This window comes from Aestuariimicrobium sp. G57, from assembly GCF_050110855.1.
GTDB lineage: Bacteria > Actinomycetota > Actinomycetes > Propionibacteriales > Propionibacteriaceae > Aestuariimicrobium.
Map to the genome: position 1 here is coordinate 242882 of NZ_JBNINW010000003.1, position 55831 is coordinate 298712.

The window sequence follows — 55831 nt, forward strand, 5'->3', positions numbered from 1 at the left end:
TTCGGCCCGCGACCGGGTCCTGGGATCGAGGACATCCATGATTTTCCGGATGCCGGCCGCAGCCAGGTCGGAATAGGGGGCGTCAGGTGCAGCAGACACGGCTGCCAACAATGCGACGGCCTGCGCCGGGGACAGGGTGACGGGCGGCAGCGACGCGCCCTTGGCAAGCCCGTACCCACCGCCCGGGCCGGGGCGGGACCAGATCGGGGCGCCGGAGTTCTCGAGCGCTGCGAGGTCCCGCTTGACGGTTCGCACGGACACCTCGAATTCGCGCGCCAACCGTTCTGCCGAGATGCCTCGGGTGCCGCTGCGTCGCAACACCTCGGACAGGGCGTGCAGGCGTTCGGCGCGCTTCACTGGTCAACCCTCGACGCATTCATGCCATAAATGGTGACATGCCGCTGTCCATCCGGACTGGGAACCTCGTCACATGACAACTTCTATGAGCAGCCCGACCGTCGTCCTTGTCGCCGGCCACTGGCTGGGGGCTTGGGCGTGGGACGAAACCCTGGACCACCTCACCACCGACCACACCCGGGCAGTCGCCCTGACCCTGCCCGGTCTCGACGGGGACGATGCACACCGCACGGCGAAGACCCTCGACGACCAGGCGGCAGCGATCCTGGATGCCATCGACGAGCAGGGCGACCAACCCGTGGTTCTCGTCGCGCACAGCGGCGCCAATGCCCCCGCCAGCCTCGTCCTCGACCGGCACCCCGAGCTGGTCTCACGAGTCGTCTGGGTTGATTCCGGCCCCGTGGCGGCTGGCAGCGTGTTCGCCGCCGACCTGGCGGATGAGGTCGACGAACTGCCCCTGCCGCCGTTCGACGACCTGGGTCAGCAGGCGAGCCTCGAGGGCCTGGACGACGAGGCGCTCGACCGATTCCGGCAGCAGGCCGTGCCGCAGCCGGCTGCAGTGCTCCGGCAGCCCGTTGAGCTGGTGAACGACGCCCGCCACGGTGTGCCGACGACGCTCGTGTGCTGCTCGATCCCGGGTGAGCAGGTGCTGGGGCTGGCGCAGGCTGGTCACCCTATGTTTGCCGAGGTCGCGAAGCTCGAAGACGTCGAGGTCATCGACCTGCCCACGGGGCACTGGCCCATGTGGAGCCGGCCGCGTGACCTCGCGGAGGTCGTCCGGGCGGCGGCGACTGCCTGAGCGCTGCGGCTCTACACCCTGCGGCCGCCCGGGGCGGTGTAGGCGTCACCGGGGCGATGGGCGACCTGCCACACCCCGCCCTCGCGTCCTTTCCCAGCAGCGTGCATCGACCGGAGCATCAGGGCCCTTTTCCGGCCGTTTTGGCCCGGTCGATGCACGCTGCTGTGGCATGGGCGGCTTCAGGGGCCAGCCCATGTCACATCTGCCCCCGCCTATCCGTCGTATGGGCATGGATGACGTGATCGTGATCGGAGCCGGCTATGCCGGGCTCATGGCTGCCAACCGCCTCGCCCCGCACGCGCGGGTGCGGCTGGTTGACCCGCGGACGACAACCGTCGACCGCATCCGCCTGCACCAGCTGACCGCCGGCACCCGCGCTGTGACGCGCACCGCCAGACCACTCGGACGCGCGCTCGACCGGCGCGTCGTCCACACCCGGGCCAGAGCCACCCGCATCGAACCGGGGGTCGTGCACCTGGCTGACGGCGGTCAGGTGCGCGCCGGGCACATCCTGCTCGCCCATGGACGAGCAGCCGCGCGGCCGGGGTCGATGGACACCCTCGAAGGGGCGCTCGACCTGCGCGGCCGTCTCGAATCCGCCGCCCCCGGAACGACCGTCGCGGTCGTCGGCGCGGGGCTGACCGGGCTCGAGTTGGCGACTGAACTGGCCGAGTCCCGGCCGCAGTTGCGGGTGCGGCTGGTCGCGCGCGAGCCGGTGGGCGGTGGCCTGCTGCCTGCGGCTGCCGCGCACGTGCGCCGGGTGCTCGACGGGCTGGGTGTCCAGGTGGTTGATGGGCCGATGGGTTCTGACATCGTGGTCGACCAGACCGGCCTGCGTCCCGAACCCCTCGGCGAGGCGAGTGGTCTCGCGCTGGATGCGACCGGGCGCATTCGCACCGACCGCTACCTGCGGGTGCTCGGCGCCGACGGCGACCCGGTGCCCGGCGTGTTTGGTGCCGGCGATGCCATCGCAGTGGATGGCCTGCCGTGGCTGCGCGAGGGCTGCGCCTCGGCGACGCCGCTGGGCGCGAGTGCGGCCGACCGCATCCGGGCGGAGCTGTCGGGGCGGGCGTTGAGGCTGGTGAATGTGGGCTTCCTGTTCCGCTGCATCAGCCTTGGACGACGTGAGGCGGTGGTGCAGTTCGTCGGGCGCGACGACCGGCTCGCGAACTGGTGGCTGGGCGGCCGGGCAGCCGTGCTGATGAAAGAGGCGATCAGCACCTATGCGGGGCTGGCGCCGTTCACGATGGGGCGCATGTACTTCTGGCCGGGTGCTCCGCGGGGTACGGTGACCGCATGAGCCTCGCCGAGCACCGCGGCCTGGCCGTGCGGCTCGCCTATGACATCACCGGCTCATGGTCCGACGCCGAAGAGATCGCCCAGGAGGCGATGCTGCGGGTGCTGCAGACCGAGGCGGTGCGGGACGAGCGCGCCCTGCTGGCCCGTGCCACGACAAACCTCGCCATCGACAGGCAACGCCGTGCACGTGTCGACTACATCGGGGCGTGGTTGCCGGAACCGATCTCGACCGGCCCCGGCGCCGATGACGCGGTCGCCGATGCCGAAGAGGTCGAGATCGCGCTGATGGTGGCCCTCGATTCGCTCTCTGCCCTTGAGCGGGCGGCGCTGCTGCTGCACGATGTCTTCGACTTCTCGTTCGACGAGGTCGCGGACATGCTGGGCCGCTCGAACTCGGCGGTGCGCCAGGCGGCGAGCCGGGCCAGGTCTGCTGCGGCGGCGCGGCGTCCACGGTTCGACCACACCGACGCGGACGCACGCGTGCTGGTCGAGAGGTTCGCGGCGGCCGCGGTGCAGGGTGACGTGGACGGGTTGGTGGCGCTGCTGGCCGCGGACGTCACCCTGGTCACCGATGGCGGCGGCAAGGTCAGCTCGGCCCGGCGGCCGGTGGTCGGCGCTGACAAGGTGGCACGGTTCCTGGCCGGGCTGTCGAAGCAGTTCGAGGGACGCGTGGGGGTGGTTCCGCTGGAACTCAACCGGGCCACGGCGTTGGCGGTGTTGCTGGACGGCGAACTCGACCAGGTGCACTGGGCGGGCGTGGAGTCGGGACGGATCGTGGCGCTGCGGATCGTCAGGAACCCGGACAAGTTGGCGGCGGCGCGGGTGGCGCTGGCGGCGGTGGGGTGATCAGGTCTGCAGGACGCAGAACAGGTTCCCCTCGGTGTCGCTGAGCACCACGAAGTCGGCGCCTTCTGGATAGGTCCACTCGACGCGGCTGGCGCCGAGGGCAATGAGCCGTTCGACCTCGTCGTCCATTGTCGAGGTGGTCAGCGGCAGCAGGTCGAGGTGGGTGCGGTCGTCGGCGTCGAGGTGCAGTTCGGGGCCGTCCCCGTGGGACGGGACGAGGAAGTCGGGGTTGTGCGGGTTGGGTGCGTAGTCCAGCGCGGCTGCCCAGAAGGACGCGGCGCGGGTGGGGTTGCGGGCGTTCAGGACCACGGAGCCGATGCGGAGTGCCATGGTCCATTGTGGGGCGGGTTGACCCCTACTCCACGCCTCGGCTCTCCCAAGCTCCGAAGGTTTCACCCTCAGCAGAGATCCACGCCGCACGACCATTGCATGATCTTCCGAGCGCGATCGCCCCAGCCGTGGAAGGCGAGCTGAAAACGGTGTCCCGAGTCAGTCGACCTACACCCTCCTCAACACGGATGGTGCCGTTGGCAACGAGCTTCTCGTGCAGGGCCTGGTACGACGCGTAGGCCCTCGCCGTGCTAGGGGAATACCGCATGCTCTGCCGCACACTCGCGACGACCTTCGAATCCGTCAGCATGATGAACTCTCCGTCAACCTGTTGCGCACGGGCGTCGACCCCGAGCTTCGTCTGGGTCAGCAGGAACACCGGCGACATCTGATCCGCCGCCACTCGCAGGGGGCCAGGGACCTGGTCCCGGACACGGATGGCATTGACGCCCAACACGGGCAAAATGACGTGCAGCTGGTCAACGAAGTAGTCCATATCAGAGCGGTCCGCTTCGGGGAGCGGCGCTCGTGGGGGCTGCGTACCATTCTCGAGTTCGACACGCGAAGCCTTGGCGGCCAGCTCTATGAGGCGCGATTCCAAGTACCGGATATGCCCCTTCGTCAGGTTCTCGTCGGTCGAAGTGATCACGACCATCCGATCCCAAAACGTCTTGTTGCGCTGATGACTGCGCAAGCGGTCGGCCACGTCCTCAGCCTCACCGATGTAGCAGCGGACGCCCCCGACCGCACCCTCATCATCGCCGAGCAGCAAGTACACGCCTGGGCGCTGGGCCTCGGGGCGTCCAAGTAGGTCCCCCAGGTCCGAACGACGACCTGACAGGACGTGCCCCGTCCAGTTCATGATCTGTGCCGTCGTCAGCCCTCCAGGAGATCCGTCCACCAGGAATAGGCGAAGCTGCTTGCCGCTCATCATGGTCACCTACCGACGCGAGGGCGGTCCGGGCTGCTGAGGGTAATGCTTCGTTTCTGGTCGCCAGCCCACCCCGTCCCACCAACACAGTGCTCGAGAATCTGTGGGATCGACGTACCACCCCGCCGGGCGCGCAGGGGGCTCAACACGAAGTGGCTGTCCAGGCGGCGGGGACGCAACGTGCACAGCTTCTGCGGTCTGTCCACGATGCTGAGCCATCGGATGACCGCAACCCTTGCACGTCTTTCGCACCAAGGCGGTGACGCCCAACGTCATGACGTCCGCCGTCCTTCGCATGGTTGCGCCACCGATTCCGGTGAGAGCGCTGCCGGTGCAGAGCGTGCAGTCACGACACGCGAATCCTTTGCCCATGACAGGTGATGGTATCCGCCGTACCTCCGCGCCAATCACGCACCCGCTTGTTCGACCGTCCCGCAACGAGAGAACAGATCATTCGGGCGAAACCGCGCATCCGCGAATCCGACTTCGCTCGAATCACCCTTCAGCAACTCCTCGCGATGGCTCCGGCTCGTGGATCACCCAAGCGGCCGAAGCTCCCACCCCCCCACGGACCCAATGCAGCCCCTCGACGGCCGCACGCTAGGTTTGCCCTACCCGCCGCACCAAAGGAGAACCGTGGCCCCTCAAGGTTTCGCTGACAAGGTCGCCTTCGTCTGGCGCGTCGCCGACAAGCTCCGGGGCACCTTCAAGCAGCACGAGTACGGCTCGGTCATGCTCCCCCTGCTCGTCCTGCGGCGCATGGACGCCGTGCTCGCCGCTACCAAACAGGCTGTCGTGCGCGAGGCGGCCAAGGTCAAGGACATCAACGAGGGCTACGACATGCTCTTGAAGTCCATCAGCGGGCAGCGGTTCTACAACACCTCGCCGCTCACCCTCGAGACGATGCTGCACGACGACAAGCACCTCCAGGAGCAGCTCGCCAGCTACATCCGCCACCTCTCCCCCGACGCCTACCGCGTCATGGAGGCCTACAAGCTCGACGACAAGCTCGTCCGCATGGAGCGCGCCGGCATTCTCTACGGCGTCCTGTCCGACTTCGCCGACCTCGACCTGCGCCCCGATGCCGTCAGCAATGAAGCCATGGGCTACATCTTCGAAGAACTGCTCCGCAAGTTCTCTGAAATGAGCAACGAAACCGCTGGTGAGCACTACACGCCCCGCGAAGTGATCTCGCTCATGGTCGACCTGTTGCTCACCGGACGCGCCAATGCCGAACTCGCCGAGAACCCCATCCCGGTCCGCACCGTCTACGACCCCGCCGCCGGCACCGGAGGCATGCTCATGGGCGCCATGACCCAGATCAAGCACCGCAACCCTGAGGCCAAGGTCGGCGTCTACGGCCAGGAACTCAACGACGAAACCTGGGCCATGGCGCAGTCCGACCTGATGATGCAGGACATCGCCCCTGAGCAGATGGCTAACGGCAACTCCCTGACCAACGACAAGTTCGCCGGTGAGAAGTTCGACTTCATCCTCGCGAACCCGCCCTATGGGGTCGACTGGAAGGCCTACGCCGCCCCCATCAAGGATGAGCACGCCAAGCTCGGCTTCGACGGCCGGTTCGGCGCCGGCCTGCCGCGCGTCTCGGACGGCTCACTGCTGTTCCTGCAGCACATGCTCTCGAAGATGAAGCCCAACGGGTCTCGTGTTGGCATCGTCCTGTCCGGCTCACCCCTGTTCTCCGGCCAGGCCGGGTCGGGCGAGTCCGAAATCCGCCGCTGGATCCTCGAGAACGACTGGCTCGAAGGCATCGTCGCCCTGCCCGACCAGATGTTCTACAACACCGGCATCTCGACCTACGTGTGGGTACTGACGAACAAGAAGAGCCCGGACGCCCGCGGCCTCGTGCGCCTGATCGACGGCAGGGAGTCCGGCACCAAGATGCGCAAATCGCTCGGTGACAAGCGCAAAGAACTGACGGACGACGCCATAGCCGAGCTCGTGCGACTCTACGGCGACGCCCTCGGCGAGGACAGGGATGAGGCGCGGGTGAAGGTACTCACGCGCGAAGAGTTCGGGTTCCAGCGAATCACGGTTGAGCGACCAACCATCGGCGAGGACGGGCAGGTGGCGCTGAAGGCGGGCAAGCCCGTCGCGGATTCAAGCCTGCGCGACCAGGAGAACGTGCCCCTGCCGGAGGGGTTCTTCGACCTCACCGAGACCCGGCGCACGAAGGTGCTCGTCGAGGCGGCGGAGAAGCACCTGGCCGAGGAGATCCACCCCTACGTGCCGGATGCCTGGATCGACCACAAGAAGACCAAGCTTGGGGTGGAGATCCCGTTCACCCGGCAGTTCTACGTGTATGAGCCGCCGCGTCCGGTGAAGGAGATCGCCGCGGAGATCAAGGAACTGGAAGGGCAGATCCAGGAGTGGATGGCGGGGTTGGGGCTGTGAAGACAGTTCCTCTGCACCAAGTCGCAGAGATCCGACTCGGTCGGCAGCGCTCGCCGGAACACTATGCGGGCAACCATGTAGTTCCCTACCTGCGCTCAGCCAACGTGGTGGACGGGGCGCTTGACCTCTCTGACGTCAATGAAATGAACTTCTCCCCGGAGGAGCAGTCGATCTTCGCGCTTCGACCCGGCGACGTTCTCATCACAGAAGGGAGCGGCAGTGCTGACAGCGTGGGGGCGTCGGCCGTCTGGCAAGGACAACTTGCAGGCGTTGTGTGCTTCCAGAACACCCTGCTCCGCCTACGCCCTCGAACCGATCGAACAGATGGCCGGTACCTCGCCTGGTGGGCGCGGCACAGCCACGGCTCTGGGCAGTTTTCGCACATCGCCAGCGGGGCCAATATTCGACACCTCGGCGCTGACAACCTGCGCCGTATGCGTGTCAGCTGGCCAGATGTCGAGGCGCAGCGGCGGATCGCTGACTTCCTCGACGACCGGGTAGCTCGGATCGACCGGATCATCGCCGCCCGCCGCCAGCAGGTCGAACTGGTCGACGACCCGGCTTCTCTTGCGGACCTGATCCTCACCCAGTCGGATTGGGAGCACACGAGTTCGCTCGGTAGGTTCATCGATTCGATCGAGCAGGGATGGAGCCCTCAGTGTGAATCTGTACCAGCAGGCACGGAAGAATGGGGCGTCCTGAAGGTGAGCGCCGTCAAAGCCGGCATGTTCCTGCCAGAGGAGAACAAACTTCTACCTCCTAATGAAGAACCTCGGCTTGAGTACGAGGTAAAGGCAGGAGACCTTCTTGTCACGCGCGCCAACACTCCAAGGCTAGTGGGCGCCTTCGCCGTCGCGCCCGAGGACGTCCGCCCGCGTCTCATCCTCTGCGACAAGATCATGCGCCTCGCCCTGGCGGGCGATGTGGAGCCAGGCTTCGTGGCACTGGTCGGGCAGTCCAAGCGCACACGCGATGCGCTCTCCATGGCAGGGACGGGCACGTCGCAATCCATGGTGAACATTCGTGGAGACGACATCCGTGGTCTGGCGGTCCCTCTACTGAGCCTCGCTACGCAGCAGGAACGCATGGAGGGATGGAAGCAACTGCGAGCCAGCACAGAGGAGGGAAAGGCGCTGCTCCAGCGCTCCATCGACCTCCTCACCGAGTACAAAACCTCGCTCATCACCGCCGCCGTCACCGGTGAACTCGACATCACCACCGCCAGCCGCCGAATACCGGGAGAATGAGGCATGAGCGTCCACCTGGAGTCTTCCTTCGAGGCCAACATTGAGGCCCACCTCGTCGCGCACGGGTGGCACGCCCTCTCCCCCTCCGGCTATGAGCGCTCCGTCGGCCTGTTCCCCGATGAGGTGCTGGCGTTCGTCCGCGACTCACAGCCCAAGGAATGGGCCAGGCTCGTCTCGCGCCACGGCTCCGAACCGCAGGCCCGCGAGAAGTTCCTGAAGCGGGTGACTGACGAGATCGACCGCCGCGGCACCATCAATGTGCTGCGCGACATCGTCAAGGACTCCGGGGTCACGTTCCGGCTGTGCGCGTTCCGGCCCGCGAACTCCCTCACCCCTGAACTCGAGCAACTTTACGCCGCGAACCGGCTCGGAGTCGTCCGCCAGCTGCACCACTCTGAATCGAACCCGGCCGACTCCCTCGACATGGTGCTGGTCGTCAACGGTATCCCGGTCGCGACTGCCGAGCTGAAGAACCCGCTCACCCACCAGAACGTCGAGCACGCGATGGCGCAATACCGCGCCGACCGCAACCCCAACGACCTGATCTTCGCCAAGCGCACGCTGGTGCACTTCGCCGTCGACCCGCACCAGGTCATGATGACCACCCGCCTCGACCGGCAGCACACCCGTTTCCTGCCGTTCAACCAGGGGACCGCCGGCCCCGGTCGCCCCGGAGCCGCGGGCAACCCGGCGCCCACGTCGTCCGATGGGCAGGGCGACTATCAGACCGCCTACCTGTGGCGCGACGTGTGGCAGCGCGATGCCTGGCTCGACCTGCTGCACACGTTCATCCACGCCGAGGGTGACAAGGTGCTGTTCCCGAGGTTCCACCAGTGGCATGCGGTGCGGTCGATCGTCGAAGCCACAAGGCAGGACGGTGCTGGCACCGACCGGCTGGTGCAGCACTCGGCGGGGTCGGGCAAGTCGAACACCATCGCCTGGACGGCGCATTCATTGTCGCGGCTTCACGGGGCTGACGATCGTCCGATCTTTGACAAGGTCGTGGTGATCACCGACCGCAAGGTGCTCGACCGGCAGCTGCAAGAGACGGTGGCGGGGCTCGACCACACGCCGGGAACGATCGTGCGGGTCGACCAGCACTCGAACCAGCTGAAGCAGGCATTGGAGGGCAACGCGGCCCGGATCATCATCACGACGCTGCAGAAGTTCCCGGTGGTGGCGGCCTTCGCGGCGGAAGAGGCCGCCAAGGGTGAGGGCAAGCAGGTCGCCGGGCGCAGCTTCGCGGTGATAGTGGACGAGGCGCATTCATCGAGCAGCGGCGACGCGATGAAGAAGCTGAAGACGGTGCTGGGCAGCGGCGACGCTGAGTCCCAGTTGGAGGCTGCCGAGAAGGCGGAGGCAGGGGTCGACGACGCCCCGGACGCCGAGGACGCCCTGGTCGCGAGCGCGATTGCCCGGGGCAGGCAGCGCAACCTGTCGTTCTTCGCGTTCACGGCGACTCCGAAGCCGAAGACCTTGGACACGTTCGGCGTGCTCGGAGCTGATGGCAACAAGCACCCGTTCCACACCTATTCGATGCGGCAGGCGATCGAGGAGGGGTTCATCCTCGACGTGCTGGCCAACTACACGACGTACGCGACCTATTACCGGTTGGCGAACGCGCAGCTGCGCAACGACCCCGAGTTGGAGCAATCGAAGGCGCGGGCGGCGTTGGCGCGGTTCGTCTCGTTGCACCCCTACCAGCTGGAGCAGAAGGCCGAGGTGATCGTCGAGCACTTCCGGCAGAAGACGGCGCACAAGATCGACGGCCAGGCCAAGGCGATGGTGGTGACCAGGTCGCGGCTGCATGCGGTGCGGACGAAGCAGGCGCTGGACGCCTACATCAAGCGCAAGGGGTACGACACGGGTTCTGGGGCCTTGAAGACGGTGGTGGCGTTCTCGGGTGCCGTGACCGACCCGGACATTCCCGAGGTGGCGTTCACTGAATCGGCGATCAACGGGTTCCCCGAATCGCAGCTGCCGAAACGATTCCGGAACGACGGCTACCAGGTGCTGGTGGTGGCAGAGAAGTACCAGACGGGCTTCGACGAGCCGCTGCTGCACACGATGTATGTGGACAAGAAGCTGTCGGGGGTGAAGGCCGTGCAGACGTTGTCGCGGCTGAACCGGACGCACCCGGGCAAGACGGACACGTTCGTGCTGGACTTCGCGAACTCGGCTGACGAGATCAGGGAGTCGTTCGCACCGTTCTATGAGGAGTCCTTTGCTATGCCGACCGAGCCGAATGTGCTGTACACGATGGAGCACGACCTGCGCTCGGCGGGGGTGCTGGCGCCGGACGAGGTGCGGGCAGGGGCGTTGGCGCTGCTGTCGGAGGACCCGGCACAGCAGCCGGTGATCTATGCGAACCTGACGCCGGCGGTGGGGCGGTTCGTGCTGCTGGAGGACGATGCGCAGGACGAGTTCAGGGGGCGCTTGCAGCATTTCTGCCGGGCGTATGCGTTCGTGGCGCAGGTGATGCCGTGGACTGACCCGGACCTGGAGGAATTGTTCTTGTACGGCCGGGCGCTGTTGACGGAGCTGCCCGCTGGTGAGTCGGACCCGCTGCCGCAGCTGAGCAAAGAGGTACAGCTGACGCACCTGCGGATCGCACTGACGTCGGAGGGGTCGATCGGGCTTGAGGCGTCAGACGAGCCCGGGCAGGCGCTGCCGGGTGGCGGTGTGGGCAAGGCCGCGGAGCCGGTGGTGGACAAGCTGTCGGCGATGATCGCGGCGATGAACGACAAGTTCGGGGCGGATCTGGGCGAGACGGACAAGGTGTGGGTTGAGCAGCAATGGACGGCGGTGAAGGTCGACGATGACCTCAAAACCGTGGCGCTACACAACGACCGGTCACAGTACGAGCTGGTGCTGCAGGAAAAGCTGAAGGAGTTGGTGGTGATGCAGCATGGGAAGAACCAGGTGCTGTTCGACCTGTTCTTCGGGCAGCCGGAGTTCCAGCGGTGGATGGTGGACTACATGGCTGGGACGTATGAGGAGTTCAGGTTCGATGCAAGAGCCTAAGACTCTCAGTCGATCTACCGCGAGGCTAGCGCGAACCCGGATCACTCACCGCCGCCGGGATCGATACCTGCCACGCGATCGCCCACCTCGGACTAGATTCTGCCTCAAAAGCGCTCCACGCGGGTGGCGCAGCCCCACCCTCCGCTTCTTGGCGCTCTCCAACCCTGCGCGACGCGCAAGCACGGGATTGAAGCCGAAATCCGACGACTCAATGTGAGACTGAATCATCCTTTTCATTATCTGCGCATCCGCAGACAAGTCGTCAGTAGTTTCATTGATGAGTTTCTGCAGTCGTTGGATCTCACTGGTTTGCGATGGCGGAAGAGCCGCGACGGCCGCCCGCAATTCCTGCTCCCAATGCACAAACTGAACCAGTCGACTCCTAGCCTCGGTCAATTCCCTATCTAGTTTCTGCCACACCTCAGTATTTGGTTCGACAGCTTCCAGATCGCGAACAAGCCTACGGATTGTGTCGCGAAGTTCGATCGACTCAGATTCACAGATCTCGAGACCTTGTCGACTACTCTCGATGATCCTACTTCGTTCGGCATCCAAACGAATGCTCCGCTCCAACATGCGTCGATTTCTCCTTTCAACTATAAGCCATCTGATCCGACGGCCAAGGTGGTTCACCACCAATGCCGAGATGACGGGGGTGGCGACTCGGAAAGCAATCTCAATCGCTGGAGCAATGAGCAGAAGTGACATCCCGAACGATATGACAAACAGACTCGAACTCACCAACCACCCTTGCGGTTGATAGAGCCCAGCCAGGACCCGCATTACGCATACCTCGACAATCCAGCAGGAAATCATGAACCCGACCCAGAGCAAGCCTTGAATCACGCGAGCCCACCGCGGCTGCTCGTACCAGCGTTGCCCGACAAATCGAAGTTCCACGATAACTGCGAGCGCCAGCACTGGCACGACGGCAGCCACGGTGGCCCAGTAGGTCTCCATGTTGAAAGTGTGCCATACCCTGACGGATAGGCAATCACAAGCGCGGAGACCAAGCAGGCGAGTCTGAATGAACGTCGGCCTTCAGCTACTCCAGACCCCTAGGCCGCAGAAAGGCGAACAACTCCTCCGCGGTAACCCCCGCTACAACTTCGGGATTTGGTCCCGGAAGGTTCGCGAGGATGTCCTTCAGAGACCGTGATGCGCTGCCTCCGAGCACGATGCCGTCTGCGAGAGGCTTGCCGACACGACGACCGTGTCCGGCTCATCTGCTTCAGGTTCCCCGTCGGGTGCAAACACATCGCTCACACCCTTTCCGCCATCACCAGCTCCGCCAGCGGGATCAAGTCGTCCCCACGCTCCAGCGCCCAGAACGCGAACCCGGTCATGTTCGTCACGTCCAGGTGGTGCGCTGCCTCGTCCAGCGAGTCGAACACTTTGGTGCCGTCAATGACCAGTGCCCCGTCGTCGTTGATCACGGCGTCGACGACCCACTCGGGGTCCACGGGGTCGAGCAGGTCGCCTGGCCTGAGCAGTTCCTTCTCGACAAGCTCGACCAGCGTCGGTTCCTGAACGGTTTCACGGGCCTCTGCGGATGGCTCTACCGGCTGCGCGATGCCCCCTGAAAGCTGGATGAATGCGTCCCGGGTCACCTCCGCCATGAGCGACCGTCGCGCAGAGAGGAACTCGTCATACTCCATGTGCTCCCATCCCTGCGGCAGGGCATGGAAGTACATCTGGTTCGCGAGCCACTCATCATTCTTGGCACGTGCGGCGACGAGGTTTGGCCAGTACTCCGCGGGGGCTTTGTTCGAGATCGTGATGTTCGTGCTCCAGTCCGTGGGCGCGAAGTTGCCGACCTGGTTGATGCGCTTGATGTCAGTGATGCCCAGCACCTTCTCCTGGTAGTCGCGCGGGAACAGATGATGCAATTCTGTGCCCTTGACCGCCGGCTGCGACGGGTCCATCCAGTCGCGCACGCGGGAGTCGAGCATGAACATCGGGGCGTCCAGCACGTTGAGCGATGCGAGGTAGCACTGGTAGTGGGGCGACAGTCCCGGACCTGAGGTGATGAAGTGCTGCGGCAGGCTGTACCGCCAGAAGTCCGGCGTCAGCTGCCCGCCGATGATCTCGTTGAGCACCCGGACGAAGCCCTCCGCATCGCCCCGCTCAACGGCTTCGAGTCGGTCCAGATCCTTTTGGATCTGCGATTCCGACGACCCGGTATAACGCGCGGTCAGCTGCGACATGAACAACCAGCGGGCGATGAGGGTGCGCAGTTCGGCGAGTGGGACCGCGTAGCGAGTGCGTCCCAGCAGGAAGATCACGTAGCTGTAGATGATGTTCATGTTCGACGTGACGTTCTGGGCCGATCGGAACCCAGCAGTCTGGATCGCGTGGATGTACTCAGTCCAGCTGACCTTGTCAGTCACGATCGGCAGCGCTGCCTTGAGCTTGCCCAACTCCGACTCCTGACGCTCCGAGTTCACGAAGCCTGTCGTCGGGTCCTTGGCCTGCAGCGCAGCGTACGCGTCCTGCAGCCGGCCGCGACGCTGGCCAACGGCCACCATCGCCCGCACCAGGTGCCCTGTTTCCACGGCGATGTAGGGGTTGTACGCCGTCCAGTTCACGCGCTTGCGACTGATCTCCGATGCACGCTGGGGCGAGATGCGCGAGTTGCGGGCGAACTCCTCGATCGCCTCGCGACCCTCGGGCCAGAAAACACTGAGCCACGTCAGGATGTAGTCGTACGCCTTCAACCGCACACCCTCAGAGTTGATCCGCACGAAGACGTCCGCCACCAGCGCCTTGTCCGCCTCCTTCTGGATGTGGACGACATCGAACTGGTAGTTCTTTAGTTCGCTGAGCTTGGCAAAGACTTCTTCGATACGTTCTTCAGCATCCTCGACCAGCTCGTTGTCGCTCGCTTCGAGGCGCTTGATGAAGTCCTTCCGGGCACGGATCGGCGAGTCGAAGCACTGGGAGATGTCCTCCACCCACTGCACCGACTTGGCAATGAGCGGGGTCCTGACTTCGAACTTTTCACTGAATGGGTTGAACGAGATCGTGATCTTGCGCTCGCGGTAGGCCTCATCCCTCACTGCATGCCCCTGCATCGCAGCGAACAGGCTTGTGAGCCGCTGTTGGCCGTCGATGATCTGGTGGCTGGCGGCCAGCTCGGCACGGCCGGCGATGCTGCGGGTCTCCCCCTCGGCTGCGACGTCCCAGAACATCAGCTCACCAACCGGGTAGCCGCGGTACATCGAGTCGAACAAGTCTCTTACCTTGGTTCCCGGCCACACGAAGGGCCGCTGCAGGTCAGGGAGTTGAATGGTGCCCGTCTTCACCCCATTGACAAGCTGATCAACCTGCCACGACACAGTCTTGAAGATTGCCGCCACGATTCAAACCTCTCTGCAGATGGGTTGGCCTCACTGCAGCCAGTACACCGCATTGCGCCACAGCCCACGCCGAGAACACCAGATCAACCGGCCTTTTCACCCCGCCACACCCGCCTGCCATCATCAACCCATGGCCGACTTCACCATCACTATCTCCACCGGCACCCTCGCCAGCCCCTCCGACTCTGCCGTCCGCTTCCCCCACCGCTGGACCACCAAAGGCGTCACCGTCGACGCCCCCTTCACCGGCGGACACCTGCTGCTCCTGGCCCCGGCTGCCTGCGTCCTCAACGACACCTACCGCGAGGCCGACCGTCTCGGCATCACCGTCGACGGCGTACGGGTCATCGCCTCCGGGGGTCTGGACGAGAGCACGTGGCACTCGACAGGCATCACCTACTCGGTGCTGGTCGACAGCCCAGCCCCGATCGCCACCGTCAACGACCTCGTCGCCCTGGTCGATGCGGTCGCCGAGATCCCGAAGGCCCTGCGCGCCGGCACCACCGTCGAACGGGTCGCCCCGCCACCGCCCTGATCACCCAGCAACGTGCATCGACTGCGCCACATCTCCCTGAATCGCGCCGTTTCTCACCGGTCGATGCACATTGCTGGGCCACCTGCACGGCATGTCGCCCACGTCAGTCCGGACGCCAGGGGCTATTGACGGGCTCGGTCGTCCCGCCCGACAGCTTTGCCAAGCCGTTACCTGCCGTGGACACTCGTGTCGGTGGCCAGCCAGGTTATACCGGACGCGTGAATCGCCATCAGGGACCCGTCCAGCTGCTCGGGCACCGGCCCCCCAGAGAACCGAACCAGCGCTCCAACATCCAAGTCCTGACAAGGGGATTTGTGGTCACCTCCCAACCAAGAGCTGACAACCCCCGCCCGCGCGGACGAGGTAGCCCAGCAAGCCCTCGGTCACCGGCAACCCGTCGAGCTGCTCACGGGTGAACCAGCGCGCGTCACACCCACACCACCCACACCACGGCCGCCGCCAGCAGCACGTCGAGCACCATACAGAATTCCGCCAGCGATCGACCCACCACCCGCCCCGAGCGGTGGTGGCACAAGTCCCAGGCCGCGTGGCCCAGCAGACCCGCCGCCACCAGCAGCCCACCGACGACGGGCTCCGAACGCAGCGCGATCCACGCCACCGACCCGCAGACAACCATCGCCGCCGTCTGCAACGGGAACGCCCACCACGGCCCGTCGTGCCGTGCCACCAGCCCGACGACCGCCAGCACGGCTGCCATCCCCAGCAGCCAGGGCAACCCCTCGACGCCGAAGAACTTGTCGACGCCGACCACCACGAAGGTGACCGCGAACATCCACCAAGCAGCCATCGCACGACCGATCACCGCTGCAGCCAGGTAGACCAGCCCCGAGGCGGCCACCACCGGGGCAACGTCACGCCCGTCGCCGAGTCCGTAGACCGTGCCCGCCGCGACGAGCACCCCCAGCGCCGCTGGCCAGCTGCGCCGCCACGGCGAGCCCCCACGCCCGGCGCCCTGTGCCGCCGCACGCTCGTCCTTGGTTGCCGTGGAGCTCATCTCGCACCTCATTCACTCAAATTTCTTGAACATCACCGTCCAAGTTACGTAAACTGTACACGTCAGTTTGGTTTCGCACCACCCCCAGATTCGAGAACGAAGGAGCCCGCCATGACACCCACCACCAACGACGTCATCAACCACTTCAACCAGGCGTTCGCCGACCATGACCCCGCGCTGCTTCACGACCTGGTCGCCGAAGACTGCGTCATGGAGGCCATCCAGCCCGCCCCCGACGGCGCCCGCACCGAAGGACGCGCCGACTGCCTCGCCTTCTGGGAAGCCCTCAGCAGCGACGCGACCACCCTGTTCCGCCCCGAACAGGTCTGGATCAACGGGGACCGCGCCACGATCCTGTGGCGGTTCCACTTCGGGCAGTCGCTCGCCGAGTCCGTGCGCGGCGTCACCCTGATGCGCGTGCGCCACGGCCAGATCGTCGAGGCACTGGCCTATTCCAAGACCGGGGACGTCCCACTCGCGGCCGACACCAGCCGCTGAACCGCACCACCGCACCGCCGCACCGAAGTTTGCCGACATCAAACGTTACGACGCCGTGGACGGCGGGCCGTTGTTCTGAGCCGGCCCTGGCCCGGCCGCCCTCAGCGGCCCCAACCTGCCCGGGCGAGGAACTCGACGAGACCCTCGGTGAGCGGTTGGCCGTCGAGTTCATCGGGGGTGAACCAGCGGGCGTCGTCCGCATCATCACCGGCCAGCAGCACCCCGCCCACGACCGTCGCCGCAAAGTCGTGCACCTCATAGACCCGGCCCGGCCCGCCCGCCAGGTCGATCGCCCACAGTTCGCGTCCGACCTCGATGACCAGCCCGGTCTCTTCGAGCACCTCACGAGCCGCCGCCTGCGCCAGCGTCTCGCCGGGTTCGACCGAGCCGCCCGGCACCGACCACCGATCCTGCTGCGGCGGATGGCCGCGCCGGACGAGCAGCACGCGTCCAAGATCATCGATGACGACTGCGCCGGCGGCCAGCACACGCTTCATCGCGACTCCCTCCATGGGCATGCACCTGACGAATAAATCGCGTGACAATGACCCGTCAGCACGCCTACCGTCGATGACATGACACAACCAACTTTTGCCTGGCACCAGCCATTGGCGCACGGCACCACTGTACGCGCCGGCCCCCCTCTTGCATGGATTCGCCGAGCCACGCATTCCATCGTCCGCGCCACCCTGAACGACCACTTCGAACCCCAGGCCGACAAGGCATCCAACACCCACCGAGCCCAGATCGAGCACCAGCTGTGGGCCAGCATCAGAAACTCGATTCGCTGATGTCGGCGTCGACTCATTGCGGCGGCCGACAGATTGAAAACCCCATTTCGCCGCACGCCCCCGACAATCGACCCGCCGAGAGGTCGTTATCTGCAGATCCCACGCGGTTGAATTTGCAGATAACGACCTCGCGCTGTGCCTGCGGCCACTGACACCTGGGCGGGGACACGACGTGACGCGCAGCCCATCCCTGCACAGCCGCTGGGCGCGCCAGCCGAACCTCCACCGAGAGGTCGACATCTGCAGATCCGGACGACAGGTTCTGCAGATCGTGACCTCTCGACGAAACTGAGTGCAACCACAGGGTTGCACTCATAGCCAACGCGTGCCAGACTGGTCTGCAACCACTGAGTTGCATCCCCATCAGGAGGACACCACCATGACCACCACCCGCAACCCCGAATCGGTGATCGACGCCGACACCTTCAGCGTGCGCCGCACGATCCACATCAACGCGCCGCTCGAGAAGGTCTGGCGCACCGTGACCGAACCCGAACTCATCTCGCAATGGTTCGGCCAGGTCGAGCTCACCGGCCGCGGCACCGGAGCTGTCGGCACCATTGGCTGGCCCGGCCAGGCCCACGGCCCGATCCGGGTCGAGGCCTTCGACCCCCCGACGCACGTGTCGTACCGCTGGTGCAGCGACCTCGACACCGGCCCGGCGACCGTCGACGATGCACACTCGACGGTCTTCACCTTCACCCTCGAGGAAACCCCGGAAGGCACGCAGCTCACCGTCGTCGAGACCGGCTTCGAGACCGCCGCCGACCCTGCCGCACTGATGGCCGACCACCGCGGCGGTTGGGACGGGGAGCTCGACAAGCTCGTCGCCCTGCTCGAGCGGACCGCATGAGCAGCGAGGCGCTGCTCGACCGGACCGTGGTCGCCATGTGCAGTGCGCTCGGCGATGAGACCCGGTGGAGCATCCTCACCGCCCTGGGCGAGGGCGACGCCTCGGCGTCCGCCCTGGCCCGGCGCCTGCCCGTGAGCCGGCAGGCCATCGCCAAACACCTCGCGGTGCTGCATGAAGTCGGGCTGGTCGAGACGATCCAGTCCGGACGCGAGGTGCAGTACCGGGTGGTCGGCGCCGAACTCAGCACCACGGCCCGCCGCCTCGAGGCCATCGGCATCGAATGGGATCGCCGCCTGGCCGCCATCAAGCAGATCGCCGAAGGCCTCTGAAACGCGACCCCACCCACGCCGCGCCTACCCCTGGGGAACATACAGATCTATCCCCAGGGGCAGATGCGCCGAGGCAGTCCGCAGTGGTTGCCTCGAACCATGTCGAATGCATCCCTGCAACACACGACCCTTGCCGGGCACAGGGCCCTCATCATTGGCGCGAACGGCGGCATCGGGTCTGCCATCGCGCACGCCCTCGGTACCGCCGGAGCCGACCTGGTGCTGGCCGCACGCGACGGCGACCGCCTTGAGCAGCTGCACGCCGCACTCGCGGCCGCGGGCATGAACAGCCACGTCGTCCCCACCGATGTCACCGACGATGACGCGGTGCAGGCACTCGTCGAGCAGGCCGCCGGGTTCGACATTGCCGTCAACAACGCCGGAACCGCCCACCGGCCCACCCCCCTCGGTGAGCTGCCGATCGACGAGGCCGACCGGGTGCTGCAGACCACGCTGCGCGGCGTACTGGTGGCGATGCACCACGAGCTGGCCGCGCTGCCCGACGGCGGCTGCATCGTGAACATTGCCTCGACCGCGGGCCTGTCCGGCGCACCCGGCATGGGCGCCTACGTCGCCGCCAAACACGCCGTCATCGGGCTCACCCGCACGGCCGCGCTCGACTACGCCCACCGTGGCATCCGCGTCAACGCCGTCGCCCCCGGCTCGATCGATTCGGGACGGATCAGCGCCCAGCCCGACGAGACCCGGCGGCTGATCGCGGGCACGGCACCACTGGGCCGGCTCGGCCACCCGGACGAGGTCGCCGCCGCAGTCGCCTGGCTTGTCAGCCCTGCGTCGTCCTATACCACCGGCACCGTGCTGACTGTCGACGGCGGCAAGGGCGCACGCGGCGCCTGACCAGATCACCCCAGGAGGAACCATGACCACCCCCGACAGCCCACCGGCTGCGGCGCAGCTGCAGTACGTGCACCTCGAGAAGCTTTACGGGTACCTGCCCGGCCTGGCCATGAGTCTGCCGGCGATCCTCGGCATGACACCCGACGAGTACGCCCGCATCCGTGACGGGTTCGATGCACAGGCACGCACTGCCGCGTACGCGCTGCTGCGTGGCGCGGACTTCGCCGACGCCGTCACGCGCCTGCCGTTCACGCGCGGCGCACGCATCCTCGCCGTCGGCGACAGCGTCACCGACGATCTGCAGTCGTGGGCCGAGATCCTGCGGCACGCACTGACCCTGGCCCGACCGGACGACGACCTGACCCTGGTCAACGCCGGCCTGTCCGCCCACACCACGGCGATGGTGCTGCGCCGCTGGCCCTCGATGCTCCACCCGGCGCCGGACTGGATCATCTGTGGGCTCGGCGGCAACGACGTCACCCGCATCGCCGGTGGCAAGCCCCAGGTCTCGTTGGCCGAGAGCATCGCGAACCTGGTCGAGCTGCGCCGCATTGCCGCCGAACGCACGAGCACGCGCTGGGTGTGGCTCACCCCGGTCCCGGTCGATGAGCAACGCATGGCAGCACACCCGGCGTTCCAGTTCGGGTCCAGCAGCTGGCACAACGCCGACATCACCGCGTTGGCCGATGCGGTGAAGGCGTTTGACGACCCGGTCGTCGACCTGGTGCAGGTGTTCGGCGTGCCAGCGCGGGCCGACCTGCAGGGACCCGACGGCGTGCACCCATCACTCGCCGGTCAGCAGGCGATCGTCGCGGCCCTGGTCGGGGTGCTGACGTCGTGACCCGTCGCCGGGTGTGACGAGTCCGTTGTCGAAGGCGAAGACCACCGCCGCGGCCCGGTCTCGCAGGTCGAGCTTGGTGAAGACATGGCTGACGTGGGTCTTGACAGTGCCCGCGCCCACGTACAGCCGGGCGGCGATCTCGGAGTTCGACAGCCCCGCCCCGATGAGGGTGAGGACGTCCCTCTCTCGTGGCGTGAGCGATCGACAGGGGTCCCCTGCCACGAGCGGTGATTGGAGCGGCATCGGCCTCATCCTCCCAAGAACTTGGACTTCGCTGCCCACCTTAGGTACTCGTACGGGGCTGTTCAAGAAGATTCCAGCCGTGGTGCGCGAAGCGCTCATCGAGAGGCCACTTTCTGCAGATCCGGACGACGGGTTCTGCAGATATCGACCTCTCGAAGGCCGCCGTAGGCCTGGGCAACGGTCGTCCGGGCCGCGCAGGAGTCATAACCCCTCGCGACGCTTGCGGCGGAGAAGACAGCGGCGCTCGGGCGGCACAGCAAGAACACCCACAGTCAGTGCCAGCGGAGCTCCACGTGCGTGTGCTCCACGATCGAAGACACCGATACCGACGTGAAATAGGCGCCGACGGGCCCACCCCCGACCCCGGCCAGGGCACCCAGACCGTCAGCTGTCAAGGTTGCCAGCACATGTGCCGTGCTGGCACGGGCGTCCGAGTCCGGGGCGGGCATCGCGGCATCGCTCGCCAGAACCGCCAGCACGGCGAGGCAGGCCGGCCCGGACGTCGCATCCTGGCTGGCCTCTTCGAGGAGGGCCCGCAGGCGCCCTTCCAGCGGAGCCAGCCCGGTCGCCGAACCCAGCGCCGCCCGCACCGCCTCGAACCCGCTGAGCAGTCGTGTGGCATCCACGGCGGTGATGTAACCCAGCCGTTCATAGATCGGCAGCAGACCCTTGACCAGGCCCAGCACGCCGCCGCCATTCTCGTCGGCGAGCTGCTCCAGACCACGCAGCACCTCGTCGTGGATGGCTCCCGCAGACAGCGCTTGCGCCCGCGCCTGGTCACCCGCGCCCATCAGCGACTCGCCGGGCGAGAAACCGGGGGGAAGTGTCAGCCATCCGGGCAGTGCGATTGATGCAGCCATGTCGTTCACATCCTTCTGCAGGATCACGAATAGGTGACGTGGACATCGAGATGCGCGGCCACGTACGACGCGGCGACGCAGCTGGCCACGCCGCCGAGGAAGAACATGCCCACCGCATCCGCGGCCCCGATCTCGGCGGCTGAGGGATCATCGACCATGCGCGTCCCGCCGCTTGCGGCCACGCTGAGCACCTGTAGGGCGAAGGGCGTCGAGTAGGGGTCCGCGACCGCCTGTGCGTACAGGTCATGCAGCACCGACGATGCCGACTCGCGTGCCGCCTGCGTGCCGCCACCTGCCTTCTCGAACGCCTCGAAGCAGGCCATGATGCGCCCGGCGTCGGCGGCGGTCACATGGCCGAGGGACTGGTATTCGGCCAGCGCCCCTGTGATGACCCCCATGAGCCCACCGCCGTTGGCCTCGCCGAGTCGGCGCAAGGCTGCCACTGACTCCGCGTGCGCCGCACCCAGTCCCAGTGCGAATTGCCTTGTCGCGGCATCATTCCTCCACGCCGGGGATTCCGTGGGCGGCACGGGCGCGAACGGTGGCGGGAACAACGCCGACCACCAGTCCGGAAGGGGGATTGCCAGCGGTTCAGCCATGCCGCACCTCGCCTCACGCGAATGCCATCAACGGTTCGTAAATGGTACTAAAATGCTACGACTTCCCTGGCCTGTTGGGAAGAGGTGGCAGACCGTCACTCCCCGCGACATGCAACAACCCCCGCCCTCTGCAGGACGGGGGTTGTGTGGTGGAGCTAAGGGGATTCGAACCCCTGACCTTCTCATTGCGAACGAGACGCGCTACCAACTGCGCCATAGCCCCTTCACCGCCGAACATCTCGACAGCGTCCTACAGACTACACCTGCCCCTGCCCGACCCACAAAACCACCCTCACCCCAGATCGCAGGACGCCGTGCCGCCCGGCAGCCGGTGCCGGTGGCGCGCCACCCACGTGTACACGGGCCGGGCGACCACCTGCACAGCCCGGGTGCGCAACACCCGCCCGACCAATCGCCACCCGACCCACCGGCACGACACCAGCGCCTCGGCGATCGCCGCCGCGCCCCACACCACGCTGCCGTCCGACCTCACATACGGCACCTCGACCATCGCGCGCTCGACATCGACGCCAGCGGCATCCACCCCGGGCGCCGTGACTGCCTCGTCCAGCACCGAGAACGGACGCACCGCACCCCGCGACCGCCGCGCCAACCAGGTGGCGCAGCGGACGCAGAACCCGCAATCGGGGTCGTAGAGCAAGACCCCGCCCTCGCGCTGATCAGGCGTGCTGGTCCTCCGCATGCTGGGCCGGCTGGTGCGACCAGGCCGGGGGCTCGTCGTTGCCCGCCTCGTCATCCGACTCGGCGATCTCTTTGGTGGCGTGCACCTTGCCCGCGGCGTGGTGCACCGGCGCATAGACCGTGTACAGCTGCAGCGGCTCGTCGCCGATGTTGGTGACGTTGTGCCAGGTGCCGGCGGGCACCAGGATGCAGTCGCCGTCACCGACCTCGCGCTCGAAGTCGAGGTTGTCCTGCGAGGGCCCGATCTGCACGCGGCCCCGACCGGCGTCGACACGCAGGAACTGGTCGGTCTCGGGGTGCTCCTCGAGACCGATGTCATCGCCCACCGGGATCGACATCAGCGTCAGCTGCAGGTAACGACCGCTCCAGGCCACCGTGCGGTAGGTGTGGTTGTTGACGGTCGCGTGCTCGAGGTTGAAGGAATCGGGATGTGGTCCGTTGTCACTGATGGCTGCATTCATGGCGGGTCTCCTTCCAACGGGGCACTTCACCGGTGAGTGCCGTTGTCACGATGCTAGTCGGCGTCCCGACAGCGCACCGGGACGGGGTGGACAGCACAGATGCCGACCTCCCGGTGACCTCCACCGTTCCCCGGACCAGCCGTTCGGCAGCTGACCCTGCTCACATATCCTCGAGGTCATGCGCCTAGGAATCGACCTTGGAACCACCCGAACCCTTGTTGCCCGCGTTGACCGCGGCAACTACCCGGTGGTGACCTTCTTCGACGCCGAGGGCGACGCCCACGACCACTTTCCCAGCGTCGCCGCCCACCACCCCGAACGAGGACTGCTGTTCGGGTTCTTGGCCCTCGAGGCGGCCCGCACCGATGACCTGAGGGTCATCCGCTCGATCAAGCGCCGCCTGGCCTACCCCGACGTGAACACCCAGACCACGATGAGCATCGGTGGCCAGCCCGTGCCCATCGTCGATGTGCTGGCCGGGTTCCTCACTGCCCTGCGCACAGCAATCATTGAGCAGTCGTCGATCACGGACGAATTCGGTGCCGACGAGGACATCGAGACCATGATCGCCGTGCCTGCACATGCCCCCGGCGTGCAGCGCTACCTGACGCTCGAGGCGTTCCGCCGGGCCGGGTTCGACGTGCTGGGTGTGGTCAACGAGCCCTCGGCCGCAGGGTTCGAATACACCCACCGCCAACCGCGCACGCTCAACTCGAAGCGCACCCAGGTGATCATCTACGACCTCGGCGGCGGCACGTTCGACTCGTCGCTGATCAGGGTCGACGGCACCGCGCATGAAGTGCTCGACACCGCCGGCAACAACCGGCTGGGCGGCGATGACTTCGACGTGACGCTGGCCCAGGTGGCACTCGCGACGATCAAGCGCGACCCCAATACCCTTGACGTGCGGTCATTCGAGCGGCTGGTTGACGACAGCCGTTCCGCCAAGGAGTCCATCAACCCGCAGACCCGCCGCCTGGCCATCGATGTCGACGGCACGTATGCCACGGTGCCGGTCGCCGATTTCTATGCCGAAGCGGTCTCGCTGGTCGACCGCACCGTCGAGACGATGACCCCACTGATCGGCGGGCTGGACGACCAGGGCCAGGCCAGCCTCGGCGACACCGAGGTCGCGGGCATCTACCTGGTGGGCGGCGCCTCAGGACTGCCGCTGGTGGCCCGTCGCCTGCGCGAACAGTTCGGCCGACGGGTGCACCGCTCGCCGTACCCTGCCGCGTCCACGGCCATCGGCCTGGCAATCGCCGCCGACGAGACGGCCGGGTTCAGCCTGCGTGACCGGCTCAGTCGCGGCTTCGGGGTGTTCCGTGAGGCGGACGATGGACAGGGCATCAGCTTCGACCAGATCTTCGACCGCACCACGGTGACAGGCGAGGACACCTTCGAGGTGATCCGTCGCTACCGCCCGCAGCACAACATCGGTTGGTTCAGGTTCGTCGAATACGCCCACGTCGACAGCCACGACCTGCCCACTGGTGACATCGTGCCGTTCGCCGAACTGCTGTTCCCCTATGCGCGTGAGCTGCGCGGCACCGACCTGACCGAGGTGCCGGTGAAGCGGGTCGGCGAGGGCCCGATGATCGAGGAGCGCTACCTGATCGACCCGCACGGAATCGTCGAGGTGCATGTGACCGACCTGAACAACAACTACACGATCAGCCGGGTGCTGGGCGAGAACGCCTGAGCCGTCAGGGGTTGCGCTCACTCCCCCACGGCGCGGGGGCGTTCGACGGCTTCGGTCAACGAGACCGAATGCTCGTCCACCTGTTCATCGCGCGCCTGCGCGGTGACCGGGGTCGGGTCGGGCGCCGTCAGCGTGGGCATCGACAGGTCGATCGTGCGCACCGTGCGCGGCACCATCGGCTTCGACACATAGGTCGGGGCGGTCACGGGGATCGGGTCCCACAACGAGCCGGTCGCCTCAATGGGACCGCTCAGTTCGACCGACTGTTCCTGGGCGGTCTCGACGGGCTGTCGCAGGTCGTTGACGTCCAGGGCGATGGTCTCGTTCTCCCAGCCTTTTCCCAGCTGTTCGAGGCGGGCGTCGAGCTGGCGGTTCAGTGCGACGGTGCTGAACCGGGCGAGCACCAGGAACACCGCGAGCAGCCCCGCGGGAATGACCGGAACCCACCAAGGCACCGGCACCCACGGCAGCGGGTCGAGCGCGACGAGCCCGATGGTGACGAGGGTGCCGGTCAACAGCAGCAGCGTGACCCGCAGGCGCCGGCGGGCAGCGACACGGTAGATCTCGCGCACCTCGGTGATGGCGGCAGCGCGGGTCAGCGGCGTCGACAGCTCGAGCTCAGGGTCGCTCGACTCGGTCGAGAACGGGTCTGACGAACGCTTCAGGATCGTCATCGAGTCACTGAACCGGTCGGGTTCAGCCTCGTCAGTCAGCGTTTCGCGCCGCGAGGCGAGCCACGGGATCAGATACGCGAGCCACCCCACGACGAGGATGGCAAATATCAGTCCCGAACCCATGCCGACAACCGTAGGCGCAGCGGCCCCCTTGGTGGTCGAGCCGGGGCGGCGTGTTGGCAACCGGGGGGTGGTGCGGTTCTTTGGTCAGTTCAGTCGAGCGGCCACACCTGCACCTGCTGCCCCGCCGAGACCACCTCGGTGAACTCGTCGAGCAGCACCAGTGCATTCACGCTGGCCAGGTCGGACAGGTGCGCCCGGTCACGCCCGGGGCTGAGCTCGACGAACGACGTGCCGTGGTCGGTGGTCAGGGTGCCGCGGGCGAACTCGAAGACACCGGGCTGCGAACGCAGCACGCTGCGGGTGATGGCGCGCACCGGTGGCAGCACATGCGGTTCGATGCCCATCAGCTTGCGAATCAGGGGCCGCACGAAGTTCTGGTAGCCGACATAGGCACCCACCGGGTCGCCCGGCAACATCACCATCGGCACCAAGTCATCGCCGATGAGTGCGAAGCCCTGGTGTCGTCCGGGAACCATGTTGACCTCGGCGAAGTCGGCGGCGCCCAGTTGTGGGATGACCTCGCTGAGCACGTCGCCGTCCTCTTCACGAAAGCCGCCGGTCGAGATGACCAGGTCGGCGCGGATGAGCTGGTCAGAGATGGCCTCGCGCACCTCGTCCGGATCTTCGCTGACCACCCCGAGGCGCCACACCTGGCAGCCCTCGTTGCGGGCGGCCGCGGCCAGCATGTAGCCATTGGCGTCGTGCACGTGGTGGTGGTCGGGCAGGTCGCGTCCGGGTTCGACGAGCCCACGGCCCGAACTGATCACCACGATGCGGGGACGGGGCCGCGCCAGCACCTTGTCGATGCCCACCCCGGCGAGCAGCCCGACCATGCGCGGGTCGAGCACGGCACCGTGCTGGACGAGCAGTTGACCGTCGGAGACATCGGTGCCCGCCACCCGCACGCCGTCACCGGCGCGGACGAGGGTGTGCACGTGCAGTTCCGGGTCGTCACCCTGGTCGACCACGGACGCATCGCCGAGCCCGATCACGGCGTCGGCACCGATGGGCAGCAGCTGGTTCTCATCAACCTGGGTGGCCGAACCCGGCGGCAGTTCGTCCTCAGCGCCCAGACCGGTGACCAGGTTGAGGATCACCCCGTCGGCGTGCAGGTCATCGGTGCGCAGCGCCCACCCGACGACTGCCGCGGTGCTGGCCGGCGGCAGCGGCCCGGGCGCGCTGATCTCTTCACAGACGGCCAGGTCGAGCGCGTCGAGCAGTTGCATGCCGAACGGCGACAGCGGTTCGACAAGGCTCAACAGGTAGTTGCGGTGGTCGGTCACCGAACGCAGCCCATCGTCGCCCGCGGGCGGCCCCGGGGGCAGCGTCGGGCGCGGCTTGGGGGCCACGGGCTCGTCAACGGGAGCTTTCCTGCCGAACAGTCGCATGCGAATTACGATAGGTGAATGCCACCTGAACTCCGCGAAGCACACTCCCGCCCCGGGCAGACCGGGGTGACGGAGGTCGACTTCGAGGTGGCCTCAGCCAAACGCGAACTGCGCCGCCAACTGCGCGAACGCCGCCGTGGCGTGCCTTCAGGCGCCCGGCAGCGGCATGACGCGGCACGCACCGACCTGCTGGTCTCGATGATCCCGCGCGAGGCGGTGGTGGCGCTGTACCTGTCGCGTGGGGACGAGCCGCGCACCACCGATGTGGCGGCCGTGCTGTGGCGCCGCGGCCAACGGGTGCTGGCCCCGAAACTGGCCGATGGCCTGGGCGGCATGCGGATGCCGCCCACATGGGCGTGGTACCGCGGCCCGTCGGATGTCAGGAGCGGCTACCGGGGCATCCCCGAGCCGTCCGGGCCCGGACTGCCCGGTTCGGTGCTGCGCGAGGCCGATGTGGTGGTGGTCGCAGCGCTGGCGGGCGGCCGCGACGGCACCCGGCTGGGTCAGGGTGCCGGCTGGTTCGACCGGGCGCTGGATCATGCTCGTCCGGACGCCGAGGTGTGGGTGCTGGTCGACGAGGACGAGGTGCGCGACACGGTGCCGAGTGCGCCGTGGGATGCATTCGTGGACCGGATCATCACCGAGGCGGGCGTCATTCGCGTCGGGGCGCCGTGAGGTGACGTGCCTGGGTCGACCATGCTGGGCTGTTCGCTGAGGGCTGGTGGCTGGCGGCGGACGCGGATGCAGTGATCCGGGGCTGGAATTGTAGAATTGGGCCCAGGCTTGGGCCCCAAGGGGTCCGCCCACCCACGCTCCCCCGTCATGTCGTCCCAGTTTCAGGATTCGCCCATGCCCACGTACCAGTACCACTGCAAGAGCTGTTCCACCGACCTCGAGGTGGTGCAGAAGTTCACCGACGCGTCGCTGACCGAGTGCCCCGAGTGCCGCGGCGAACTGCGCAAGGTCTACGGCGCGGTGGGTGTGGTCTTCAAGGGCTCGGGCTTCTACAAGACCGACAACCGGACGAAGGATTCCTCGGGTGGCGGCTCGGCCGCACCCAGCGCCCCCACGGCGGACTCGTCCGCCACCACTGGCAACAGCTCCAGCAGCGAGAAGTCGGGCACGACTGCTGCTGCCCCGGCGGCAGCGGCGTCGGCTTCGTCGTCCAGCGCGGCGAGCACCCCTGCGGCAGGATAGCCCACCGCGGGCAGCGCTGGGGCGTCGAACCCTCTGCCTGTGGATGAGCGCGATTCCGCAGATAGTCCTGTGGACAAGCGGCACTTTTGCCGGATTGCGCCCATAACCGTGGTGTGAGCGAATCGAACCACTCCCCTGTTGCTGTACCTGCGCGACCGGGCTGGCGCACCCGGGCCTCGCTGTTCGTGCGGTGGCACCGCCGTGCGTTGGCCGCGGTGGCGGCTGCCGTGCTGGTGCTGGCCACGTTGACGGCGCTGTCGCCCTCACGTGCCGGTGGCGTCCCCGTCGTGGTGACAGCCACCGACCTGCCCGCAGGGCACAAACTCGCGGCGTCCGACCTTGTCGTGACGCACTACCCGGCCGATCTTGTGCCGTCGGGCGCGATCGGCGACCCGGCGGCCCTGGTGGGTCGGACGATGGTGGCGGCCGCTGGCCGGGGCACACCGCTCGGCCCGGGCAGTGTGCTCGGGGCAACCACACTGCCGAAGGGACGCATGCTGGTGCCGGTGCGGGTCGATGACCCGGCCGTGCTGGGGCTGTTGCGCCCCGGCGAACTGATCTCAGTGCTCGGTGCCGACGATTCCGGCACCCCGGTGGTGCTGGCCAGACGGGTGCGGGTGGCGGCCGTCCCGGGCCCGGCGGATGCCGGCGGGCTGGGTGGCGCAAGCTCGTCCGGGGGCATCGTGGTGGTGGATGTCGATGAGAAGACGGCCGTGACGCTGGGGGCCTGGGCGGGCAACCCCGGGTTGTCGGTAACGCTGGGATGACGCTTGCTGAACGGCTGACGACGGCCGGGTGAACACAGCCTGAGAGCCTGAAGAGTCACTGTAGGGATGCGCGGGTTTCTCGAATCCGTTGCTGAATTTGCCGGACGGATTCGGGTACCTTCCAAGGCGGAACAGCTCCGGCTGGCCCACCTTGGGCCTGGTTCCACAACTGAAAGGAATGCCCATGAGCGGCTTCAAGGACTTCATCATGCGTGGCAACCTCATCGAGCTTGCTGTCGCGTTCATCATCGGCGGCGCGTTCGCGACGGTCGTCGAGGCGTTCACCAAGATCGTCATCGAGCTGCTGGCCAAGGCCGGCGGCGCCCCTAACTTCGACTCGTGGCACCCCGGTGGCATGACCTCGGTCGGCCCGTTCCTGACCGCCCTGGTCGCCTTCCTGATCCTGGCCTTCGTGGTCTACTTCGGCATCGTCAAGCCCTACACCGCCCTGCAGGACCGCATGAAGAAGCAGGGTGACGAGGCTGCAGCCACCGAGGTCGAGGTGCTCACCGAGATCCGCGACCTGCTGGCCACCAACCGCACCAACCCCACCGTGTGACGGTGTGATCTGACCCCTCCGGAACCCCACGCCTCGACGGAGCGGCGTGGGGTTTCATCATGTTCGGGTGCTCACACGTTGCCGTGGTGCGGCGGCCGCTCGGCCAGGAGCCGCTGTTCAGCCGGGCCGATCACCCTCGGCCCCTGGTGAACCATCGGGTGCAGCCCGTCGAGCCCCAGCTCGGCCCGCAGCACCTGCAGCATGCTGTGCAGTTGGCCCCACGAGTCCACCAGCTCGGCCGGCACCTGGTGCGGCCAGGGCAGCTTCTGCTGCTGGCAGTCGGCCCGGTGCGCCGCGAGTCGGTCGGCGGGCCAACCGTGCCCCGCCAGCCATGCCGCGACCGGCTCGTCCACAGTCGGCGGCGGCAACGTCTCACCGGTCAGCGCCACCCCCACCGCGACCAGCAACCGGGCATTGCGCCCAGCCACCCAGCCCTCAACCACCCAGCCCTCAACCACCCAGCACCGTCCCGTCGGGCACGTGCCCCGCCTGGTCGGCCGACAGGGTGACATCGCCGACGACGGTGACCCCGTGCCCGAAGCCCCAGTCGCCGTTCACCTCGAACGAGTTCGCCCCCCGCAGCCCCACAGGCCCCGCAAAGCGGGCGTCGAAGTCCTGGACCAGCTTGTAGTAGTCCCCGTCCAGCTTCACCTTGACCGTGCTGTCGGTCGTCGCGACCAGCCGGTAGTCCTCATCGAGGTCATAGAGGTCCGAACGCAGCAACAACAACTCGTTGGTGGTCTTGACGGGCAAGAACCGGTCGCGTCCGACACAGATGGCAGTCGCACCCTCGAACACCTCGACGGCAGCGCCCATCGCCGACTCGATCTGGATCACCTTGGGCGAGGTCTTGTCAGCCGGGTCGACCGTCTTCTCGTTGCGGATCAGCGGCAGCCCCAGCACCGAGTCACGCTCGACCAGCGCATCGCGCAACCTGACCAGGTCGAACCACAGGTTGTTGGTGTGGAAGAACGGGTGGCGGTGCTCGTCGGTGAAGTAGTCCATCTCGTCGGGCGCCGTCTGGGCGGTGTCACGCAGGATCAGCTGCCGGTCGGCCTTGCGGATCGCCAGGTGGCCACCCTTGCGGTCGTTGACGGTGCGGCGGCAGACTTCGGCGGCATACGGTGCCCCGGACGCGGCGAACCAGCCCGCGATGGTCGGGTTCGGCGCGGTGCCCAGGTTGTCGCCGTTGCACACGTTGGCGTAGCGGTAGCCGGCCTCGATCAGCTGGTCGAGCACCCCCGAGGCCTGCAGCGCGATGTACAGGTCGCCGTGGCCGGGCGGGCACCATTCGAGCGTGGGGTCGGTCGGCCACTCCACGGGCTCGAGGCCGTCGGCCGTGAGTTTGGGCTCCCGGTTCTGGACGAACCCCAGCGGCAGGCCGTCGCGGGCCAGTTCGGGGTAGGCCGCCAGTGCCTGCTCGGTGTCGTCCGCGGTGCGGAACGAGTTCATCAGCAGCAGCGGCAACCGCACACCGTACCGCTCGCGGGCGGCCAGCACCTGGCGCACGATCACGTCGAGAAAGGTCAGCCCGTCACGCAGCGGCAGCAGGTTCTTGGCCTTGTCGAGGCCCATCGAGGTGCCCAGCCCACCGTTGAGCTTGATGATGACGGTCCTGTCGAGGGCCTCGCGCGCGGGAGCGTCGTCCACGTCGACATCGGCGAGCATCGGCGGGTCGAGCAGCGGCTCGATCGAGTCTTCAAGGATCAGCCCCGTCTGCCCCGATTCGAGCTGGCGGTAGTAGTCGCTGAAAACCCGGATGGCGGCCTCGGGCAGACCATCGGCGCGCATCTTGGCCTGGGCATTGACAAGTCCTGCGTCACTCATGACCGCAGCCTAGCGAGTTGGCCGCCCCCGAGTCGGGGCACTACGCTGGACGAGCCCCGCGTCGACACACGCGCCGCGCACAGGGCCCTGTAGCTCAGGGGATAGAGCAGAGGTTTCCTAAACCTTGTGTCGCAGGTTCGATTCCTGCCAGGGTCGCCGCCAAAACGAACAACGGGCCGCCACCAATTGGTGACGGCCCGTCGTTGTTGTCCCGGCCCGGAGCACGGGACCGGGAGGTCCACAGGGCTCAGCCCTGGGCAGCCTCGGCCTTGGCCTTCTCGAGGTCGAGCTCCTTGACCTGCTCGATCAGCGAGTCGAGCTGCTTGCCGCTCAGCATGCCCGCCTGGCGGAAGACGAGGTTGCCTTCCTTGAACGCCATGATGGTGGGGATCGAGGTGATCTCGAGGCCGGCGGCAACGTCACGCTCCGCCTCGGTGTCGAGCTTGGCGAAGGTCACGTCGTCGTGGCGGGTCGACGCATCCTCATAGATCGGTGCGAAGCGCATACACGGACCGCACCAGCCGGCCCAGAAGTCGATCAGCACGATGTCGTTCTTGTCAACGGTGTCGGCGAAGTTTGCCGCGTTCAGCTCAACGGTGTTGCCACCCATGGGTCCTCCTCAGAGTTCGGTTCGCCCGGTTTCGGGGGCGCATACGACAGGTCAAACACTCGCAGGTGCTCAACTATTCCGCTGCTTCACCGCCACCACGCGCCGGATCGGGATGGGCACCCGCAGGGTGCCATGATCGGCGATCCGCTCCTCCATCCAGTCGACGACGGCGCTGACGCGCTTGACCTGTGCCCCGCGGGGCAGGTAGAGCGCGTGCAGCAATTGCTCGGCATCAGCGCGCCCGTTCACGTCGAAGTAGTAGCGCTCACGGGCGTCCTCGACCTTGCGCAGCCCGTGCGCGGCCAGCAGTGGCCCCATCGACATGTCGAGCCGCACCGGGAACCTCGGTGGCCCCGCCAGCCGTGCGGTCAGCTGGCTGACCAGCCTGAGGTCGTCGACATTCAGCGGCCGGTAGGTGGGCACGATGCCGGCGAACAGTCCGCCGGGACGAAGCACCCGGGCGACCTCGTCGAGCAGGTCACCGGTCGGCTGGATCACGGCCAGCGCCACCGACGAGACCACGGCGTCGGCCACGCCATCCGCCACCGGCAGCACACGCGCGTCCGCCCTCGCCCAGGGGCCGGGGCCGAGCTTGGTGGCATGGCGCAGTTCGTTCATCGACAGGTCGATGCCGAGCACGGTGCGCCCTTCGGCGGCGAGCGTGCGCCCCATCGGCCCCGAGCCGCAGCCGACGTCCACGATCCTGGTGGCGGACGAGCTCACGGCGCGGGCCAGCCACTGGTGCGGGCTGTGGTTGCCCGCGCGACAGCGCCCCAGCACGTCGGCCGCCACCCCCGGACGTTCATGGTGGAAGCGGTCGATGTAATCGATCCAGTCGGCCATGTTCCCCACACTAGACCCGCTCGGCCCCGTCCGGGATCGTCCGTTACCGGGCGTGACCCAGCACCGTGACGATGTCGTCGGCGATGTCGTGCAGCAGTCGCCCCGGGCCGATCTGGCGCTTGCCGATGACCGAGACCAGCAGCGAGAGCCCGGGCAGGGCCTCGTCGGCGGGAATGGTGTAGCGCTCCTCGTCGAGGGCGATCAACAGCGGGTTGCTGCCGTCGTTCCACGGGGTGGTGAGCTTCTTCCAGGTGGCGATCCAGCCATCGGAGATCTCACTGATCGACGGCACCCCGAAGAAGTGGCCCACCGGTGCATGGTGGCGCAGCGCCACCAGCGGCGACTCGACATAGATCAGCGCCAGCCGCAGCCGGGCATCCAGGTCACGCCGCTCGTCGAGGCTGCCGGCCACCGCCCACCGGCACGGGTTCGGGCACGTCGGGCCGACATCGGGACGCTGCCCCGCGTCGATGGTCTCGTGGTTCATGCCGCAGACGGCCAGGGTGTCGCCGAGCCGGGAATGGAACTTGTCGAGGTAGTTGGTGTAGCCGGTCAGGTCGCCCTTGCCGGCGTTGACCGCACGCCGCGCGGTGGCCCGCATCGCCGAGCTGTGCGGGCAGTCCGGGTCGTCGGTGCCCCACCTTTGCCCCACGTCACGGGGCAGCTTCAACGGGTCGCCGCCGTGACCGAGCCGCGGTTCCCAGGCCAACTGGCACAGGTATTCCGCAATCAGGTGCGCGGTGACCACCAGCGCCTGGGGTTCGTGTCGCTCGGCGCGCAGTTGCACCACCTCGAGCATCAGCTCGTAGAGCGGCACCAACGAGCCGAGCGCACCACGTTCCCGGGCGCGCGGCTCGACCGGGAAGCAGCACTTGCTCAGCCGTTCGCTCCAACTCCGTCCCTTGGCCTGCTTGGCCAGTTCGAGAAAGTCCTCTGCGTCGAGCGAGATCACGCGGTGGCCGATCGCGGCGAACTCGTGTGCGAGGGCCACTGCGGGGTCTGTGTCACCGGCCAGCACCCGCTGGCGCATCATCGACTCGGCAGCATCGAACCAGTGCGCCTCGGCCAGCGCGACCAGCCCGGCGTTGTCCATCAGGGGTGAGCTCATGCGCGATGCCCGAACAGGCCGTCTGTGACCCAGTCGGGCACGGCCAGCTTCTGGTGGCCGGCCACCTGCAGTTCAACCTGGTCGGCCAGCGTCAGGGTGACCTCGACCCCCGGACGCACGCCTGCCGCGGCGAGCGCGGCCAGGGTGTCGTCCTCGGCCTGCACAGCCTCACTCATGCGGGTCAGCACGACGGGGGTGGGCACGCCGCCGGGGTTGACCATCGCCGAGAAGCTCTCGTTGCCGTCGCGGAACGCCGGCGCCGGATGGGTGTGCCCGAAGGCCTGCATGCCCGGGATCGGGTTGCCGTACGGCGATTCGGTGGTGTCGCTCAGCAGCGCATAGATCTTGGCCTCGACCTCTTCGCTGATCACGTGTTCCCAGCGGCACGCCTCGGCATGCACGAGCTGCCAGTCGAGCCCGATCACATCGATCAGCAGCCGCTCGGCCAGCCGGTGCTTGCGCATGACCTTCTCGGCGAGGTCCTGCCCCTCGTCGGTGAGCCGGATCGTGCGGTCCTCGGCCAGATGCAGCAGCCCGTCGCGTTCCATGCGGGCCACGGTCTGCGAGACGGTTGGCCCGCTCTGGTGCAGCCGCTCGGCGATGCGCGCCCGCATGGGCGGCACACCCTCTTCGTTCAGTTCATAGACGGTGCGCAGGTACATCTCGGTGGTGTCGATGAGTTCGCTCATGCCCCGACCCCCTCGAGCCAGTCGCCGCGGCGCATCACCCGCAGCAACGCGCCGCTGTCATCGACGACACACAGGTCAGCGTGTCGTCCGGCCACCAACTGGCCCACCTCGTCAAGGCCGTGCCAACGTGCGGGTGTCGTGGCAGCCATGATCGCCGCCTCGCCGACCTCGCGCCCGACGGTGCCGACGACGTATTCGACGGCGCCCGCCATCGTCAGCGTCGAGCCGGCGATGGCCCCGAGCGTGCCGTCGTCACCCAACAGCTTGGCCACCCCGTCGCGCACGGCAACGGTCAGGCTGCCGAGCCGGTAGTCACCGTCCGGCTGCCCCGTGGCGCTCATCGCATCGGTGACCAGCCCCACCCGGTGGATGCCTGCCGCCTCGACCGCCATCGCGATCACGTCGGGGTGCAGGTGGGTGCCATCACAGATCAGCTCGACCATCACCCGGTCGTCGGACAGCAGGAACGGGATCGGCCCCGGCTCGCGGTGGTGAATCGGCCGCATGGCATTGAACAGGTGCGTCACGACACTCGCGCCGGCATCGACGCTGGCACGGGTGGTCACCTCGTCGGCGTCGGAGTGCCCGAAGGCCACCGCGACCCCGGCCTCGCTGAGCGCCATCGTCGCCTGGATGCCGTTGCCGCGTTCGGGAGCGAGCGTCACCATGCGCACCGTGCCGCCGGAGGCCTGCAGGATGCGCTCGACAATGTCATCGGCCGGGTCGACCAGCAGGCTCGCGTTGTGGGCACCCTTCTTGGCCTCGGACAGGAACGGCCCCTCGAGGTGGATGCCGTCGAGTTCACCGGCCTCGACCAGCGGGCGCAGGCGCCCGATCTGGGTCAGCACCTCGTCGACGGGCTCCGTGACGGTGCTGGCGAACAGCGTCGTCGACCCGTGCCGCCGGTGGAAGTCGATGCTGGCGGACACCCCGGCGGGGTCGTCCGCAGCCAGGTCGCAGCCCGCGCCGCCGTGGCAGTGGGTGTCGACAAAGCCCGGGACGACCCACGCATCGACGACCTCGGCCCGGGGGTCGATGCCGGGCCGCACCTCGGCGATGCGGCCCTGCTCGACCAGCAATGTCAGCGGACGAGCCTCTGGACCGGTGTCACCGGTGACCACGCGGGTCGAGGCGATGAGCGCCGACATGCTTTCCCCCTGTGTTGTCTGTGTATGTGTTGTCTGTGCCTGCGTGTTCGCCCTGTGTTGTTGGGCTGTGGCCAGCTTAGGGCGACCCCCCGACATTTTGGACGCTGCCCAGAACAGGTTCAGCCAATAGCGTTGTCACATGGACGACGCGACCCCCCACTGGACCAGGCGCGTCAGCGTCGCGCCCGAGCGGCTCAACGGCTGGATCGACCGGTTCCGCCAGTCACACGGGCTGACCACCTGGACAGTACAGGCCGACGGCGCGGTGCTGGCCGCAACGGACGGCGCCCATGCGCGGCTGGTGAACCCGTGGGCACCGCTGGCGGCCGATGCCTCACCCGGCGAGGTGGTGCGCCACCTGACCCGCGACCGTCGACTGGGCCTGGTGCTGGGGCGCAAGTCTGCCCATGCCGTCGGTGTTGCCGAGGGCGCCGGCCTGGTCTCGTCCAAGGTCGACACGTCATACGTGCAGGGACGGACGAAAGCCGGTGGCTGGTCACAGCAGCGCTACGCCCGGCGGCGGGGCAACCAGACCGACAAGGCCGTCGACGACACCATCGAGCGCTGCCTCACCCGGCTGCTGCCCGAGGTCGACTCGCTGGACGCGGTGGTGTGTGGCGGTGATGCGACGTTCATCGCGGCGGTGTTCGCCGATCGGCGGCTGGCGAAGCTCGCCGCGCTGCGCAGCAACCACCCGGTGCTGCCGGTGGCTGACCCCCGGCTCGACGTGCTGCAGGCGTCCGTGGCGCAGTTCAGGGCGGTCGCCATCGACCTGGACGATGCGGCTCAGGGGTCGAGTCGCTGATGGCGCCACTGCCCGTCGACCAGGTCGTAGCTGACCCGGTCATGCAGTCGGCCGGGCAGGCCCTGCCAGAACTCGATGCGGTGCGGGCTGACGCGGTAGCCGCGCCACGACGGCGGGCACGGCACCTGCTGGTCGGCATACTGGGCGCTGGCTTCGGCAAATGCCTGTTCGAGGTCGGCCCGCGAGTTGCGCGGGTGTGACTGGTGCGAGACCAGTGCGGCGACCTGTGAGGCCAGCGGACGGGTGTGCCAGTAGGCCTCGGCCTCATCGCGCGGCTTGACCTCGACGGTTCCCTCGATGCGCACCTGCTGGTTGAGCGGGGGCCAATAGAACTGCAGTGCCACGCGCGGGTTGACCTCGAGCTGGTGGCCCTTGCGCGAGGTGGCGTGGCTGTAGAAGTCGAACCCGCCGTGGGGTCCGAAGTCGGCGCTGTAGGCCTTGAGCAGCAGCACCCGGGTGCTGGGCTGGCCGTCGACATCGGCGGTGGCGACGGTCATCGCGGCGGCCTCCGTGATCACCCCGGCCTGCTGGGCGGTGCGGGCACCGGTGAACCAGCGGTCGAACAGGGTCCAGGGTGAATCCGTCTCGACGATGGGTTCGCCCTGGTAATCACGTCGCGCGCTGTGCAGATCGGCCATGGGGCTATTCAACACCTCGGCGGGGTGGGGGGCGCTGCGGGGCACCACACCCGCCGGGCAGACCCCGAAGGGCTGCAGGAGGCCTCGTCCACGAACCCCGAACCTGCACACGTGACACCGGCGCCACGAATGCGCCCCGTCCCGAACAAACCAGCTGCGGACGAGGCACACGTGCCACTTGTACAAGATCGGGGCGCCCCACACCCGGGCGGGGTGGGGCCCGCACCGGCATCAGACTCGCCGAGCGGGCCCGAAGGGCTTGAGCATGCCTCGTCCACGGCCCCGCCCAGCACCCCGAACCTGCACATGTGACACCGGCGCCACGAATGCGCCCCGGTCCGGGCAAACCAGCTGCGGACGAGGCACACGTGCCACTTGTGCAAGATCCGGGGCGGACTTCACCCAGACGCGAACCACCTGAGAGCCGCCGGGCGGATCCCGAAGAGCCCGCACCAGGCCTCGTCCACGGCCCCGCCACCACCACCGAACCTGCACACGTGACACCAGCGCCACGAATGCGCCCCGGTCCGGACAAACCAGCTGCGGACGAGGCACACGTGCCACTTGTACAAGATCGGGGCGCCTTTCACCCGGGCGGGGTGGGGCCTGCACCGGCATCAGACTCGCCGAGCGGGCCCGAAGGGCTTGAGCATGCCTCGTCCACGGCCCCGCCACCACCACCGAACCTGCACACGTGACACCAGCGCCACGAATGCGCCCCGGTCCGGGCAAACCAGCTGCGGACGAGGCACACGTGCCACTTGTGCAAGATCCAGAGCCCCGCCCACCAGCCGCACCGGCACCACACCCGCCGGGCGGATCCCGAAGAGCCCCACCAGGCCTCGTCCACGACCCCGCCACCACCCACCTCAGCCCCAGCGGTGCCGAACCGTTCGACTACCAACGGTTCGGCACCGCTACAACACCCCACCCGTCCGCCAGCAACCCTGCGCACACCACCACCCAGCCCCCGATGGAAGAATCACCCCCATGAGTGCTGTGATTCCCGATGACCTGCTGCCCCTCGACGGACGCTTCGGCAGCGGCCCCGCCAAGGTGCGTCCCGAGGCCGTCGCGGCGCTTGCCCAGAGCCCGCTGCTGGGCACGTCGCACCGCCAGCCGGCGGTCAAGAACCTGGTCGCGAAGGTCCAGGACCTGGCCGCCGACCTGTTCAACGCACCCAACGGCTACGAACTGGTGCTGGGCAACGGCGGCGCCACCATGTTCTGGGACGTCGCCACCTGCTCACTGGTCGAGCAGCGCAGCGCCCACGGCGTGTTCGGCGAGTTCTCGAAGAAGTTCGCCACCGCCACTGCCCGGGCGCCGTTCCTGGCCGAGCCGGTGGTCATCGAGTCCGAGCCCGGCACCTCCGTCGTGCCCACCGCCGTCGAGGGCGTCGACCTCTATGCCTGGGCCCAGAACGAGACCTCCACCGGCGCCGCCGCGCCCGTCGACCGGCCCGAGGGCATCGGTGATGCGCTCGTCCTCGTCGATGCCACCTCGTCGGCGGGCGGCATGCACGTCGACCTGGCCGAGACCGACGTCTACTACTTCGCCCCGCAGAAGAACTTCAGCTCTGACGGGGGCCTGTGGCTGGCCTGGTGCTCGCCCGCCGCACTCGAGCGAGCCGCGCGCCTGACCGAACGCACCGACCGCTGGGTGCCCGAATCGCTCAACTTGACCGTGGCCGCCACCAACTCACGCGCCAACCAGACGCTCAACACCCCCGCGATCGCCACCCTGGTGCTGCTGGCCGACCAGTTGGCGTGGCTGGTCGACAACGGCGGGCTCGACTTCGCTGCCGGACGCACCAAGGCCTCGACTGACCTCGTCTACGAATGGGCCGACAACCACGCACTGGCAAGGCCGTTCGTGGCCCCTGAGTTCCGCTCGCCGGTGGTCGCCACCATCGACTTCGACGACACGGTCGACGCGAAGAAGCTGGCCGCCGACCTGCGCGCCAACGGCATCGTCGACACCGAGCCCTATCGCAAGCTCGGCCGCAACCAGCTGCGCATCGGCTGCTTCGCCAGCGTCGACCCCGACGACGTGCGTCGCCTGCTGACCTGCATCGACTGGCTGCTCGAGCACCGCTGAGCAACACCGCTGAGCAACACTGCCGAGCGGCATCGCTCAGTCGGCCCGGCGCCTCGGCTTCGGCCGCTTCTGCACCAGGGTCACCGCACCGGCTGCGAGCGCCAGCACCCCGGCGCCGACGATCGCGGCTGCGGTGCCGGTGCGCGCATTCGCGGGGTCTGGCGTGGTCGGCACCGGGCTGGCCGCCGTCGTGGTCTGCACGGCCGAAGGGCTGGCGGCCGCTGAGGGGCTCGGCGTCACTGACGCGAAGCCCGTGGGTCGCGGCGTCGCGACGATCCTCGGTTGCCCGCCGCCCGTGCCAAGCATCAGCAGTTGCTGTTCCAGCCCCATCGTGATCGCCTCGCCGGTGCGGGGCACCGGCCCCAGCGCCACGGTTTTGAAGCCCACGGCGTCGACGAGGTGCAACCCGGCAGAGCCCCACATGGCCAGGGTCGTGCCGTCCGGCAGGAACACCGCATCACTGACGCCCTGCGGCGCATCGGCCACCCGGACGAAGGTGTTGGTGGCCTCGGCCGATGGCTGCCCGTCGGCCCGGTAGATGCCCGGGTTCTGGCCGCGCGTCACCACGTAGAGGTTGCCGCGCCCCGAGACGGCCAGCGCGGCCGCGTCATGCGGCCCGTCGGCATAGGTGAACGTCCATTCGGTCGGCACCACCGTGCCCACGAACGGGCGCCCGACCCGCAGCACCGTCACCGACTGCCGGGCTGCGGTGGGATCCCCGATGTCGCCCAGGTAGAGCACGCCACCGCGACTCGCCAGGGCCTGCAGGCTCGTGACCGGTTCGCTCAACTGCATGTCGCCGACATAGCTGCCCGACGCGCCGATGGCGGCAATCTGCGGTCTCGTGGGGTCGACCACTGCCCAGTAGACGCTGCGTTGCGGGTCGGCCGCCAGGCCCGTCAGCGCCAGCGGCTGGTTCAGCGTGATCGTCCGGTCCTGGGCCAGTGCGGGGGTCGCAGTCACCGCCGTGGCCCCGGCGAGCAGCGCCGCCAACACCGTGGTGCGGGCACCGACGCCGAACCCTGCCATGACTCCCCGTTCGCTCACGTGAACACCGCCCCCAGCACCACGAGCACAACCATGAGCACGAGTACCGCGCTCACGAGGGCCTTGCGGCTGTGGATGTTCATCCCCGCCACTTTATCCCGTCCCGCGGCGCCTGCCGGCATGGGTTACCGTAGGCACATGGGTGAGCTCCGGCTGCACGCCATCAGCGTGTACGACGTGCGGGACATGTTCGGCGCCGACGACGGCCTGGCCGCGCAGTTGCGCCAGATCGCCTCGGAGACCTTTGCCGTGCCCGCAACAGAAGAACAGTTGAAGCCGAGCATGATCCGCAAGGTCGGGCCGATGTTCCGGCGTGACCCGCTCGCAAGGGTCATTCCCACCGATGTGCCGAAGCCCACCGACTGGGAAACCCTCATCGCCGGCCGCTATGTCGAGCCGTCGCGGCTGGTGCCGTCCTGGAAGGTCGTCGATGCCTGGGTCGATGCCCGCGACTGGGGCACCGCCACCATGACACTCACCCCGCCCCAGACCGAGGCGTTCGACTTCGCGCTGACCAAGGCCGGGCTGCATTCGAGCTACAGCCTGGGCAACCTGTTCGCCAACGACGTGGCCCTGCCGATCCGCCCCGCACACGGCATGCGGGTGGGTTACGCCAAGAACCCGCACGTGCTGGCCACCGCCGACGCGCTGCGGGCGGTGCTCGACCGGGTCGACCCTGACTGGGCCGGCGGCGCCAGGTACCTGTCGAGCTTCCTCGACGCCTTCGTGGGCTGGACCGACCAGGCTCGTTCGGCCGACCGGGCGCTGCCCGACCTGTACTGCGCCTGGTGGGAGACCAGCCGCGCCGAGATGACCATCACTCCCCCAGCGGGTGAGCCGACCACGACGGGCACCCGCCGCCGCGACCCGGGCGCCGAGTTCGACCCGACTGCCCCCATGGTCACCGGACGACAGGGCCGCGCGACCGGCCGCCGGGACCTTGACCCGACGGCGCCGATCGTGACGGGACGACAGCCGCGGCGCTGAGTCGTCACCAGAGCCGCAACCAGCAGCTCAGCCCTGCGGCTTGATCACCAGCAGCAGGTCGCCGCCCTCGGTCTGCACCGTCTCGGTGACCACGACACGCTCGACCACACCGCTGATCGGCGCATTGATCGATGCCTCCATCTTCATGGCCTCGATCACCGCCACCGTGTCACCGGCGTTGACGACGTCACCCTGGGCGACCCGCACCGTCACCGCGCCCGAGAAGGGTGAGGCCACGTGTCCGGGGTTCGAGGTGTCAGCACGCTCAGCGGCCACGATCTCGGGCTTGATCGACAGGTCACGCACCCGCACCGGCCGCATCTGGCCGTTGAACTGGGTCATGACGGTGCGCTTGCCCTTCTTGTCAGGCTCGCCGATCGTCTCGAGGCTGGTGATCAGGGTCACGCCCTTGTCGAGCGAAATCGCCTGTTCCACGCCCGGCTGCAGGCCGTACAGGTAGGGCACCGTCGGCATGCCGGTCAGGTTGCCGAACTCTTCACGCGATTCGTGGAACGACTTCGTCGGGCCGGGGAACAACAGCCGGTTCAGCGCCTGCTGGCGGTCACGTCCGGCCTGGTCGAGCAGTGCCTCGTCCTCGGGGGTCAGCTCGGTCAACCGCGCCGGGTGGGCGCGACCCTCGAGTGCCTTCGTGCGGAACGGTTCGGGCCAGCCACCGGCCGGGGTGCCGAGCTCGCCATTCAGGAAGCCGATGACCGAGTCGGGAATGTCGAACTTCTGCGGGTCGGCCTCGAACACATCGGGGTCGGCATTGACGGCCACCAGGTGCAGCGCCAGGTCGCCGACGACCTTCGACGATGGGGTCACCTTCGTCGGACGACCGAGGATGCGGTTGGCTGCGGCGTACATGGCCTCGATCTGCTCGAAGCGGTCGCCGAGCCCCAGCGCGATGGCCTGCTGGCGCAGGTTCGACAGCTGGCCACCGGGGATCTCGTGGCGGTACACGCGCCCGGTGGGGCTGGCCAGACCCGATTCGAAGGGGCGGTACAGGTTGCGCAGCGCCTCCCAGTACGGCTCGAGGTCGGCCACCGCATCGGGGTTGAGCCGGGTGGTGCGGTGGCCGTGCTGCAGCGCCATGATCAGCGCTGAGGCCGGCGGCTGGCTGGTGGTGCCGGCCATCGGGGCAGCCGCGACGTCGACGGCGTCGACGCCGGCATCGATCGCGCGCAGCAGTGTGGCGGTCTGGCCGCCGGCGGTGTCGTGGGTGTGCAGGTGCACCGGCAGGTCGAAGTTCTCGCGCAGCGCCTTGACCAGGGTGTAGGCGGCGGGTGGGCGCAACAGGCCGGCCATGTCCTTGATGGCCAGCACGTGCGCACCGGCGTCGACGATCTGCTCGGCCAGCTTCAGGTAGAAGTCGAGCGTGTACAGGTCTTCGCGGGGGTCGGAGAGGTCGGCCGTGTAGCACAGCGCCACCTCGGCGACCGACGTCCCGGTTTCGAGCACGGCGTCGATGGCCGGACGCATCTGGTCGACATCGTTGAGCGCGTCGAAGATGCGGAAGATGTCGACACCGGTGGCGGCCGCCTCCTGGACGAAGGCCGTGGTCACCTTGGTCGGGTACGGGGTGTAGCCGACGGTGTTGCGACCACGCAGCAGCATCTGCAGGGCCAGGTTCGGCATGGCCTCGCGCATGCGGGCCAGCCGGTCCCACGGGTCTTCACCTAGGAAGCGCAGTGCGACGTCATAGGTCGCACCACCCCAGCATTCGACCGACATCAGTTCGGGGGCGTTGCGCGCCACGACGGGCGCGACGGCCAGCAGGTCGCGGGTGCGCACGCGGGTGGCCAGCAGCGACTGGTGGGCATCGCGGAAGGTCGTGTCGGTGACCTCGACATGCTCCGAATCGCGCAGCCACTTTGCGAACCCGGTCGGGCCCAGTTCGTCCAGCCGCTGCTTCGACCCTGCGGCCGGCTCGACCTTCGGGTCCCAGGCGGGCAGCTTCTCGGCCGGCTCGAGCAGGGTCGGCGCCTCGCCGTGCGGCTTGTTGACGGTGACGTCGGCGAGCCACCGCAGCACCTTGGTGCCCCGGTCGGCCGGGGCGCGCGAGGTCAGCAGGTAGGGCCGTTCGTCGATGAAGTGGGTCGAGGTGTTGCCCGCCGCGAAGTCGGGGTCGTCCAGCACGGCCCGCAGGAACGGGATGTTCGTGGACACACCACGGATCCGGAACTCGGCGAGCGCGCGGCGCTGGCGGTGCAGCGCGGTCTCGAAGTCACGGCCGCGGGCGGTGACCTTGACCAGCAGCGAGTCGAAGAAGCCGCTGATCTCGACGCCCGTGGCGACGGTGCCGCCGTCGAGTCGGATGCCGGCCCCGGACGCCGAGCGGTAGCCACTGATCACGCCGGTGTCGGGACGGAAGCCGTTCGAGGCGTCCTCGGTGGTGATGCGGGCCTGCAGCGCGAACCCGTTCAGGTGGATGCCCTGCTGGGTCAGTCCCAGGTCGGCCAGCGACTCACCCGCGGCGATCCGCATCTGCGAGGCGACCAGGTCGACATCGGTGACCTCTTCGGTGACTGTGTGCTCGACCTGGATGCGGGGGTTCATCTCGATGAAGACATGCTCGCCGGCGCGGGGACCGACGGTCTCGACCAGGAACTCGACGGTGCCGGCGCAGGAGTAGTTGATCGACTTGGCGAACGTCACCGCGTCGTGGCACAACGCATCGCGCAGTGCGGGGTCGAGGTTGCGCGCCGGGGCCATCTCGATGACCTTCTGGTGGCGGCGCTGGATCGAGCAGTCACGCTCGTAGAGGTGGATGACATTGCCCTGGGAGTCGGCGAGGATCTGCACCTCGATGTGGCGGGGGCGCTTCACCGCCTGCTCGACGAAGACGGTCGCATCGCCGAACGCGCCGAGCGCCTCGCGCATGGCCGCGTCGAGTGCCTCGCGCAGGTCGTCCGGGTTCTCGACCATGCGCATGCCGCGACCACCGCCACCGGCGACGGCCTTGACGAAGACCGGGAAGCCGATCTCGGCGGCCTCGCGCACCAGCTGGTCGACGTCCTGGGACGGGGCCGACGACTTCAGCGTCGGCAGGCCCGCGGCGCGGGCGGCCTCGATGGCGCGCACCTTGTTGCCGGCGAGCTCGAGCACGGCGGCGGGCGGGCCGATGAAGGTCAGGCCGTTGTCGACGCAGGCCTGGGCCAGGTCGGGGTTCTCGGACATGAAGCCGTAGCCGGGATAGATCGCGTCGGCGCCGGATTCCTTGGCGGCGCGGATGACCTCGTCGATGTCGAGGTAGGCACTGACGGGGTGGCCCTTCTCGCCGATCAGGTAGGCCTCGTCCGCCTTGATGCGGTGCTCAGCAGCGCGGTCTTCGTAGGGGAAGACGGCCACCGTCCGGGCACCCAGCTCGAAAGCTGCACGGAATGCACGGACGGCGATCTCGCCACGGTTGGCCACTAGCACCTTGGAAAACATGGGGCCCAGACTAGTGGCAGGTGCCCCGGACGACGCCAGCGCGCCAACGGGTGACCGGTCGGGGGGCGCCTATTCGGCGCGGAAGCGGGCCTCGATCGAGACGTCGAGGGTGATCTCTTCGGGCTTGATCTCGAACTCGGGCATGGGGGCACCACCGGCGCTGCCCCGCGCTGCTGCAGGGGCGGCCATGGCGAACATTGCCTCGGGGCGAGCCCCCTCTGACAGCAGTCCGGAGTCGGCGACCTGGATGGGCACGACGCTGCTGAACCCGCTGGCGGTGGCCATCAGTTCGGCGCGGCGGCGGGCCAGTCGGACGGCCTCGGCGGTGACCTCTTCTTCGAGGGCGGCCTTGGAATCGTCGGTCAGCAGCCAGTGGGGGGCGCCGAAGTTGAGGCCCTCGATGGTGCTCCAGCCCGAGGCGAGTTCTGAGACGACCTCGACATCGGTGAGCCGCACCTCGATGGTCGCGGAGGCCTCGTACAGCGGCGGCATCTGCTTGCCCTTGTTCCAGGGGCGCCACGTGCGCACGCCGACTGGTGAGATGACGAGCTTGTCGACGACCTCGGGACGGGTGTCCTTGAGCGTGTTGAGCTGTTGTGTCGCGGACGACATCAGCTCGTGCACGCGCAGGGCGGCGTCCTCGCGGTTCGGGGATTCATGGGAGGCGCGCAGGTACAGCGCGGCGATGTCGGGCTGGCGGCGGCCGATGGCTCGGGAGCGGACGGAGATCTCCATGGGTCAAGTGTGCCCGCGAATGCCGACACCACGCCGGTCACCCCACCAAGTGCACGCCGACACCCTCGCGCACACCCCGACACCCACACACAGGTGTCAACGCGCACCCAAAGGTGTCAACGTGGACGAAGCAGGCCCTCCGCCCCCCAGACCACCTCGGCACACACAGCTGCCCTCGAAAGCCAAAGCTGCCCTCGACATTTCGAGGGCAGCTTTGGCTATGACAGGCAAACGCGGGGGCTGCCTCAGATCTTGTCGATCAAGCTCATCAACAGCCCTTGGGAGAAGTACACGACGAAGGCGATCGAAGCACCCCACATCAGCGGGTGCACCTGCTTGGCCTTGCCCTTGAGCACCTTGACCAGCACCCACACGATGAAGCCCGCGCCGATGCCGGTGGTGATCGAGTACGCGAACGGCATCAGCACGATGGTCAGGAAGGCAGGGATGCCCTCTTCGATGTCGTCCCAGCTGACCTTGGTCACCTGCGCCATCATCAGGAAGCCGACATAGGCCAGCACCGAGGCCGCGGCCTCGGCCGGCACCATGCTCACCACCGGTGACAGGAACAGCGCCAGGATGAACGCCACACCGGTGACCACCGACGCCAGGCCGGTGCGGGCACCCTCGGCGACACCCGAGGTCGACTCGACGAACGAGGTATTGGACGAGACCGAGCCCAGACCACCGGCGACGGCACCGAGTGAGTCGACCAGCAGCACCTCGCGCAGCCGCGGCGGGTTGCCCTGCTCGTCGAGCAGGTCGCCCTCGGCACCCACGGCCACGACGGTGCCCATGGTGTCGAAGAAGTCGGCGAGCAGCAGCGAGAACACCACCAGCAACAGCCCGAGCACATAGCCCAGGTGGAACTTGCCGTCGGGTGAGAAAGCGCCGAGCAGGTCCACTCGTCCGAGCAGGCCCAGGTTGGGGCTGACCCACGCCGAGGCGTCGGGCAGCACGGGGCCATTGGGCGACCAGCCCGTCGGGTTGTCGGGGCCGAGGCGCGGGCCCACCTTGACGACCAGTTCGACCATGACAGCCACCGCCGATGTCACCAGCAGCGAGATGAGCATGGCGCCGGGCACCTTCTTGACGACCAGCACCACGAGCAGCAGGAAGCCGAACACGGCGATGGCGATGGGCCAGCCGATCAGCTGCCCACCCACGCCCAGTTCGAGCGGGGTACCGGCACCCTGGCGCACGACACCGGCCGAGACCAGGCCGACCAGGGTGATGAACAGGCCGATGCCGATCGAGATGGCCGAACGCAGCGCCGAGGGCACGGCCCGGAAGATTGCCTCACGCAGCCCGGTGAGCACCAGCACCGTGATCAGGATGCCCTCCCAGACGATCAGACCCATGGCCTGCGGCCAGGTCATCTGCGGGGCGAGCACGAAGGCCAGCAGCGCGTTCAGGCCAAGACCGGTGGCCAGGGCGAGCGGAAAGCGACCGACGACGCCCATGAGGATGGTCAGCACACCGGCGACCAATGCGGTGGCTGCGGCCACCATCAGCTTCGACTCGGTGATGGCCGCGTCGTTCAGCTGGGTCTTCGCGGCGTCCAGGTACATGGGGGCGCCGCTGATGAGGTTGCCGTTCTTGTCGGCAGCAGTTCCGATGATGAGGGGGTTCAGCGCGATGATGTAGGCCATCGTGAAGAAGGTGACCAATCCACCACGCACTTCGCGAGCGGTGGTCGAACCACGCTTGGTGATCTCGAAGAATCGGTCAAGTCGGCCGAGCTCGGCGACCGTTGACCCGGGGGATGAGTCCTGTTGAGTTGTGTGAACCATGAGGCAAACCCTAAACCTCACCATGCGGGTAGAGCACATTAAGCTGGTGGCATGCAGCCAGCCGAAACCCCGGACGACGCCACGCGAGCCACTGTCGAGCCCCGTCGGCGCGGGCTGGTGCAGGCGCCGGTGGCCCCCCTCGACGAGGACGGCGTGCAGGCGGCCATCATCGGCACCATCGCCTGGGCGGTGGGGCTGGTGGTGATGCTGCTGCGCGGCGACGCCGCGCCGGCGTGGTACACGTGGACCTGCGTGGCCGGCATCGGTGTGGGCGGGCTCGCGCTGGTCTACCTGGTGCGCCGCCGCCGGGTCAGGCGCGCCCAGTCAACGGCTCAGTCGAACAGCACGTCGTCGGTCTCGACCGTGTCATAGACCGGGCCGGGCAGTTCGACACCGCGCTCCTCGGCGACGACGTTCGAATGGCCACCGCAGCCGTGGTCGATGCTGACGACGCGACCATCGGCGCTGCTGAACTCGTTGGTGCACACGCCGAACTGCACGCCCAGGCTGCCGCTCAGCCGCTGGAAGTAGCCGCAGGTGATGCACTCGGCCGGGGCCTGCCGCGTCATCTGGTTGTCAGGACCGCCATCGCCGGCGAGCCAGCGTTCGACCGCCAGGTCTCGTCCTTCTCGGGTGAGCACCCGCTCACGACCCAGGCCCAGCTCGGCCACGACCGCACGGGTCGCCGACCATTCGGCCGGGTCGGCATCGGCGGCATGCTCGCCACCGGTGAACCCGGGCTCGAGGCGCGGGTCGTTGTCGAGGGTCGGCAGCAAAATGCCGGGGACGATGTCGCCGCCCTGGATGCGCTGTTCCCACGGCAACCACGCCGGGGCGAGCAGAGCCGAGTCGCCGGGCAAGAGTTCGACCTCGTTCACGGTGGCGACGCGGGCACGCGAGGCGCGCACCATCGAGACGGCCCAGTGCCAGCCCTGGTAACCAGGGTGCGTGCACGCGAACAGGTGGGTGACGGCGCGCTCGTCGTCGGCCACCACGCCCTCGTGCTCACCGACCCCGAAGTCGCCGGCGTAGGCCTCGGCGGCCACGCGGGCCTGGTCAACCGCCGCAGCGGTGACGGCGTCGAGCTTCGGCCTGCGAGTGGTGGTCGTGGTGGGTGCAGTGGTGAGCGCGGTCGTCATCACTTCTCCAGTTCTTCGGCCACGGCGCGCAGCACCTGCGCGATCTTGGCCGAATGGCGCGCGTCGGGGTGGCGATTGTGGCGGTAGTCGTTGCCGATGCCGTCGAGCAGCTTGATCAGGTCTTCGACCATCACGGCCATCTGGTCGGGCTTGCGGCGTGAGGCCTTCGACAGCGACGGGGGCGTCTCGAGCAGCGTCACCGACAGGGCCTGCTCACCGCGACGACCCTCGATGATGCCGAACTCGACCTTCTGGCCGGCCTTCAGCGACGTGACGCCCGCGGGCAGCGCGTTGGCGCGCACGTAGACGTCTCCCCCGTCCTCCTTCTGCAGGAATCCGAAGCCCTTCTCTGCGTCGTAGAAACGCACCTTGCCGATCGGCACGTCAACCCCTCATCTGCCGGTGTCCCGGATACTCATGTGCCGGCGGGCCGGCGGTGTACTGGTGGAGCCGGGTGGTCCCGGCGGGCACGGCGGCAGTGCTGCGCGCCATTCGTCCCCAAGCCTACCGGCTCGGCTCGACGGGCGGCCAGCGCGTACCCGTTGATCGGGCCGCTGCAGGGGATAGCACGTCTCGAATTCATTACATTTCGCGGGCCCCGACTGGTTGCAGGAACGCCTGTGATGAGGTCAGCACCATGAGCAATCGCATCGCGGGGATCGCCGTTGCTCTCGCCGCCTTGGCGCTACTGGCGGCCCTGGCGGTCTTGTGGTCAATCGCACCGCACCCGCCGAGACCTCGACCCCCGATGCCTGGGTCTGGATCGGGCGCAACGGGGTCCAGGTGCAGGTACCTGCCTCATGGGGCTATGAAGCGGGCGACACCTGCCAGCAGGGCGTCACCACCGAACCCAAGGTCGCGCTCGGGCCGGACCGCACGGCCGTGGTGCTCACAGCGTGTACGCGCGGTGCGGCAGGCCCCTCGGCCGATCAAGGCCCTCGTGTCGAGTTCCTTGGCCCTCGGGACGACCTGCCCGGGGCCTGGGCGACCCAACCGAAAACCATGGTCGGTGATTACGGCGTGCTGGTCTCGTGGGGCGCTGCCTATGCGGCTGACCATCCCGACATCACGCAGGTGGCCGCACGGATTCTGTCGTCGGTGACCTCATTCGGCGCCGGCCCTGACAACAGTCCTGACCACAATGGGTGCCCCCTGCGTCCGCAGCAGCAACTCGGCGCGCTGGCAGACATCGCCTCCAGCGACCACGTGTCCATCTGCCAGTACCGCGCCGAACCGGACGGCCTGAGCCTGTGGTCGTCGCGGCAGCTCGAGGGCAAGTCGGCCAAGGACTTCGCCAAGCAGTTGAACCGGATGGGCACACAACCCCTGCCCCACGCCGAGGGCTGCGAAGAATCCGACCTGGCCATGCGCGTCATGCTGCACGTCACATCACCGTCCGGCCCGCGCGTGTTCAGGGTGAACTACACCGGTTGCCAGGACGACGCCGGGCTCGTGACGTCCCAGGGCAGCCGGGGCATGAGCGCCGCCGTGTGCCGGCAGATCTTCACCGGGCCCACCGCGCCCGGCGACATGTCGTCGGTCATGGCGGCCCGGTGCGGTCTGCCCGTTGCGCCGGCGCAGCCCACCACTCGGTAGTGCCGCCCCGGGTGGGCACCGGCTCAGTGCGGCCGGTACCCCTCGGGCAGCATGTCGAAGGTGTCGCGGTAGTACTCGTGCAGTTGCAGTTTCGAGGCCGCGGCCTCGTCGACCACCACGGTGGCGTACCGGTGGAACTGCAGGATGCTCGCCGGGCACATCGCCGTCACCGGTCCCTCGACCGCTGCGGCCACCGCGGCGGCCTTCTTGGCGCCGGTGGCGGTGAGCACCAGCCGGCCCGCGTCCATGATGGTGCCGAGGCCCTGGGTCACACAGTGGGTCGGCACCCGGCCCTCGCCGAAGAACCGCGCGTTGTCGGCGCGGGTGGTCGCGGTGAGCGTCTTGGGGCGGGTGCGACTGGCGAACGACGAGCCGGGCTCGTTGAACCCAATGTGCCCGTTCGAGCCGATGCCCAGGATCTGCGCGTCGATGCCCCCCGCATCGCGGATCGCCGCCTCGTAGGCATCGCAGGCCGCATCGATGTCAGCAGCCATGCCGTCCGGAACCCGCACCTGCGCAGGGTTCACCCCGAGCGGTTCGGTGAACGTCGTCCGGATCGTTTCTGCGTAGCTGTTGGGGTCACTCGGGGGCAGGCCGATGTACTCGTCCAGCGCGAAGAACCTGGCGCGGGTCAGGTCGAGCTTGCCCGAATCCACGCGTTCCTTGAGCTTGGCATAGGTGCCGAGCGGCGAACTGCCCGTGGCAAGCCCCATAACAGGGTCTGGTCGGCGCGACAGCGCCTCGGCGATCCGTGCTGCGGCCATGGTGGCCACCTCGCCTTCAGACGCACAGATGATGACTTCCACGACGGTTCCTCTCGGACTGTTCAGCTCGGGTCACACGCTAGTGATCAGCACACCGGCCACCTGAACATTCGCGCACGGTGGACGCTCAAACGCTCACCGGTCGCCCCAGATCGCTCAATGCCGCCTGATTCCGCACCACTTGCGCACCGCCCACGCCTGCCACCACCCGCTCGCTAGAATCCCCCCATGGCCTCCTGGAGCGACGGCGCCGAGTACGCGCCGAACGAACGACCCGATGGGTTCGCCGCGCCACGCGCCGACCCGCTGGGCGAGGCCCCACCCGAACCGTCGCTGGCCGAAGGTCGTCCCCTCGCACCCCCGGACGCTTTCACCCCGCAGCCGGGGCCTGACCTGGCGGCCATCGGCATCGACAAGGGCCCCACCCGCAACCCGCAGCAGGCGTTCGCCACCGCATCGAAGGCGATGACCACCGCCACCAGCAGCGCCTGGGGTTCGACCCACGCCGCGACCATCACCCAGGAAGCGCCGTTCAACCCGCGAGCGCCCATGGTGACCGAGTCGTCGCTGGCGAACCTGGGCGCACCCACCGGCGAACCGGTGCAGGCAACCTGGACCCCGCCGGGCGCCCCCGCCCCGGGTTCGCACTACGGCTACGACCCGGCGCTGCAGTACCGCCAGCCCACCACCCGCGCAGGGCAGGCCAGTTCGGTCGCTCAGACCATCGGCATGCGACTCACCTGGCCCCTGGTGATCGCCCTCGCGCTGGGTGCCCTCATCCCGCAGCTGTCGATCGCCATGCTGCTGGTCGCCGCAGTGCTCGCCACGCGCATCAAGCACAAGCCGCAGGCGCAAAGATTGCGCATGGTCATCGGCATCAGCGCCGCGGCCGCCGTGCTGCTGGCCTTCATGCTCGACCTGTCCCAGGACGTGGTCGCCTCGATGGGCACGTGGGCGCGCGTTGGTTCGCTGGTCAGCCTCGGCTATGGCATCTGGCTGGTGTGGCCCCGGCGTTCCCAACAGCCCTGACCCGTGGCACCCGTGAACCCTTCCGCACCACCCCAGCCCGCCCCCCGCACGCTCGCCGAGGCCATTCGCGCGATGGACGAGCGGGGGCTGGTCACCCTCATGCTCGCCCGCCCCGACCTGGCCCAACCGCGCCCCGCCAGCCTCGCTGAACTCGTGGAACGCGCCTCGTCCCCGGTCAGCGCGGGCATGGCCGTCGACCGGCTCGACACGTGGCAGCGGGCCGTTGCCGAGGCGCTGGCGGCCCAGCCCGAACCCACCACCGCCCGGGGGCTGGCTGCCCAACTCGACGCCGACACCTCGGCGGTGCAGGCCGCCCTCGACACCCTGGTGGCCCGGGCGCTGGCATGGCGCACCAACACCCGCACCGGCACCGTGCTGCTGACCAGGGCCGCCGCCCATGCCTTCGGGCCGCACCCCGCAGGCCTGGCGGCTCCGAGCCCGATGCCGCTCACCGACGCCAGCATCGATGCCCTGTTCGCCGACCTGCCCGCCGACCAGCGGACCATCGTCGACAAGCTGGTCTGGCAGCCCGTTGGCAGGCTGCGCCACGCGCAGCGCCCGATCACGACGACCAACGCCAGCACCCCGAGCGAGCATCTGGTCGCGAAGAAGGTGCTGCGCCCCATCAGCGACGACCAAGTGGTGCTGGCCCGCGAGGTCTCACTGCGCCTGCGCGGTGGACGGCTGTTCGCCGAGCCGGTGGCCACCCGCCCGGCACCGCTGCCGCCGGCCGAGCCCACCCCGGTGCGCGCGAACGCGGCGCTCGGCACGGCCAACGAGGCTCTCGAACTGTTCACCGACCTGGTCGAGGACATCATTGCCCAGCCGCCCCGGGTGCTGGCCACCGGCGGGTTGGGCCGCCGCGAGTTCAAGCAGTTGGCTGCCCACCGCAACGAGACCAGCGTCGCGCTGTTGCTGGCCCTTGCCCGGCAGGCCCAGTTGATCGCGCCCCAGGGTCTGGGCTGGCTCGCCACACCGGCATTCGACCGCTGGGCCCAGCAGCCGGCCTGGCAGCAATGGCGTGACCTCGTGCGGGCCTGGACACACCTGGACCGGTGGCCCAGCGTCGACGCCGACCCACTGGCACCCCAGGGCCAGCGCCCCATTGTCGGGGTGCGGCGGGCGCTGCTCGCCGAACTGCGCCATGCCCCGTCCGGCACCGCCGTCGACGCCCCGCTGCTGGCCGCACGCTCGGGCTGGCGCCACCCCACGTGGGACCCGCAGCTGATCGCCGAGGCGGCCCGACACTTCGTCACCGAGGCCACCACGCTGGGTGTGCTCGCCCTGGGTCGCACCTCGCACCTGCTCGAAGCGGACGAGGACCCCGGGTTCCCCGAGCCCACCCACCAGTTCGTGGTGCAGGCCGACCTCAGCGCGATGCCCGTGGGCCCGCTGCAGGTGGCGGTGCGGCGCCGGCTCGACCTGTTGACCGACCGCGAACGGGGCACCCGCCGGTTCACCCCCACCAGCATCCGGCGGGCGCTCGACCACGGGTTCACCGCCGACCAGGTCATCGACTGGCTGACCAGCCATTCCCTGACGCCGCTGCCACAGCCGCTGACCTACCTGGTCGGCGATGTCGCCCGCCAGCACGGGCAGATCCAGGTGATGCCTGCCGCTGCCGTGGTCACCATCGCCGACCCCGCGGTGCTCGAGGCGCTGCTGCGCTCACCACAAGCCGGGCTGCTGGGGCTCACCAAGGTGGGCCCGCAGGCTGTGGTCACCCAGGGGGACGTCGCCGAGGTGGTGGAAGCGCTGCAGGCGATGGGCCATGCGCCGGTGGCGAAGTCGGCCAACGGTGAACAGGTGCACGCGCCACGACCGCGCCGGGCCAGCCATGCCGCGGCACCCGTCACAGAACCTGAGCCCCCGGGCCGCGACCAGGTCGAGATGCTGGCCCGCCAGCTGCTGCAGCCCGACCCGGTGGCTGCCGCCGACGACCTGGTGGGTGCGCTGCAGTCGGCGCTGGCCAGCGGCGACTGGGTCGAGGTCACCCATGTCGATGCCCACGGGCGTCCCCAGACCGACCGGGTGCGGGTGCTGGGGGTCTCGGGTGGCCAGGTCAGGATCGTGCGCAAGGCCTCGGCGCCGCTGAACCTGTCCGTGGCGAGGGTCGTCCGGGTGGCACCGGGGTGAGTACGGGACGCGCCGCGCCCCCCTGGGCCCCGGGAGAAAATGGGAGCGTCGGCCCGGTGACCGCCGAGCGGGCATGCCGGGCTCGCCGACCTGCACATGTGACGCTGACGCCACTACTGCAACCCCAACCACCCCGAGGGCTTGCACACCCGACACTGGCGCCAGTTGTGCACCCGGAACCGGGCTGTTCGTGCGCGTCGACACCCTTGTGCACGCGGCGACACCCGTTGACAGGTGTCGGTGTGCACCGAAAGGTGTCAGCGTGCATGTCCGGCAGGCGTCGAGGTGGTGTGACGCGGTCGACATCGCGGCTGAGAGGCGTATGAAGAGACTCTGAAGAAGCCGCCACAAGGCTGAAACGACCGTGGCTTGCCCGGTGGCCTTTCGTACGATGGACGCGTGAAGGGGTCCACGATTCGCCGAATCGCCGTCCTGGCCGTGTGTGCCGTGGGCGGGGCGACGCTGTACCTGACCCCCTACCGGCTCGGGGATGCCTCGGCCGACGTGCCGCAACCCCACGTGTCCAGCCATCCTTCCGGCTCGGCCATCACCCTGCCGCCGGACCAGACCACACCCGCATCCAGCCCGGCATCGGCGTCGTCCGCGAGTTCGACCCTGCCGATCAGCGCGTCGAGCCCGGCGCTGCACGAGGACCGGACCCTGCCGACCCCGGTGCGGGGGCTGCGGTTGGTGAGCAACACCAACTCCACCTACACCGTCGGCTGGGACCCGAGCCACGACAGCGCCGGCATCCGCCACTACGTGGTGCTGGCGGGCGGGTTCCTGATGGGGCACACCACCACGAACTCGATCACGCTGGCCTGGCCCAACTCGAACGAGAACATCCTGGTGCAGGTCGCTGCCGTCGACGGCAACGGGCTGCAGGGCGAATGGCGCGCGATCGTGATCGTGCCGCCGCCGAAACCCGCCCCCAGGGCGAGCGACAGCGGCACGCCCACGAGCAACCCCGCCTCGACGATGCCCACGGCAACCTCACCGAGCCCGAGCTCCCCGGCGACGACGAGCCCGTCGGCGCCGGCATCGGTGCCACCGTCATCGGCGGGACCGTCCACGGAGCCCTCGAGCACCTCGACGGTGCCCATGGCGAATGCGTGCTCGACCAGTGACGTGACCCACACCGCGACGGCATCGGCCCCCGGCACCCCGGCGCCGTCGTCCGCGCCCGCGGTGACCGAGCCGGTCATGTCACCCGCGGCGACCGCGTCGTCAACGGCACCGGAGGTCTCGACGGCCCCGACGCCGTCGCCGTCGTGCACCTGAGGTCGCGCGTTCCTGTCGACTTGCGCTTCGGGGGATACTCGTCAGGATGAACCCGACCAATCCCCTGATCGTGCAGTCCGACCGCACCCTGCTGCTCGAGGTCGACCACCCCGACGCCGAGACAGTGCGCATGGCGATCGCGCCCTTCGCCGAACTCGAACGCGCCCCCGAGCATGTGCACACCTACCGCATCACCCCGCTCGGCCTCTGGAACGCCCGCGCCGCCGGGCATGATGCCGAGCAGGTGGTCGATGCGCTGCTGACGTGGTCGCGCTACCCCGTGCCGGGGTCGCTGCTGATCGACATCACCGAGACCATGGCCCGCTATGGCCGGCTGCGCATCGAGAAGCACCCCACCCACGGCCTGGTGATGGTCAGCCAGGACAAGGCCGTGCTCACCGAGGTGCTGCGCGCCAAGAAGGTGAAGGGCCTTGTCGGCGAACGCATCGACGACGAAACTGTGGTCGTGCATCCCAGCGAGCGCGGCCACCTGAAGCAGGTGCTGCTGGGCATCGGCTGGCC

56 protein-coding genes and 2 tRNA genes (2 of these 58 cut by a window edge) are annotated in these 55831 nt (G+C 68.2%); 26 read left to right on the forward strand and 32 right to left on the reverse strand.

Annotation, left to right across the window (positions count from 1 at the left end):
- Positions 1–357, reverse strand: partial view of a helix-turn-helix transcriptional regulator gene (locus tag ACQCX5_RS08160; RefSeq protein WP_434541533.1) — the start only. Its footprint begins 369 nt before the window's first position; the window shows 357 of its 726 coding nt (coding positions 1–357); the start codon lies at positions 355–357; its stop codon lies off the left edge, out of view.
- 73 nt (positions 358–430) lie between these two features.
- On the opposite strand from ACQCX5_RS08160, the gene ACQCX5_RS08165 reads away from it, so the two are divergent.
- The 3 genes from ACQCX5_RS08165 to ACQCX5_RS08175 all read left to right on the forward strand — a co-directional run bounded on the left by ACQCX5_RS08165 (position 431) and on the right by ACQCX5_RS08175 (position 3301).
- On the forward strand, positions 431–1156 hold the full coding sequence (locus ACQCX5_RS08165) for an alpha/beta fold hydrolase (protein WP_434541534.1): 726 nt from the start codon (positions 431–433) through the stop codon (positions 1154–1156).
- Positions 1157–1349: 193 nt separating this feature from the next.
- Entirely contained in the window at positions 1350–2456 is a 1107-nt protein-coding gene (locus tag ACQCX5_RS08170) for an NAD(P)/FAD-dependent oxidoreductase (protein ID WP_434541535.1), read from the forward strand.
- Positions 2453–3301, forward strand: a complete 849-nt coding sequence (locus ACQCX5_RS08175) for a sigma-70 family RNA polymerase sigma factor (protein WP_434541536.1) — start codon at positions 2453–2455, stop codon at positions 3299–3301. Before ACQCX5_RS08170 ends, ACQCX5_RS08175 begins: the two co-directional genes overlap by 4 nt.
- Here the strand turns inward: ACQCX5_RS08175 and ACQCX5_RS08180 are convergent, their stop codons facing one another.
- Together ACQCX5_RS08180 and ACQCX5_RS08185 are read right to left on the reverse strand one after the other, a co-directional pair.
- Positions 3302–3631 (reverse strand): VOC family protein, encoded by a 330-nt coding sequence (locus ACQCX5_RS08180; RefSeq protein WP_434541537.1) that lies wholly within the window; start codon positions 3629–3631, stop codon positions 3302–3304. It abuts the gene before it with no gap.
- A 25-nt stretch (positions 3632–3656) separates the two neighbouring features.
- Positions 3657–4562, reverse strand: coding sequence for a GIY-YIG nuclease family protein (locus tag ACQCX5_RS08185; RefSeq protein ID WP_434541538.1), 906 nt, complete (start codon positions 4560–4562; stop codon positions 3657–3659).
- Between the two features lie 636 nt (positions 4563–5198).
- Here ACQCX5_RS08185 and ACQCX5_RS08190 point away from each other — a divergent pair.
- Genes ACQCX5_RS08190 through ACQCX5_RS08200 form a run of 3 tightly spaced genes read left to right on the forward strand, consistent with a single transcriptional unit; the run spans position 5199 to position 11248 of the window.
- The gene (locus tag ACQCX5_RS08190) at positions 5199–6977 is read left to right on the forward strand and encodes a type I restriction-modification system subunit M (RefSeq protein WP_434541539.1); all 1779 of its coding nucleotides are present in this window, start codon (positions 5199–5201) and stop codon (positions 6975–6977) included.
- Entirely contained in the window at positions 6974–8224 is a 1251-nt protein-coding gene (locus ACQCX5_RS08195; protein ID WP_434541540.1) for a restriction endonuclease subunit S, read from the forward strand. The genes ACQCX5_RS08190 and ACQCX5_RS08195 overlap by 4 nt, the downstream gene beginning before the upstream one ends.
- 3 nt (positions 8225–8227) lie before the next feature.
- Positions 8228–11248 (forward strand): type I restriction endonuclease subunit R, encoded by a 3021-nt coding sequence (locus ACQCX5_RS08200; protein ID WP_434541541.1) that lies wholly within the window; start codon positions 8228–8230, stop codon positions 11246–11248.
- 45 nt (positions 11249–11293) lie between these two features.
- On the opposite strand, the gene ACQCX5_RS08205 is transcribed toward ACQCX5_RS08200, so the two are convergent.
- Both ACQCX5_RS08205 and ACQCX5_RS08210 read right to left on the reverse strand, forming a co-directional pair.
- Complete coding sequence (locus ACQCX5_RS08205; protein ID WP_434541542.1) at positions 11294–12208, reverse strand: hypothetical protein; 915 nt, start codon at positions 12206–12208, stop codon at positions 11294–11296.
- 302 nt (positions 12209–12510) lie between these two features.
- The gene (locus ACQCX5_RS08210) at positions 12511–14607 is read right to left on the reverse strand and encodes a GmrSD restriction endonuclease domain-containing protein (protein WP_434541543.1); all 2097 of its coding nucleotides are present in this window, start codon (positions 14605–14607) and stop codon (positions 12511–12513) included.
- A 130-nt stretch (positions 14608–14737) separates the two neighbouring features.
- On the opposite strand from ACQCX5_RS08210, the gene ACQCX5_RS08215 reads away from it, so the two are divergent.
- Positions 14738–15142: an OsmC family protein gene (locus ACQCX5_RS08215; RefSeq protein WP_434541544.1), complete on the forward strand. Its 405-nt coding sequence runs from the start codon at positions 14738–14740 to the stop codon at positions 15140–15142.
- 427 nt (positions 15143–15569) lie between these two features.
- On the opposite strand, the gene ACQCX5_RS08220 is transcribed toward ACQCX5_RS08215, so the two are convergent.
- The gene (locus ACQCX5_RS08220; protein ID WP_434541545.1) at positions 15570–16157 is read right to left on the reverse strand and encodes a hypothetical protein; all 588 of its coding nucleotides are present in this window, start codon (positions 16155–16157) and stop codon (positions 15570–15572) included.
- 111 nt (positions 16158–16268) lie between these two features.
- Here ACQCX5_RS08220 and ACQCX5_RS08225 point away from each other — a divergent pair, with 111 nt between their 5' ends.
- Positions 16269–16655 (forward strand): nuclear transport factor 2 family protein, encoded by a 387-nt coding sequence (locus ACQCX5_RS08225; RefSeq protein WP_434541546.1) that lies wholly within the window; start codon positions 16269–16271, stop codon positions 16653–16655.
- A gap of 101 nt (positions 16656–16756) precedes the next feature.
- On the opposite strand, the gene ACQCX5_RS08230 is transcribed toward ACQCX5_RS08225, so the two are convergent.
- A complete protein-coding gene (locus ACQCX5_RS08230) occupies positions 16757–17152 on the reverse strand; it encodes an NUDIX hydrolase (RefSeq protein WP_434541547.1) in 396 nt (131 codons plus the stop codon).
- Positions 17153–17825: 673 nt separating this feature from the next.
- Between ACQCX5_RS08230 and ACQCX5_RS08235 the strand changes: the two genes are divergently transcribed.
- From ACQCX5_RS08235 to ACQCX5_RS08250, 4 genes are all read left to right on the forward strand, one after another.
- The gene (locus ACQCX5_RS08235) at positions 17826–18299 is read left to right on the forward strand and encodes an SRPBCC family protein (RefSeq protein WP_434541548.1); all 474 of its coding nucleotides are present in this window, start codon (positions 17826–17828) and stop codon (positions 18297–18299) included.
- Complete coding sequence (locus ACQCX5_RS08240; protein WP_434541549.1) at positions 18296–18628, forward strand: ArsR/SmtB family transcription factor; 333 nt, start codon at positions 18296–18298, stop codon at positions 18626–18628. The genes ACQCX5_RS08235 and ACQCX5_RS08240 overlap by 4 nt, the downstream gene beginning before the upstream one ends.
- Before the next feature lie 99 nt (positions 18629–18727).
- Entirely contained in the window at positions 18728–19486 is a 759-nt protein-coding gene (locus tag ACQCX5_RS08245) for an SDR family NAD(P)-dependent oxidoreductase (RefSeq protein WP_434541550.1), read from the forward strand.
- Positions 19487–19508: 22 nt separating this feature from the next.
- Positions 19509–20327 carry an SGNH/GDSL hydrolase family protein gene (locus tag ACQCX5_RS08250; protein ID WP_434541551.1) on the forward strand — a complete coding sequence of 273 codons (819 nt, stop codon included), beginning with the start codon at positions 19509–19511 and terminating at the stop codon, positions 20325–20327.
- Here ACQCX5_RS08250 and ACQCX5_RS08255 read toward each other — a convergent pair.
- The 6 genes from ACQCX5_RS08255 to ACQCX5_RS08280 form a co-directional block, all read right to left on the reverse strand.
- Positions 20271–20570, reverse strand: a complete 300-nt coding sequence (locus ACQCX5_RS08255) for a response regulator transcription factor (RefSeq protein WP_434541552.1) — start codon at positions 20568–20570, stop codon at positions 20271–20273. The two genes, ACQCX5_RS08250 and ACQCX5_RS08255, sit on opposite strands and share 57 nt — an antisense overlap.
- A gap of 272 nt (positions 20571–20842) precedes the next feature.
- The gene (locus tag ACQCX5_RS08260; RefSeq protein WP_434541553.1) at positions 20843–21457 is read right to left on the reverse strand and encodes a hypothetical protein; all 615 of its coding nucleotides are present in this window, start codon (positions 21455–21457) and stop codon (positions 20843–20845) included.
- Complete coding sequence (locus ACQCX5_RS08265) at positions 21454–21873, reverse strand: hypothetical protein (protein ID WP_434541554.1); 420 nt, start codon at positions 21871–21873, stop codon at positions 21454–21456. The genes ACQCX5_RS08260 and ACQCX5_RS08265 overlap by 4 nt, the downstream gene beginning before the upstream one ends.
- A gap of 303 nt (positions 21874–22176) precedes the next feature.
- Positions 22177–22252 (reverse strand) — tRNA-Ala (locus tag ACQCX5_RS08270).
- Positions 22253–22321: 69 nt separating this feature from the next.
- Complete coding sequence (locus tag ACQCX5_RS08275; RefSeq protein WP_434541555.1) at positions 22322–22732, reverse strand: thiol-disulfide oxidoreductase DCC family protein; 411 nt, start codon at positions 22730–22732, stop codon at positions 22322–22324.
- The gene (locus ACQCX5_RS08280) at positions 22710–23192 is read right to left on the reverse strand and encodes a cupin domain-containing protein (protein ID WP_434541556.1); all 483 of its coding nucleotides are present in this window, start codon (positions 23190–23192) and stop codon (positions 22710–22712) included. Before ACQCX5_RS08280 ends, ACQCX5_RS08275 begins: the two co-directional genes overlap by 23 nt.
- Positions 23193–23370: 178 nt before the next feature.
- Between ACQCX5_RS08280 and ACQCX5_RS08285 the strand changes: the two genes are divergently transcribed.
- Positions 23371–24894 (forward strand): Hsp70 family protein, encoded by a 1524-nt coding sequence (locus ACQCX5_RS08285; protein WP_434541557.1) that lies wholly within the window; start codon positions 23371–23373, stop codon positions 24892–24894.
- 17 nt (positions 24895–24911) lie between these two features.
- Here the strand turns inward: ACQCX5_RS08285 and ACQCX5_RS08290 are convergent, their stop codons facing one another.
- Both ACQCX5_RS08290 and ACQCX5_RS08295 read right to left on the reverse strand, forming a co-directional pair.
- Entirely contained in the window at positions 24912–25691 is a 780-nt protein-coding gene (locus ACQCX5_RS08290; RefSeq protein WP_434541558.1) for a hypothetical protein, read from the reverse strand.
- An 89-nt stretch (positions 25692–25780) separates the two neighbouring features.
- A complete protein-coding gene (locus tag ACQCX5_RS08295; protein WP_434541559.1) occupies positions 25781–27079 on the reverse strand; it encodes a molybdopterin molybdotransferase MoeA in 1299 nt (432 codons plus the stop codon).
- Positions 27080–27097: 18 nt separating this feature from the next.
- On the opposite strand from ACQCX5_RS08295, the gene ACQCX5_RS08300 reads away from it, so the two are divergent.
- The 4 genes from ACQCX5_RS08300 to ACQCX5_RS08315 all read left to right on the forward strand — a co-directional run bounded on the left by ACQCX5_RS08300 (position 27098) and on the right by ACQCX5_RS08315 (position 29602).
- Positions 27098–27754 carry a 5-formyltetrahydrofolate cyclo-ligase gene (locus ACQCX5_RS08300; RefSeq protein WP_434541560.1) on the forward strand — a complete coding sequence of 219 codons (657 nt, stop codon included), beginning with the start codon at positions 27098–27100 and terminating at the stop codon, positions 27752–27754.
- 174 nt (positions 27755–27928) lie between these two features.
- A complete protein-coding gene (locus tag ACQCX5_RS08305; RefSeq protein WP_434541561.1) occupies positions 27929–28276 on the forward strand; it encodes an FmdB family zinc ribbon protein in 348 nt (115 codons plus the stop codon).
- 113 nt (positions 28277–28389) lie between these two features.
- Entirely contained in the window at positions 28390–29043 is a 654-nt protein-coding gene (locus ACQCX5_RS08310) for an SAF domain-containing protein (RefSeq protein ID WP_434541562.1), read from the forward strand.
- Between the two features lie 184 nt (positions 29044–29227).
- A complete protein-coding gene (locus ACQCX5_RS08315; protein ID WP_434541563.1) occupies positions 29228–29602 on the forward strand; it encodes an MscL family protein in 375 nt (124 codons plus the stop codon).
- A 71-nt stretch (positions 29603–29673) separates the two neighbouring features.
- Here the strand turns inward: ACQCX5_RS08315 and ACQCX5_RS08320 are convergent, their stop codons facing one another.
- The gene (locus tag ACQCX5_RS08320; protein ID WP_434541895.1) at positions 29674–29997 is read right to left on the reverse strand and encodes a hypothetical protein; all 324 of its coding nucleotides are present in this window, start codon (positions 29995–29997) and stop codon (positions 29674–29676) included.
- A gap of 55 nt (positions 29998–30052) precedes the next feature.
- The gene (locus ACQCX5_RS08325; RefSeq protein ID WP_434541564.1) at positions 30053–31429 is read right to left on the reverse strand and encodes a UTP--glucose-1-phosphate uridylyltransferase; all 1377 of its coding nucleotides are present in this window, start codon (positions 31427–31429) and stop codon (positions 30053–30055) included.
- A gap of 83 nt (positions 31430–31512) precedes the next feature.
- Here ACQCX5_RS08325 and ACQCX5_RS08330 point away from each other — a divergent pair.
- Positions 31513–31585 (forward strand) — tRNA-Arg (locus tag ACQCX5_RS08330).
- A 91-nt stretch (positions 31586–31676) separates the two neighbouring features.
- Here ACQCX5_RS08330 and trxA read toward each other — a convergent pair.
- The 5 genes from trxA to ACQCX5_RS08355 form a co-directional block, all read right to left on the reverse strand.
- The gene (gene trxA / locus ACQCX5_RS08335; protein WP_434541565.1) at positions 31677–32039 is read right to left on the reverse strand and encodes a thioredoxin; all 363 of its coding nucleotides are present in this window, start codon (positions 32037–32039) and stop codon (positions 31677–31679) included.
- Between the two features lie 69 nt (positions 32040–32108).
- Positions 32109–32882, reverse strand: coding sequence for a class I SAM-dependent methyltransferase (locus ACQCX5_RS08340; protein ID WP_434541566.1), 774 nt, complete (start codon positions 32880–32882; stop codon positions 32109–32111).
- Between the two features lie 43 nt (positions 32883–32925).
- Positions 32926–33990, reverse strand: a complete 1065-nt coding sequence (locus ACQCX5_RS08345; protein ID WP_434541567.1) for a hypothetical protein — start codon at positions 33988–33990, stop codon at positions 32926–32928.
- Positions 33987–34679: a metal-dependent transcriptional regulator gene (locus ACQCX5_RS08350; RefSeq protein ID WP_434541568.1), complete on the reverse strand. Its 693-nt coding sequence runs from the start codon at positions 34677–34679 to the stop codon at positions 33987–33989. The genes ACQCX5_RS08345 and ACQCX5_RS08350 overlap by 4 nt, the downstream gene beginning before the upstream one ends.
- Complete coding sequence (locus ACQCX5_RS08355; protein WP_434541569.1) at positions 34676–35827, reverse strand: N-acetylglucosamine-6-phosphate deacetylase; 1152 nt, start codon at positions 35825–35827, stop codon at positions 34676–34678. The genes ACQCX5_RS08350 and ACQCX5_RS08355 overlap by 4 nt, the downstream gene beginning before the upstream one ends.
- Positions 35828–35966: 139 nt before the next feature.
- Here ACQCX5_RS08355 and ACQCX5_RS08360 point away from each other — a divergent pair, with 139 nt between their 5' ends.
- Positions 35967–36632 (forward strand): acVLRF1 family peptidyl-tRNA hydrolase, encoded by a 666-nt coding sequence (locus ACQCX5_RS08360; protein WP_434541570.1) that lies wholly within the window; start codon positions 35967–35969, stop codon positions 36630–36632.
- On the opposite strand, the gene pdxH is transcribed toward ACQCX5_RS08360, so the two are convergent.
- Positions 36614–37270: a pyridoxamine 5'-phosphate oxidase gene (gene pdxH, locus ACQCX5_RS08365; protein ID WP_434541571.1), complete on the reverse strand. Its 657-nt coding sequence runs from the start codon at positions 37268–37270 to the stop codon at positions 36614–36616. The two genes, ACQCX5_RS08360 and pdxH, sit on opposite strands and share 19 nt — an antisense overlap.
- Before the next feature lie 990 nt (positions 37271–38260).
- On the opposite strand from pdxH, the gene serC reads away from it, so the two are divergent.
- Positions 38261–39367, forward strand: a complete 1107-nt coding sequence (gene serC / locus ACQCX5_RS08370) for a phosphoserine transaminase (protein ID WP_434541572.1) — start codon at positions 38261–38263, stop codon at positions 39365–39367.
- A 36-nt stretch (positions 39368–39403) separates the two neighbouring features.
- On the opposite strand, the gene ACQCX5_RS08375 is transcribed toward serC, so the two are convergent.
- A complete protein-coding gene (locus ACQCX5_RS08375; RefSeq protein ID WP_434541573.1) occupies positions 39404–40414 on the reverse strand; it encodes a hypothetical protein in 1011 nt (336 codons plus the stop codon).
- 138 nt (positions 40415–40552) lie between these two features.
- On the opposite strand from ACQCX5_RS08375, the gene ACQCX5_RS08380 reads away from it, so the two are divergent.
- Entirely contained in the window at positions 40553–41401 is an 849-nt protein-coding gene (locus ACQCX5_RS08380) for a hypothetical protein (protein WP_434541574.1), read from the forward strand.
- A gap of 27 nt (positions 41402–41428) precedes the next feature.
- On the opposite strand, the gene ACQCX5_RS08385 is transcribed toward ACQCX5_RS08380, so the two are convergent.
- The 3 genes from ACQCX5_RS08385 to ACQCX5_RS08395 form a co-directional block, all read right to left on the reverse strand.
- A complete protein-coding gene (locus ACQCX5_RS08385; RefSeq protein WP_434541575.1) occupies positions 41429–44836 on the reverse strand; it encodes a pyruvate carboxylase in 3408 nt (1135 codons plus the stop codon).
- A 69-nt stretch (positions 44837–44905) separates the two neighbouring features.
- Complete coding sequence (locus ACQCX5_RS08390; RefSeq protein ID WP_434541576.1) at positions 44906–45571, reverse strand: SIMPL domain-containing protein; 666 nt, start codon at positions 45569–45571, stop codon at positions 44906–44908.
- A gap of 245 nt (positions 45572–45816) precedes the next feature.
- Complete coding sequence (locus tag ACQCX5_RS08395) at positions 45817–47223, reverse strand: NCS2 family permease (protein ID WP_434541896.1); 1407 nt, start codon at positions 47221–47223, stop codon at positions 45817–45819.
- A gap of 192 nt (positions 47224–47415) precedes the next feature.
- Here ACQCX5_RS08395 and ACQCX5_RS08400 point away from each other — a divergent pair, with 192 nt between their 5' ends.
- Entirely contained in the window at positions 47416–47736 is a 321-nt protein-coding gene (locus tag ACQCX5_RS08400) for a DUF2530 domain-containing protein (RefSeq protein WP_434541577.1), read from the forward strand.
- On the opposite strand, the gene ACQCX5_RS08405 is transcribed toward ACQCX5_RS08400, so the two are convergent.
- Together ACQCX5_RS08405 and ACQCX5_RS08410 are read right to left on the reverse strand one after the other, a co-directional pair.
- Positions 47697–48503 (reverse strand): DUF3027 domain-containing protein, encoded by an 807-nt coding sequence (locus ACQCX5_RS08405; RefSeq protein WP_434541578.1) that lies wholly within the window; start codon positions 48501–48503, stop codon positions 47697–47699. The two genes, ACQCX5_RS08400 and ACQCX5_RS08405, sit on opposite strands and share 40 nt — an antisense overlap.
- Positions 48503–48886: a cold-shock protein gene (locus ACQCX5_RS08410; RefSeq protein ID WP_434541579.1), complete on the reverse strand. Its 384-nt coding sequence runs from the start codon at positions 48884–48886 to the stop codon at positions 48503–48505. Before ACQCX5_RS08410 ends, ACQCX5_RS08405 begins: the two co-directional genes overlap by 1 nt.
- 325 nt (positions 48887–49211) lie before the next feature.
- Here ACQCX5_RS08410 and ACQCX5_RS08415 point away from each other — a divergent pair, with 325 nt between their 5' ends.
- Positions 49212–50099, forward strand: a complete 888-nt coding sequence (locus ACQCX5_RS08415) for a hypothetical protein (RefSeq protein WP_434541580.1) — start codon at positions 49212–49214, stop codon at positions 50097–50099.
- 23 nt (positions 50100–50122) lie between these two features.
- Here ACQCX5_RS08415 and nagB read toward each other — a convergent pair whose 3' ends face one another.
- Positions 50123–50905, reverse strand: coding sequence for a glucosamine-6-phosphate deaminase (nagB, locus tag ACQCX5_RS08420; RefSeq protein WP_434541581.1), 783 nt, complete (start codon positions 50903–50905; stop codon positions 50123–50125).
- Between the two features lie 186 nt (positions 50906–51091).
- Between nagB and ACQCX5_RS08425 the strand changes: the two genes are divergently transcribed.
- Positions 51092–51892, forward strand: a complete 801-nt coding sequence (locus ACQCX5_RS08425) for a hypothetical protein (protein WP_434541582.1) — start codon at positions 51092–51094, stop codon at positions 51890–51892.
- Between the two features lie 3 nt (positions 51893–51895).
- Complete coding sequence (locus ACQCX5_RS08430; RefSeq protein WP_434541583.1) at positions 51896–54028, forward strand: helicase-associated domain-containing protein; 2133 nt, start codon at positions 51896–51898, stop codon at positions 54026–54028.
- 476 nt (positions 54029–54504) lie between these two features.
- Here the strand turns inward: ACQCX5_RS08430 and ACQCX5_RS08435 are convergent, their stop codons facing one another.
- On the reverse strand, positions 54505–54729 hold the full coding sequence (locus tag ACQCX5_RS08435) for a hypothetical protein (RefSeq protein ID WP_434541584.1): 225 nt from the start codon (positions 54727–54729) through the stop codon (positions 54505–54507).
- A gap of 57 nt (positions 54730–54786) precedes the next feature.
- Positions 54787–55305 (reverse strand): hypothetical protein, encoded by a 519-nt coding sequence (locus tag ACQCX5_RS08440; protein WP_434541585.1) that lies wholly within the window; start codon positions 55303–55305, stop codon positions 54787–54789.
- Positions 55306–55355: 50 nt separating this feature from the next.
- Between ACQCX5_RS08440 and ACQCX5_RS08445 the strand changes: the two genes are divergently transcribed.
- A protein-coding gene (locus ACQCX5_RS08445; protein ID WP_434541586.1) for a DNA repair helicase XPB crosses the window boundary here: on the forward strand, positions 55356–55831 show its 5' portion. It continues 1174 nt past the right edge of the window; only the first 476 of its 1650 coding nucleotides appear in the window; its start codon is at positions 55356–55358; its stop codon lies off the right edge, out of view.

Coding starts and splice junctions, on each gene's coding strand:
- ACQCX5_RS08245 (WP_434541550.1), top strand. CDS start 18,728: ATGTCGAATGCATCCCTGCAACACACGACCCTTGCCGGGCACAGGGCC.
- ACQCX5_RS08395 (WP_434541896.1), bottom strand. CDS start 47,223: ATGGCCTACATCATCGCGCTGAACCCCCTCATCATCGGAACTGCTGCC.
- ACQCX5_RS08250 (WP_434541551.1), top strand. CDS start 19,509: ATGACCACCCCCGACAGCCCACCGGCTGCGGCGCAGCTGCAGTACGTG.
- ACQCX5_RS08305 (WP_434541561.1), top strand. CDS start 27,929: ATGCCCACGTACCAGTACCACTGCAAGAGCTGTTCCACCGACCTCGAG.
- ACQCX5_RS08215 (WP_434541544.1), top strand. CDS start 14,738: ATGGCCGACTTCACCATCACTATCTCCACCGGCACCCTCGCCAGCCCC.
- ACQCX5_RS08350 (WP_434541568.1), bottom strand. CDS start 34,679: ATGAGCGAACTCATCGACACCACCGAGATGTACCTGCGCACCGTCTAT.
- ACQCX5_RS08360 (WP_434541570.1), top strand. CDS start 35,967: ATGGACGACGCGACCCCCCACTGGACCAGGCGCGTCAGCGTCGCGCCC.
- ACQCX5_RS08180 (WP_434541537.1), bottom strand. CDS start 3,631: ATGGCACTCCGCATCGGCTCCGTGGTCCTGAACGCCCGCAACCCCACC.
- ACQCX5_RS08225 (WP_434541546.1), top strand. CDS start 16,269: ATGACACCCACCACCAACGACGTCATCAACCACTTCAACCAGGCGTTC.
- ACQCX5_RS08380 (WP_434541574.1), top strand. CDS start 40,553: ATGGGTGAGCTCCGGCTGCACGCCATCAGCGTGTACGACGTGCGGGAC.
- ACQCX5_RS08295 (WP_434541559.1), bottom strand. CDS start 27,079: ATGCGACTGTTCGGCAGGAAAGCTCCCGTTGACGAGCCCGTGGCCCCC.
- ACQCX5_RS08340 (WP_434541566.1), bottom strand. CDS start 32,882: ATGGCCGACTGGATCGATTACATCGACCGCTTCCACCATGAACGTCCG.
- ACQCX5_RS08175 (WP_434541536.1), top strand. CDS start 2,453: ATGAGCCTCGCCGAGCACCGCGGCCTGGCCGTGCGGCTCGCCTATGAC.
- ACQCX5_RS08290 (WP_434541558.1), bottom strand. CDS start 25,691: ATGGGTTCGGGACTGATATTTGCCATCCTCGTCGTGGGGTGGCTCGCG.
- ACQCX5_RS08185 (WP_434541538.1), bottom strand. CDS start 4,562: ATGAGCGGCAAGCAGCTTCGCCTATTCCTGGTGGACGGATCTCCTGGA.
- ACQCX5_RS08205 (WP_434541542.1), bottom strand. CDS start 12,208: ATGGAGACCTACTGGGCCACCGTGGCTGCCGTCGTGCCAGTGCTGGCG.
- pdxH (WP_434541571.1), bottom strand. CDS start 37,270: ATGGCCGATCTGCACAGCGCGCGACGTGATTACCAGGGCGAACCCATC.
- ACQCX5_RS08355 (WP_434541569.1), bottom strand. CDS start 35,827: ATGTCGGCGCTCATCGCCTCGACCCGCGTGGTCACCGGTGACACCGGT.
- ACQCX5_RS08400 (WP_434541577.1), top strand. CDS start 47,416: ATGCAGCCAGCCGAAACCCCGGACGACGCCACGCGAGCCACTGTCGAG.
- ACQCX5_RS08385 (WP_434541575.1), bottom strand. CDS start 44,836: ATGTTTTCCAAGGTGCTAGTGGCCAACCGTGGCGAGATCGCCGTCCGT.
- ACQCX5_RS08240 (WP_434541549.1), top strand. CDS start 18,296: ATGAGCAGCGAGGCGCTGCTCGACCGGACCGTGGTCGCCATGTGCAGT.
- ACQCX5_RS08315 (WP_434541563.1), top strand. CDS start 29,228: ATGAGCGGCTTCAAGGACTTCATCATGCGTGGCAACCTCATCGAGCTT.
- ACQCX5_RS08285 (WP_434541557.1), top strand. CDS start 23,371: ATGCGCCTAGGAATCGACCTTGGAACCACCCGAACCCTTGTTGCCCGC.
- ACQCX5_RS08230 (WP_434541547.1), bottom strand. CDS start 17,152: ATGAAGCGTGTGCTGGCCGCCGGCGCAGTCGTCATCGATGATCTTGGA.
- ACQCX5_RS08390 (WP_434541576.1), bottom strand. CDS start 45,571: ATGGAGATCTCCGTCCGCTCCCGAGCCATCGGCCGCCGCCAGCCCGAC.
- ACQCX5_RS08165 (WP_434541534.1), top strand. CDS start 431: ATGACAACTTCTATGAGCAGCCCGACCGTCGTCCTTGTCGCCGGCCAC.
- serC (WP_434541572.1), top strand. CDS start 38,261: ATGAGTGCTGTGATTCCCGATGACCTGCTGCCCCTCGACGGACGCTTC.
- ACQCX5_RS08280 (WP_434541556.1), bottom strand. CDS start 23,192: ATGAATGCAGCCATCAGTGACAACGGACCACATCCCGATTCCTTCAAC.
- ACQCX5_RS08220 (WP_434541545.1), bottom strand. CDS start 16,157: ATGAGCTCCACGGCAACCAAGGACGAGCGTGCGGCGGCACAGGGCGCC.
- ACQCX5_RS08300 (WP_434541560.1), top strand. CDS start 27,098: ATGCCACCTGAACTCCGCGAAGCACACTCCCGCCCCGGGCAGACCGGG.
- ACQCX5_RS08325 (WP_434541564.1), bottom strand. CDS start 31,429: ATGAGTGACGCAGGACTTGTCAATGCCCAGGCCAAGATGCGCGCCGAT.
- ACQCX5_RS08405 (WP_434541578.1), bottom strand. CDS start 48,503: ATGACGACCGCGCTCACCACTGCACCCACCACGACCACCACTCGCAGG.
- ACQCX5_RS08275 (WP_434541555.1), bottom strand. CDS start 22,732: ATGCGGAGGACCAGCACGCCTGATCAGCGCGAGGGCGGGGTCTTGCTC.
- ACQCX5_RS08425 (WP_434541582.1), top strand. CDS start 51,092: ATGGCCTCCTGGAGCGACGGCGCCGAGTACGCGCCGAACGAACGACCC.
- trxA (WP_434541565.1), bottom strand. CDS start 32,039: ATGGGTGGCAACACCGTTGAGCTGAACGCGGCAAACTTCGCCGACACC.
- ACQCX5_RS08255 (WP_434541552.1), bottom strand. CDS start 20,570: ATGCCGCTCCAATCACCGCTCGTGGCAGGGGACCCCTGTCGATCGCTC.
- ACQCX5_RS08200 (WP_434541541.1), top strand. CDS start 8,228: ATGAGCGTCCACCTGGAGTCTTCCTTCGAGGCCAACATTGAGGCCCAC.
- ACQCX5_RS08235 (WP_434541548.1), top strand. CDS start 17,826: ATGACCACCACCCGCAACCCCGAATCGGTGATCGACGCCGACACCTTC.
- ACQCX5_RS08170 (WP_434541535.1), top strand. CDS start 1,350: ATGTCACATCTGCCCCCGCCTATCCGTCGTATGGGCATGGATGACGTG.
- ACQCX5_RS08345 (WP_434541567.1), bottom strand. CDS start 33,990: ATGAGCTCACCCCTGATGGACAACGCCGGGCTGGTCGCGCTGGCCGAG.